At 51.7% G+C, this 57,671-nt stretch carries 54 protein-coding genes (2 of these 54 running past the window's edge); 17 read left to right on the plus strand and 37 right to left on the minus strand.

The genetic code is table 11. The annotated features are described in order from the left end of the window. Both EL111_RS07010 and EL111_RS07015 read left to right on the plus strand, forming a co-directional pair. Positions 1-1,310 carry the 3' portion of an assimilatory sulfite reductase (NADPH) flavoprotein subunit gene (locus tag EL111_RS07010; protein WP_123796082.1) on the plus strand. It extends 475 nt beyond the left edge of the window, so 1,310 of the gene's 1,785 nt are visible here — the last part of the coding sequence; its start codon lies beyond the left edge, outside the window; the stop codon is at positions 1,308-1,310. Then, entirely contained in the window at positions 1,307-1,489 is a 183-nt protein-coding gene (locus EL111_RS07015; protein WP_123796083.1) for a hypothetical protein, read from the plus strand. The genes EL111_RS07010 and EL111_RS07015 overlap by 4 nt, the downstream gene beginning before the upstream one ends. A 478-nt stretch (positions 1,490-1,967) precedes the next feature. Here the strand turns inward: EL111_RS07015 and EL111_RS07020 are convergent, their stop codons facing one another. Then, complete coding sequence (locus EL111_RS07020; protein WP_197717750.1) at positions 1,968-3,221, minus strand: mechanosensitive ion channel family protein; 1,254 nt, start codon at positions 3,219-3,221, stop codon at positions 1,968-1,970. A gap of 178 nt (positions 3,222-3,399) precedes the next feature. Then, on the minus strand, positions 3,400-4,431 hold the full coding sequence (gene bioB / locus EL111_RS07025; RefSeq protein WP_123796084.1) for a biotin synthase BioB: 1,032 nt from the start codon (positions 4,429-4,431) through the stop codon (positions 3,400-3,402). A 387-nt stretch (positions 4,432-4,818) separates the two neighbouring features. Between bioB and EL111_RS07030 the strand changes: the two genes are divergently transcribed. From EL111_RS07030 to EL111_RS07045, 4 genes are all read left to right on the plus strand, one after another. After that, a complete protein-coding gene (locus tag EL111_RS07030) occupies positions 4,819-5,028 on the plus strand; it encodes a heavy-metal-associated domain-containing protein (RefSeq protein ID WP_123796085.1) in 210 nt (69 codons plus the stop codon). 261 nt (positions 5,029-5,289) lie between these two features. Further along, positions 5,290-5,739, plus strand: a complete 450-nt coding sequence (locus tag EL111_RS07035; RefSeq protein WP_123796086.1) for a DUF411 domain-containing protein — start codon at positions 5,290-5,292, stop codon at positions 5,737-5,739. Positions 5,740-5,797: 58 nt separating this feature from the next. Then, positions 5,798-7,963, plus strand: a complete 2,166-nt coding sequence (locus EL111_RS07040) for a heavy metal translocating P-type ATPase (RefSeq protein WP_123796087.1) — start codon at positions 5,798-5,800, stop codon at positions 7,961-7,963. A 351-nt stretch (positions 7,964-8,314) separates the two neighbouring features. Beyond that, a protein-coding gene (locus EL111_RS07045; protein WP_126325849.1) for an IS630 family transposase occupies positions 8,315-9,162 on the plus strand; the annotation gives its coding sequence in 2 pieces (ribosomal slippage) (positions 8,315-8,630 and positions 8,630-9,162; 849 coding nt in all). 163 nt (positions 9,163-9,325) lie between these two features. Here the strand turns inward: EL111_RS07045 and htpX are convergent. From htpX to EL111_RS07075, 6 genes are all read right to left on the minus strand, one after another. Next, the gene (gene htpX / locus EL111_RS07050; RefSeq protein WP_123795915.1) at positions 9,326-10,165 is read right to left on the minus strand and encodes a protease HtpX; all 840 of its coding nucleotides are present in this window, start codon (positions 10,163-10,165) and stop codon (positions 9,326-9,328) included. Between the two features lie 151 nt (positions 10,166-10,316). Further along, positions 10,317-10,757: a MerR family DNA-binding protein gene (locus EL111_RS07055; RefSeq protein ID WP_123795914.1), complete on the minus strand. Its 441-nt coding sequence runs from the start codon at positions 10,755-10,757 to the stop codon at positions 10,317-10,319. 407 nt (positions 10,758-11,164) lie between these two features. Then, entirely contained in the window at positions 11,165-12,610 is a 1,446-nt protein-coding gene (locus EL111_RS07060; protein ID WP_123795913.1) for a LutB/LldF family L-lactate oxidation iron-sulfur protein, read from the minus strand. Further along, on the minus strand, positions 12,607-13,308 hold the full coding sequence (locus tag EL111_RS07065; RefSeq protein ID WP_123795912.1) for a LutC/YkgG family protein: 702 nt from the start codon (positions 13,306-13,308) through the stop codon (positions 12,607-12,609). Before EL111_RS07065 ends, EL111_RS07060 begins: the two co-directional genes overlap by 4 nt. Next, on the minus strand, positions 13,305-14,084 hold the full coding sequence (locus EL111_RS07070; RefSeq protein WP_123795911.1) for a (Fe-S)-binding protein: 780 nt from the start codon (positions 14,082-14,084) through the stop codon (positions 13,305-13,307). Before EL111_RS07070 ends, EL111_RS07065 begins: the two co-directional genes overlap by 4 nt. Before the next feature lie 303 nt (positions 14,085-14,387). After that, positions 14,388-15,020 carry a LysE family transporter gene (locus EL111_RS07075; RefSeq protein ID WP_197717751.1) on the minus strand — a complete coding sequence of 211 codons (633 nt, stop codon included), beginning with the start codon at positions 15,018-15,020 and terminating at the stop codon, positions 14,388-14,390. Between the two features lie 88 nt (positions 15,021-15,108). Between EL111_RS07075 and EL111_RS10735 the strand changes: the two genes are divergently transcribed. Continuing rightward, complete coding sequence (locus tag EL111_RS10735) at positions 15,109-15,636, plus strand: hypothetical protein (protein ID WP_162842992.1); 528 nt, start codon at positions 15,109-15,111, stop codon at positions 15,634-15,636. Between the two features lie 93 nt (positions 15,637-15,729). Here EL111_RS10735 and EL111_RS07085 read toward each other — a convergent pair whose 3' ends face one another. After that, positions 15,730-16,800: an AI-2E family transporter gene (locus EL111_RS07085; RefSeq protein ID WP_123795910.1), complete on the minus strand. Its 1,071-nt coding sequence runs from the start codon at positions 16,798-16,800 to the stop codon at positions 15,730-15,732. Between the two features lie 176 nt (positions 16,801-16,976). On the opposite strand from EL111_RS07085, the gene aroA reads away from it, so the two are divergent. Beyond that, positions 16,977-18,269: a 3-phosphoshikimate 1-carboxyvinyltransferase gene (gene aroA / locus EL111_RS07090; protein WP_123795909.1), complete on the plus strand. Its 1,293-nt coding sequence runs from the start codon at positions 16,977-16,979 to the stop codon at positions 18,267-18,269. 189 nt (positions 18,270-18,458) lie between these two features. Here aroA and EL111_RS07095 read toward each other — a convergent pair whose 3' ends face one another. From EL111_RS07095 to EL111_RS07150, 12 genes are all read right to left on the minus strand, one after another. Beyond that, positions 18,459-20,546 carry an LTA synthase family protein gene (locus tag EL111_RS07095; protein ID WP_231998368.1) on the minus strand — a complete coding sequence of 696 codons (2,088 nt, stop codon included), beginning with the start codon at positions 20,544-20,546 and terminating at the stop codon, positions 18,459-18,461. Between the two features lie 213 nt (positions 20,547-20,759). Next, positions 20,760-22,025, minus strand: a complete 1,266-nt coding sequence (ispG, locus tag EL111_RS07100; RefSeq protein WP_123795908.1) for a flavodoxin-dependent (E)-4-hydroxy-3-methylbut-2-enyl-diphosphate synthase — start codon at positions 22,023-22,025, stop codon at positions 20,760-20,762. Positions 22,026-22,028: 3 nt separating this feature from the next. Continuing rightward, positions 22,029-22,889 (minus strand): helix-turn-helix domain-containing protein, encoded by an 861-nt coding sequence (locus tag EL111_RS07105; RefSeq protein WP_123795907.1) that lies wholly within the window; start codon positions 22,887-22,889, stop codon positions 22,029-22,031. A 4-nt stretch (positions 22,890-22,893) separates the two neighbouring features. Then, a complete protein-coding gene (gene pilW / locus EL111_RS07110; RefSeq protein ID WP_123795919.1) occupies positions 22,894-23,649 on the minus strand; it encodes a type IV pilus biogenesis/stability protein PilW in 756 nt (251 codons plus the stop codon). A gap of 12 nt (positions 23,650-23,661) precedes the next feature. After that, complete coding sequence (rlmN, locus tag EL111_RS07115) at positions 23,662-24,750, minus strand: dual-specificity RNA methyltransferase RlmN (RefSeq protein ID WP_123795906.1); 1,089 nt, start codon at positions 24,748-24,750, stop codon at positions 23,662-23,664. Positions 24,751-25,287: 537 nt separating this feature from the next. After that, positions 25,288-25,713, minus strand: coding sequence for a nucleoside-diphosphate kinase (ndk, locus tag EL111_RS07120; RefSeq protein ID WP_123795905.1), 426 nt, complete (start codon positions 25,711-25,713; stop codon positions 25,288-25,290). Positions 25,714-25,847: 134 nt separating this feature from the next. Next, positions 25,848-26,987, minus strand: coding sequence for a cell division protein ZapE (gene zapE / locus EL111_RS07125; protein ID WP_123795904.1), 1,140 nt, complete (start codon positions 26,985-26,987; stop codon positions 25,848-25,850). A 217-nt stretch (positions 26,988-27,204) separates the two neighbouring features. Further along, positions 27,205-27,519, minus strand: coding sequence for an integration host factor subunit beta (locus EL111_RS07130; protein ID WP_123795903.1), 315 nt, complete (start codon positions 27,517-27,519; stop codon positions 27,205-27,207). Between the two features lie 13 nt (positions 27,520-27,532). Then, the gene (rpsA, locus tag EL111_RS07135) at positions 27,533-29,218 is read right to left on the minus strand and encodes a 30S ribosomal protein S1 (protein WP_123795902.1); all 1,686 of its coding nucleotides are present in this window, start codon (positions 29,216-29,218) and stop codon (positions 27,533-27,535) included. A 166-nt stretch (positions 29,219-29,384) separates the two neighbouring features. Next, a complete protein-coding gene (gene cmk / locus EL111_RS07140; RefSeq protein WP_123795901.1) occupies positions 29,385-30,044 on the minus strand; it encodes a (d)CMP kinase in 660 nt (219 codons plus the stop codon). A 63-nt stretch (positions 30,045-30,107) separates the two neighbouring features. Continuing rightward, positions 30,108-30,587, minus strand: a complete 480-nt coding sequence (locus EL111_RS07145; RefSeq protein ID WP_123795900.1) for a hypothetical protein — start codon at positions 30,585-30,587, stop codon at positions 30,108-30,110. 72 nt (positions 30,588-30,659) lie between these two features. Further along, complete coding sequence (locus EL111_RS07150; protein WP_123795899.1) at positions 30,660-31,124, minus strand: Lrp/AsnC family transcriptional regulator; 465 nt, start codon at positions 31,122-31,124, stop codon at positions 30,660-30,662. A 243-nt stretch (positions 31,125-31,367) separates the two neighbouring features. Here EL111_RS07150 and EL111_RS07155 point away from each other — a divergent pair, with 243 nt between their 5' ends. Together EL111_RS07155 and EL111_RS07160 are read left to right on the plus strand one after the other, a co-directional pair. Next, on the plus strand, positions 31,368-32,072 hold the full coding sequence (locus EL111_RS07155) for an AzlC family ABC transporter permease (protein ID WP_231998369.1): 705 nt from the start codon (positions 31,368-31,370) through the stop codon (positions 32,070-32,072). Further along, positions 32,069-32,371 (plus strand): AzlD family protein, encoded by a 303-nt coding sequence (locus EL111_RS07160; RefSeq protein WP_123795898.1) that lies wholly within the window; start codon positions 32,069-32,071, stop codon positions 32,369-32,371. The genes EL111_RS07155 and EL111_RS07160 overlap by 4 nt, the downstream gene beginning before the upstream one ends. A 261-nt stretch (positions 32,372-32,632) precedes the next feature. On the opposite strand, the gene EL111_RS07170 is transcribed toward EL111_RS07160, so the two are convergent. Further along, positions 32,633-33,892: an RsmB/NOP family class I SAM-dependent RNA methyltransferase gene (locus tag EL111_RS07170; RefSeq protein WP_123795917.1), complete on the minus strand. Its 1,260-nt coding sequence runs from the start codon at positions 33,890-33,892 to the stop codon at positions 32,633-32,635. A gap of 107 nt (positions 33,893-33,999) precedes the next feature. Beyond that, positions 34,000-34,533, minus strand: a complete 534-nt coding sequence (locus tag EL111_RS07175; RefSeq protein WP_123795897.1) for an inorganic diphosphatase — start codon at positions 34,531-34,533, stop codon at positions 34,000-34,002. A gap of 199 nt (positions 34,534-34,732) precedes the next feature. Here EL111_RS07175 and EL111_RS07180 point away from each other — a divergent pair, with 199 nt between their 5' ends. Both EL111_RS07180 and EL111_RS07185 read left to right on the plus strand, forming a co-directional pair. Further along, on the plus strand, positions 34,733-35,527 hold the full coding sequence (locus EL111_RS07180) for a thymidylate synthase (RefSeq protein WP_123795896.1): 795 nt from the start codon (positions 34,733-34,735) through the stop codon (positions 35,525-35,527). 170 nt (positions 35,528-35,697) lie between these two features. After that, a complete protein-coding gene (locus EL111_RS07185) occupies positions 35,698-36,003 on the plus strand; it encodes a hypothetical protein (protein ID WP_123795895.1) in 306 nt (101 codons plus the stop codon). Positions 36,004-36,189: 186 nt separating this feature from the next. Here EL111_RS07185 and lapB read toward each other — a convergent pair whose 3' ends face one another. Next, positions 36,190-37,359: a lipopolysaccharide assembly protein LapB gene (gene lapB / locus EL111_RS07190; protein WP_123795894.1), complete on the minus strand. Its 1,170-nt coding sequence runs from the start codon at positions 37,357-37,359 to the stop codon at positions 36,190-36,192. A gap of 15 nt (positions 37,360-37,374) precedes the next feature. Further along, positions 37,375-37,710 carry a LapA family protein gene (locus EL111_RS07195; RefSeq protein WP_123795893.1) on the minus strand — a complete coding sequence of 112 codons (336 nt, stop codon included), beginning with the start codon at positions 37,708-37,710 and terminating at the stop codon, positions 37,375-37,377. Positions 37,711-38,099: 389 nt separating this feature from the next. On the opposite strand from EL111_RS07195, the gene ilvE reads away from it, so the two are divergent. From ilvE to EL111_RS07210, 3 genes are all read left to right on the plus strand, one after another. Beyond that, entirely contained in the window at positions 38,100-39,098 is a 999-nt protein-coding gene (gene ilvE, locus EL111_RS07200; protein ID WP_123795892.1) for a branched-chain-amino-acid transaminase, read from the plus strand. 249 nt (positions 39,099-39,347) lie between these two features. Continuing rightward, on the plus strand, positions 39,348-41,411 hold the full coding sequence (locus EL111_RS07205; protein ID WP_123795891.1) for a capsule polysaccharide biogenesis protein: 2,064 nt from the start codon (positions 39,348-39,350) through the stop codon (positions 41,409-41,411). 431 nt (positions 41,412-41,842) lie between these two features. Further along, the gene (locus EL111_RS07210) at positions 41,843-43,093 is read left to right on the plus strand and encodes a capsule polysaccharide biogenesis protein (protein WP_123795890.1); all 1,251 of its coding nucleotides are present in this window, start codon (positions 41,843-41,845) and stop codon (positions 43,091-43,093) included. Between the two features lie 681 nt (positions 43,094-43,774). On the opposite strand, the gene dnaX is transcribed toward EL111_RS07210, so the two are convergent. The 11 genes from dnaX to ribBA form a co-directional block, all read right to left on the minus strand. Beyond that, on the minus strand, positions 43,775-45,868 hold the full coding sequence (gene dnaX, locus EL111_RS07215) for a DNA polymerase III subunit gamma/tau (RefSeq protein ID WP_123795889.1): 2,094 nt from the start codon (positions 45,866-45,868) through the stop codon (positions 43,775-43,777). 196 nt (positions 45,869-46,064) lie between these two features. Then, positions 46,065-47,144 (minus strand): lytic murein transglycosylase B, encoded by a 1,080-nt coding sequence (gene mltB, locus EL111_RS07220; RefSeq protein WP_123795888.1) that lies wholly within the window; start codon positions 47,142-47,144, stop codon positions 46,065-46,067. 183 nt (positions 47,145-47,327) lie between these two features. After that, positions 47,328-48,314 carry a malate dehydrogenase gene (locus tag EL111_RS07225; RefSeq protein ID WP_123795887.1) on the minus strand — a complete coding sequence of 329 codons (987 nt, stop codon included), beginning with the start codon at positions 48,312-48,314 and terminating at the stop codon, positions 47,328-47,330. A gap of 196 nt (positions 48,315-48,510) precedes the next feature. Beyond that, positions 48,511-48,648 carry a hypothetical protein gene (locus tag EL111_RS10560; RefSeq protein WP_162842990.1) on the minus strand — a complete coding sequence of 46 codons (138 nt, stop codon included), beginning with the start codon at positions 48,646-48,648 and terminating at the stop codon, positions 48,511-48,513. Positions 48,649-48,651: 3 nt separating this feature from the next. Continuing rightward, positions 48,652-49,086 (minus strand): hypothetical protein, encoded by a 435-nt coding sequence (locus tag EL111_RS07230; RefSeq protein WP_123795886.1) that lies wholly within the window; start codon positions 49,084-49,086, stop codon positions 48,652-48,654. Positions 49,087-49,142: 56 nt separating this feature from the next. Further along, complete coding sequence (locus EL111_RS07235; RefSeq protein WP_123795885.1) at positions 49,143-49,493, minus strand: hypothetical protein; 351 nt, start codon at positions 49,491-49,493, stop codon at positions 49,143-49,145. Between the two features lie 324 nt (positions 49,494-49,817). Continuing rightward, positions 49,818-50,822, minus strand: a complete 1,005-nt coding sequence (gene arsB / locus EL111_RS07240) for an ACR3 family arsenite efflux transporter (RefSeq protein ID WP_123795884.1) — start codon at positions 50,820-50,822, stop codon at positions 49,818-49,820. 9 nt (positions 50,823-50,831) lie between these two features. After that, a complete protein-coding gene (chrA, locus tag EL111_RS07245; RefSeq protein ID WP_123795883.1) occupies positions 50,832-51,992 on the minus strand; it encodes a chromate efflux transporter in 1,161 nt (386 codons plus the stop codon). Between the two features lie 2 nt (positions 51,993-51,994). Further along, complete coding sequence (gene arsC / locus EL111_RS07250; RefSeq protein ID WP_123795882.1) at positions 51,995-52,405, minus strand: arsenate reductase (glutaredoxin); 411 nt, start codon at positions 52,403-52,405, stop codon at positions 51,995-51,997. A 62-nt stretch (positions 52,406-52,467) separates the two neighbouring features. After that, entirely contained in the window at positions 52,468-52,785 is a 318-nt protein-coding gene (locus EL111_RS07255; RefSeq protein ID WP_123795881.1) for an ArsR/SmtB family transcription factor, read from the minus strand. Positions 52,786-52,885: 100 nt separating this feature from the next. Then, a complete protein-coding gene (ribBA, locus tag EL111_RS07260; protein WP_123795880.1) occupies positions 52,886-54,220 on the minus strand; it encodes a bifunctional 3,4-dihydroxy-2-butanone-4-phosphate synthase/GTP cyclohydrolase II in 1,335 nt (444 codons plus the stop codon). Positions 54,221-54,770: 550 nt separating this feature from the next. Here ribBA and EL111_RS07265 point away from each other — a divergent pair. Next, on the plus strand, positions 54,771-56,243 hold the full coding sequence (locus EL111_RS07265; RefSeq protein WP_123795878.1) for a DUF3360 family protein: 1,473 nt from the start codon (positions 54,771-54,773) through the stop codon (positions 56,241-56,243). Between the two features lie 321 nt (positions 56,244-56,564). After that, positions 56,565-57,185, plus strand: coding sequence for a DUF4230 domain-containing protein (locus EL111_RS07270; protein ID WP_123795876.1), 621 nt, complete (start codon positions 56,565-56,567; stop codon positions 57,183-57,185). Between the two features lie 214 nt (positions 57,186-57,399). Here EL111_RS07270 and EL111_RS07275 read toward each other — a convergent pair whose 3' ends face one another. After that, a protein-coding gene (locus tag EL111_RS07275) for a uracil-xanthine permease family protein (protein WP_123795874.1) crosses the window boundary here: on the minus strand, positions 57,400-57,671 show its 3' portion. The gene runs 946 nt beyond the window's last position; only the last 272 of its 1,218 coding nucleotides appear in the window; the start codon falls outside the window, past its right edge — the gene reads right to left on this strand; its stop codon occupies positions 57,400-57,402.

Here is a 57,671-nt window from a genome sequence, read left to right on the forward strand (position 1 = left end):
CAGGTAAAGATTTCGACGAAAAACTCGCCGCTCTGGGCGCAAGCCGTCTACATGATGTCGGTATTTGCGACTTGGAATATCAAACCGCCGCCGATGCATGGATTGACGCCATTGTTCCCAAAGTAACCGGACTGGCCGCACAATCCTCTCCCGCCTCTGCCCAATCTGTCGCAGCACAGGCAACCGCCGCTGCCGTGTACACCAAAGAGCAGCCGCTGACCGCCAGCCTGTCGGTACGCCAAAAAATCACCTCGCGCAATGCTGAAAAAGACGTAGAGCACATCGAAATCGACTTGAGCGGTTCAGGTTTGCAATACCAAGCAGGCGATGCCTTGGGCATATGGCCGCTGAATGCTCCCGAGTTGGTTAAAGAAATTTTAGAGTTAAATCAACTTTCCGGCAGCGAGCCGATTACGCTCCCCAACGGCAACGAAACCGATATTCAGACGGCATTGAGCGAGTTTGCCGACATTACCCAGATTACCCCCGCATTCGTACAGCAGTATGCCGAACTCAGTGGCAGCGCAGACTTACAATCGATTGCCGGAAATGCCGAAACATTGGATACCTTCCTTGCCGCTACTCCGCCTGTCGGCGTGCTGGCGCAATACCCGCACATTCTCGATGCACAAACCCTGTTCGGCTTATTCCGCCCGCAAACTCCCCGTCTGTATTCCATCGCCTCTGCACAAGACGAAGTCGGCGAAGAAGTCCATCTGACTGTCGGTGTCGTACGTTTCGAACACCACAGCAACACCTATACCGGAGCGGCTTCCGGCTTTCTCGGCAGCCGTTTGGAAGAAGGCGACAGCGTACGCGTATTTGTCGAACCCAATCCGCACTTCCGTCTGCCGCAAAACGGCAGCACCCCGATTATCATGATTGGCGCAGGTACCGGTATCGCCCCGTTCCGTTCTTTCATGCAACAGCGCGCCGCCAACGGAGACGAAGGCAAAAACTGGCTGATTTTCGGCAACCAGCGTTTTACAGACGACTTCCTCTATCAAACCGAATGGCAGCAATTCCGCAAAGACGGCCTGCTGACCCGCGCCGATCTTGCTTGGAGCAGACAGGGAGCGGAAAAAGTATATGTTCAGCATAAGATTACTGCCAATGCCGCCGAAGTATGGGCATGGCTGCAGCAAGGCGCACATCTCTACGTTTGCGGCGATGCCGGACGAATGGCACGCGATGTCGAAGAAGCACTGCTTGCCGTGATTGCCGAACAAGGCGGTCTCAGCCGCGACGAAGCCGAAGATTATCTCAACGACTTACGCGAAGACAAACGCTACCAACGCGACGTGTATTGACAAACAACCTCCCGTTATACGCCAAAGGCCGTCTGCATATGGCGCAACCCGCCGATTTGCAGACGGCCTTTTATCTGATTGAAACGCGCTCCATTCAAAATTGCCCTTTTGAAATTTTCAAGCCACCCCAAAACAGCACAGCCGATACCGGCCATCATCATCTCACATTATCCGCTTGAAGACGGTTTCACCCCCGACGGTCCGCCGTCCGAACAAAACCGCTGCATCAGACCATCAGCCTGCCGCTCAAACGTTTTGGCAGCATAGGTTTTTTCACACGTAACCATACAGCGTTACCGCGCTTTTCAAACTGATGGCACAACCTGCCTGCCGCACCGTATCCGCACCATCCGTGGCTTTGCCGCCTTGTTCCGTTTCGTGTTATCCAACGGTATTTTCCTGTTTTCCGTTCTTTATTGCGTGTGTTTGCAGGAAAGGCCGTCTGCAAATATAGTCGAATAAAATAAGAATGAGACAAGGCAGCGAAGCCGCAGACAGTACACATAGTACGGCAAGGCAAAGCAACGCTGTATCATTCTTATTTTAAATGACTATAAAAACACCTTGTACGGTTCAAATCGTACAAGGTGTTGCCTAAAATCACCACGGCAGCCGCCCTGATTGCTGACATGGTTTTATCTGCCGAAGCCGTGCAGACTATTGCCTGCGTTCGGGTCCGGCAGCCATCATGCTGAAATCATGGCCGGTCGGGTTTTGGAAGACGCGCAAACCAAACTCGCCGATAACGGCAAAGATATGGTCGAAAATATCCGACTGAATGGCTTCGTATTCGCCCCATGCCACAGTATTGGTAAAGCAGTAGATTTCCAGCGGAATACCGTTGCCGCTGCCTTCGGTCTGCCGCACCAGCAAGGTCATGTCTTTACGGATACGCGGGTGGTTTTCCAAATAATGCTTCAAATATGCGCGGAACGTGCCGAGATTGGTCAAACGGCGGCCGTTCAGGGGGCTGTCGCTGCCGATGGCGTGTTCGTGGTTGAACGCATCGATTTCCTGTTGGCGTTCGCTCAAATATTCTTTCAGCAAACGGCTCTGCGCCAGTTTTTCAATGTCCGCCTCGCTCAAGAAGCGTACGCTGGTGCTGTCGATGTAAACCGGCCGCTTAATCCGCCGTCCGCCCGATTCGCTCATCGCCTGCCAGTTTTTAAACGAATCGGAAATCAGCGCGTAAGTCGGAATGGTAGTAACGGTATTGTCCCAGTTGCTGACTTTTACCGTGGTCAAACCGATGTCGATAACCGAACCGTCGGCGTTGTATTTCGGCATTTCCAGCCAGTCGCCGATGTTCAGCATTTTGTTGGCGGAAAGCTGGATACCGGCCACCAAACCCAAAATCGGATCTTTGAACACCAGCATCAGCACCGCAGTCATCGCGCCCAAACCGCTCAATAAAAACAGCGGCGATTTGTTCAGCAGCATGGATACAATCAAAATACCCGCGCCGATGGCGGCAATCAGTTTTACCGTCTGCATCAGGCCGCGCATCGGGAAATGCTGGGCGATATTGCGGCGGAAGAAATAGGTTTCGACGGCACCGAGCAGCGCAAACAGCGTCAGCAGGCCGAAAATAATGGTGAAGATATTGGTCAGCGTCAGCAGAAATTCCTGTACGCCTCCCTGCTCCAGCCACAGCGATAATTGCAGAGACAGCAAAACGCCCTGTATGGTGAAGGCCAGATTTTTAAACAGCGATTTTTCCGCCAAAACCTGTAAAAACAAGATTTTGGACGATTGCATTTTCGCACCGATAATGCGGAATACCACCAAATGCAGCAAAATGTGTACGGCTGCCGTGGTCAGCGCAATCAAAGCCGCGATGGTCAGCGTCAACATCCAACCGCTATGCGGCAGGCCGTAGTTTGTGAGTATGGAAATCAAATAATCGTGCACACGTTCTCCTTATCCGTCGGATAACCGCCGGGGTGCGGTTACTGAAACAATAATAAAAACAAAGGGCACCACGATGCATTGCAGCATCATAATGTCCCGATACGGAATTGTACGGACAAACGGCCGGAAAAGTCAAACCGGCAGTTTAACCAAACAATTTGCGATTTTGCAGACAGCCTTAAACCTGAATTTCAGCACCTTCCTGCCCTGCTTCCGCCTTGCCCAGCGGCAGCAGATTCAGTTTGCCCATCAATATCCGGTCGCCGTCTTCATCAGGATTTTCCGTGGTCAGCAGTTTATCGCCGTAAAAAATCGAATTTGCGCCCGCCAAAAAACACATGGCCTGCATGGCTTCCGGCATATCCGCGCGTCCGGCGGAGAGGCGCACGAAACTTTGCGGCATGGTAATCCGCGCCACGGCAACCGTGCGTACAAATTCCGTCCAGTCCAAATCATCTGCATCGGCCAACGGCGTTCCCGCCACTTTGACCAACTGATTCACCGGCACGCTTTCCGGCTGCGGATCCAAATTGGCAAGGCTTGCAATCAAACCGGCACGCTCGGAACGGGTTTCATTCATGCCGACAATACCGCCGCAACACACCTTCAAACCGGCCCGCCGCACTTTGCCCAATGTATCCATACGGTCTTCATGGCGGCGGGTATGGATAATGTCATTGTAACGCTCGGGATCGGTATCAAGATTATGGTTGTAATAGTCCAAACCCGCCTGTTTCAACTCTTCCGCCATGCCTTCTTCCAGCATGCCGAACGTACCGCAGGTTTCCAAGCCCAAATCTTTTACGGCTCTGATAATGGCCGAAACAGCGGCCACATCTTGCGGTTTCGGGCCGCGCCACGCCGCCCCCATACAGAAACGTCCCGCTCCGCGTGCTTGTGCAATCTTGGCTTTGGCAACGATTTCATCAACATCCAATAATTGCTCCTTAGCCAAATCCGTATGATGGTGTGCCGATTGCGGGCAATACGCACAATCTTCGGGGCAGCCGCCGGTTTTAATAGAAAGCAAAGTGGAAAGTTGGATTTCGCGCGGGTTGAAATGCCGGCGGTGTACTTCCGCCGCCTGATACACCAAGTCCAAAAACGGCAAGTCGAACAATGCTTCAACATCGCATTTTTTCCAATAATGTACAGTCGGGTGCGGCTGACACGCGGTTTCACGACGCAAAGCTACGGGAGAAAGAGACATAAATTTTCCTTTATACCAGCAGTGGCACAATGACACTGACTACAAAACTGCCGGCACACTGACGGCAGCAGGGAAGCAACGGCATCACTTTTAAGACCATGCCGTCTGCAAAGAAAGTGTAACGCGCTTCCGAAAGAACTGTAAAGACCACGCCTGCAAGATAATCAAAAATCCCGTTATTCCTCCGAACACCGCTTAAAAACCTTTAAATCAATATAAAAAGCATTTTCCAATATCCGACACCTTAAGCCATCAATACAAACCATAAGGCCGTCTGCAAAATGCCGAATTTGCAGACGGCCTCCAACTGCATCATACTTGACCTTAACCCCACGTTAAGGTTTATCATCAACACATTGTTTCAATCCGAACGAAAAGGAAAGCATCATGGCAAACATTACTTTAAACATCGGCGGCATGACTTGCGGCGGCTGCGTGAAAAGCGTAACCCGTATTCTGGAAGGCGTGGAAGGCGTTGCCAAAGCCGAAGTCAGCTTGGAGCAAAACAACGCCGTTGTCGAATACGACGAAGCGCAAACCAATCCTGCTGCTTTGATTGAAGCGGTAGAAGACGGCGGTTTCGACGCATCGCTGTAAGCTGTTTTTCGATTTTCAGACGGCCTTTTCAGCATAAAGGCCGTCTGAAACCGATACGGGTAATATAGTCATTTAAAATAAGAATGATACAGCGTTGCTTTGCCTTGCCGTACTATCTGTACTGTCTGCAGCTTCGCTGCCTTGTCTCATTCTTATTTTATTCGACTATAAAATACACCCCGAAGCATGATTACTCGTTGATACACTGGGGCGCATCCTATCAAGCTGATTTGTTTACTGTTTAATTTACAGATATTAAAAATGAAACCGACTTTATCTTCCCGTTTGCAAACCGCCCTCTTCGGCCTGACTGCCGCCCTCAGCACCGCCGCCGTCCTTGCCGCGCCGCCGAATGCCACTCTGTATAAAAGCCCTTATTGCGGCTGCTGTGAAGAATACGTCAAATACCTGAAGCAAAACGGTTTTAACGTCAAAACCATCAACAAAGACGACATGAACACCGTGAAAACCCAATACGGCACCCGCAATGTGGCTAGCTGCCACACCATGCAAATCGGGCAATATGTAGTGGAAGGCCACGTTCCCGTTGCCGCCATCCGCAAAATGCTGAAAGAAAAACCGGCCATCAAAGGCATCGCCCTGCCCGGTATGCCGCCCAACTCGCCCGGCATGGGACCGGAAAAACCCGGCAGCCTGAACATCACAGCCATTCAAAAAGACGGTTCGGCCCGCCATTACATGAAACTGTAAATATTCAGACGGCCTCTTTCGGGGCCGTCAGCCCCTCCTATCCGAAAGGACGTGTACCGTGCAACAAAAAGTCCGCTTCCAAATCGAAGGCATGACCTGCCAAGCCTGCGCCTCCCGTATTGAAAAAGTCTTGAATAAAAAAGAGTTTATTGAAAGTGCGGGCGTAAATTTCGCCAGTGAGGAAGCGCAGATTACCTTTGACGACAGCCAAACCGACATCGCCGGCCTGATAAAAATCATCGAAAAAACCGGCTATGGCGCGAAAGAAAAAACCGATTTGCAGCCTGCCGCCGATGACGGTGCCGTACACATAGGCTGGCGTTTGTGGCTGCTGCTCGCCATCAATATCCCGTTTCTTATCGGTATGGCGGGCATGATGATCGGGCGGCACGATTGGATGATACCCGCCGTGTGGCAGTTTACGCTGGCCAGCATCGTGCAGCTTTGGCTCGCCTCTCCCTTTTACAAAAGCGCGTGGACCAGCATCAAAGACGGGCTGGCCAACATGGATGTATTGGTCACCATCGGCACAGTGGCGATTTACCTCTATTCGGCTTACATGATGCTCCACCACCGCGGCATGGGACACGACGGCATGGCGCATGTTTACTTTGAAGCGGGCGTGATGGTGATCGGTTTCGTTTCGCTGGGCAAATTTTTGGAACACCGCACCAAAAAATCCAGCCTCAACAGCCTTTCTCTAATGCTGAAACTCACGCCTCCGCAGGCCACCGTGCAACGCGGAGGCGCATGGGTGCCGCTGCCCCTCGACCAAATCCGAATCGGCGATTTAATCCGCGCCAACCACGGCGAACGCATCGCCGCCGACGGCACCGTCGAAAGCGGCAGCGGCTGGGCGGACGAAAGCCACCTCACCGGCGAATCCAATCCCGAAATCAAAACAGCCGGCAGCAAAGTGCTGGCGGGCGCACTGATGACCGACGGCAGCATTACCTACCGTGCGCAGCAGCTCGGCAGCCACACCCTGCTCGGCGACATGATGAACGCGCTTTCCGAGGCCCAAGGCAGCAAAGCACCGATTGCACGGATTGCCGACAAAGCCGCTGCCGTTTTCGTACCCGTGGTGGTCGGCATCTCAGTATTGACCTTCGCGCTCACTTGGCTCATCAAAGGAGACTGGAGCACCGCGCTCATGCATGCCGTAGCCGTATTGGTCATCGCCTGCCCGTGCGCACTCGGTCTGGCCACGCCCGCCGCGATTATGGTCGGCATGGGCAAAGCGGTGAAACACGGCATCTGGTTCAAAGACGCCGCCTCGATGGAAGAATCGGCGCACGTCAACGCCGTCATCCTCGACAAAACCGGCACGCTCACCGAAGGCCGTCCGCAAGTGGCCGCCGTATATCTTGCGCCTGAAAGCAGTTACAGCGAAGACGATTTATACCGCATCGCCGCCGCCGTCGAACAAAACGCCACCCACCCGATTGCCAACGCCATCGTTGCCGCCGCACACGCACGCAAGCTCAACCTGCCCGAAACCACCGGCGCGCAAACCGCCGTCGGTGCCGGCATTGCTGCCGATATCGAAGGCATCGGAGCGGTCAAAGTCGGCAAAGCCGATTATGCAGGCTTGACCCTCCCCGCCGGTTTGGACGAAGTATGGAACATCGCCACCATCGTCGCCGTATCGGCAGACAACCGCCCCGTCGGCGCGTTCGCACTGGCCGACACCCTCAAAGCCGACAGTGCCGAAGCCATAGGCCGTCTGAAAGCGCACGGCATCGAAGTATATGTCATGAGCGGCGACAACCCGGGCACGGTCGACTACATCGCCGCCCAACTGGGCATAGACCGCGCCTTCGGCAACATGAGCCCGCGCGACAAAGCCGCCGAAGTGCAAAAACTGAAAGCCGCCGGCAAAGTGGTGGCCATGGTGGGCGACGGTGTCAACGATGCCCCCGCGCTGGCCGCCGCCAACGTGAGCTTCGCCATGAAAGGCGGTGCCGACGTGGCCGAACACACCGCATCTGCCACCCTGATGCAGCATTCGGTCAACCAATTTGCCGACGCGCTGCTGATTGCGCGCGCCACCCTGAAAAACATCAAGCAAAACCTGTTTTTCGCCTTTTTCTACAATATTTTGGGCATCCCGCTCGCCGCACTCGGCTTCCTCAGCCCCGTGATTGCAGGCGCGGCGATGGCGGCAAGTTCGGTTTCCGTTTTGGGCAACGCCCTGCGCTTGAAACGGGTGAAAATCGATTAGTTACTCTCACCTTAACAGGATATGGCTGAATCACGCAGAATCAAACAAGAAACCAATCGGCAGTACAAACAATACCGGTCGGCGGATACGCTGTTTCCTCAGCTTGGCTAAGCTCCTTCGAGCAACGTATCCGGACAAGGCATCACAACGCTGTATCATTTGTCATTCCATCTCATAGACAGCCATCAAAACAGTATAGTCATTTAAAATAAGAATGATACAGCGTTGCTTTGTCTTGCCGTACTATGTGTACTGTCTGCGGCTTCGCTGCCCTGTCTCATTCTTATTTTATTCGACTATATAGTAATTTAAAAATAAAACAGTACAATTTTGATTTATTTTGAGTAAAAAATGGCATATTCAATAGATTTGCGGGAAAAAGCATTGAACCATTACAAGCAGTGTAATAACGCCAGCCAAACAGCCAAGACCTACGGCATATCAAGAAATACACTCTATCTTTGGATACAACTGGAAAAGCAAACAGGCAGCCTGAAACATCAAGTGAAAGGACAAAATGCTGCCAAGCTGGATACAGAAAAACTCAAACAATATGTCGGTCAGAATCCTGATGCCCATTTACATGAAATCGCCCAAGTGTTTAACTGCACAGCCCAAGCTGTTTTTTATGCACTCAAAAAGCTGGGTATCACACGTAAAAAAAGACCACCACTTACAGAGAACAAGACCCTTCGAAAGTAGCGCATTATTTAGCCCGATTAGCTCAATTTTCGGATTATCAACCGGTTTATTTGGACGAAACAGGATTCGATACCTATTTCTTTCGCCCCTATGCCCGCAGCCCCAAAGGGCAAATGGTTAAAACTAAGATAAGTGGGAAGAAATATCAACGGTTGTCATTGGTTGCTGCACAAATCGGGCAAAAACTGATTGCACCCATGGTTTATCAAAACACCATGACCAGTACTTTTTTTGAAGCATGGTTTGAAACCATGCTGTTACCTGATTTGCCACCAAAATCATTGATTATTTTAGATAATGCAAGATTTCACAGAATAAGTATTTTGCAAGAGATGGCACATCGTTGCGGACATGAAATTCTACCGCTTGCACCTTATTCTCCCGAATTGAATCCGATAGAGAAAACATGGGCAAATATTAAAAAATATATGCGTTCGGTTTTGCCCGGTTCAGATAATTTTACTGCTGCATTAATGTCCTATTTTTATTTTAATTAACTATAAAAAGAAAAAACCTGCAAAAAATGCAGGTTTTTCTCTATAAAATGCTTAACTCAAATGTATTGACACATATCAACCACAAAGGCCGTCTGCAAATCAGTATATTGAAATCCATGTTTCGGTTGCGCTGATTTGCAGACGGCCTTAATCATATTTCAAACTATAAAGCACGCAAACGGGCGATACGGTTGTCCAACGACGGGTGGGTACTCAACAGCGAATCTTTGCTGTCACTGGCAATGCCCATAGCGTTCATTTCCTGCGGCAAGTCGCTCGGCGCACCTTTCAGGCGTTGCAGCGCGGCAATCATTTTAGGCGCACCGACCAATTTAGCCGCGCCCGCATCGGCACGGTATTCGCGCTGGCGGCTGAACCACATCACGATGATGCTGGCAAGGAAACCGAATACGATTTGCAATACCATGCTGACCATAAAATAAGTGCCTTGCGAAGTCGAGCCGTCTTCATTTTTGGCAACCATACCGGAAACAATACGCGCCAAGAAGACGACAAAAGTATTGACCACGCCCTGAATCAGCGTAAGCGTTACCATATCGCCATTGCCGACGTGCGCCATTTCGTGTGCCAATACCGCTTCCACTTCATCGCGGGTCATGTGGTCGAGCAGACCGGTGCTGACGGCCACCAAAGAATTGTTTTTGCTGGCTCCCGTGGCAAACGCATTCGGCTCTGGAGAGTGGTAAATCGCCACTTCGGGCGTTTTCAGATTCCATTGGCGCGCTTGTGCCTCAACAGTAGCCAGCAGCCATGCTTCTTCTTCGCTGCGCGGTTGGGTAATGACTTCCGCACCTACCGAATTTTTGGCAACGGTTTTCGACATCAGCAGCGAAATAATCGAACCGCTGAAACCGACTACGGCGGAAAATGCCAGCAGACTGGCCGTGTCATCGGTACTGTTGATGCCTAAAACCGCCAATACGATGCGGATAACAATCAAGACGGCAATATTGGTAGCGATGAAGAGAAATATGCGTTTCACCGGTTTTATCCTTTTGGTATGGTTTATGGTGGTATCCGTATCGTCAACTTTGGCACGATACGGTGGCATATTGTCGCAAAAAGCGTCAAATGCGTGAATAAGCAAATAAGAAAAGCTATGCAAAATATCGGCAAGCGATTAACAAATCACGTTATCCGTCAATGGCTTTGCAAGATTGTGCATCATCATTCCGACCGGCACAGACAGGAGCAGCCAAGCCATCCAGAATCGGACAATCAGAAATTCCGCTACCCGAACATTGGTGATACCACCCTTCAATCAGACGGAGCATCGCCTGCATTTTGGCAATTTCGTCATGCAGTCTGGCAATATGCCGTCCCGTCAGCGATTTGACTGCTTCGCTGGTGCGGTTTGGATTGTCGGATAATGCCAGCAAGTCTTTAATGTCATGAAGCGGAAAGCCGACCTGTCTGGCATGACAGATAAAATGCAGACGTTTGATGTCGCTTTCTTGGTAAAGGCGGTAGCCGTTTGCGCCGCGCGAAGGCTGCCGGATCAAACCGATTTTTTCATAATCGCGGATTTGTTTGGCAGAAAGTCCTACCGTCTGCGCTGCTTGGCTGATGTTCATGTTTGTGCTTTCGGGTTATATGCGTTTTGTCTGGAATCGGGCGTTAACGGAGCCATACAGTCGGTTCGTCCGATTGCATTGTTTCCCTGCCATCGGAAACTGATGCCGATAATCTTGTTATGCTTTTTGCTACCGAGTGCGTTTTCGGGCAAATGCTTCCATTGAAAATCAAGCATCACAGAATGTCGGCTGCCTTCTGCTCAAAAAGCCCAAACAAACTGCCAAAGCGGAAAATCCGCCATTCCGTAGGATTCATACGGTTTGCGGCACGGCCTCATGCTGTGTTATCCGGCTATATTGTTGCCGACTGCCGCCGACAGGCCCTAAATGGAGAAAAAGGCCGTCTGCAAAACCGATGATGGATTTTGCAGACGGCCTTCCGTATGCATGGACGATGGGTATAGGAATCAGCGGTTACGCAGTTTTTCCGCCATCAGTTCGTGCAGGGTTTTCTTGGCAGGTTTCATCGGTACGCGGTTGTCTGTCCAGCCAAGCTGTTTGCTCGGTGTCAGGGCGCGGAAGGTGGTCGCTGCCCAGCCGAATGCGCGGTAGGCTTTTTTGCCGCTGAAGATGCCGTTGAATGTGCGCCATGCCAACTGTTCGCCGAAGGTATGGGACGCACCTTGTCCGCGAATCGGATACGGTACTTTTTCGTTCGGATCGCGCTGGGCTTCTACACGCAGACGCTGCATTTGCTCGGTAATCGGAATGCGTACCGGGCAGACTTCCACGCAGGCGCCGCACATAGAACAAGCGGTCGGCAGGTCGCGGGTGGCGTCCAAGCCCAACAGGTGCGGGGAAATAATCTCACCGATGGGTCCGGGATAGGTGGTGCCGTATGCCGCGCCGCCGATGCGGGTATAGACGGGGCAATGGTTCATACACGCACCGCAACGGATACATTGCAGGGTACGGCGCATTTGTTCTTCAACATAGGCTTGGCTTCGGCCGTTATCAAGCAGCACCAAGTGCATTTCCTGCGGACCGTCCAACTCTTCGCTGCGGCGGGGGCCGGTAATCATGTTGAAGTAAGTGGTAATGTTTTGTCCGATGGCCGAGCGCGGCAGCAGGCTGTACAGCGGCGGAACGTCCGACAATTTGGCCACGACTTTTTCAATGCCGGTAATGGCGATATGCACGGGCGGCACGGTAGTCGAAAGGCGGCCGTTGCCTTCGTTTTCGACCAGACACAGCGTACCGGTTTCCGCAACGGCGAAATTAACGCCGCTCAAGCCGACATCGGCCGTACGGTACACGTCGCGCAAGGCTTGGCGGGCAATGCCTGTCAGCTCGTCCACATCATCGGTAAGCGGTGTGCCGAGGTTGTTGTGGAACAGCTCGCTTACCTGCTCTTTGGTTTTGTGAATGGCGGGCATAACGATGTGGGTCGGCTTTTCGCCTGCCATTTGCACGATGTATTCGCCCAAATCGCTTTCAACCGCTTTAATGCCTTTTCCTTCAAGATAATGGTTCAGCTCGATTTCTTCGCTGACCATAGACTTGCCTTTAACCACCAGCTTGCCGTTTTTATCGGTAACGATGTTGTGGATAATCCGGCAGGCTTCATCGGGGGTTTCCGCCCAATGGACTTTTACGCCCAAACGGGTCAGGTTGTCTTCAAGCTGCTCCAAAAGCTGCGGCAGTTTGGATAGGGAACGCTGGCGGACGTGTTCGCACAAATCGCGCAGGTTTTGCAGCTCTTCTTCGTCGGTCAAAACAGCCTTGCGCTTGGTCATCAGCATATCCATAGCGGTACGCAGGCTTTTACGCAAGGGTTTGTCCTGCAGGGAAATGGCACTGTTTTGCTTGAAGGTTTCCGGTTTCATATGAAATTGGATGGTTTGCGTACTCATGCTTTGTCCTCCAAGTCGGCAGGGGAAATATGGTCGGGCAGCAAGGCCAAAACCACCAAATCGCGCGGGCCGTGTGCGCCGAAGGCAAGCGTCAGCTGGATGTCGGCGGTTTTGGAAGGCCCTGAAATCAGAATCACATTGGTCGGCATACCGTTTTCCACCAGTTTCTGACCCTCTGCCGCATCATGAAATTCGTTATACATTTTTGCCGCGTCAAACAGGCAGAAGTGCACCGGCGGTACCAAACTCAAACTGCGCGGCTCTTCAGGGCTGGAATACAGCATAATCGTGCCGGTACGGGCGATGCCGCACTCGGAAGCGGTAAAACCCGCTTCGATTTCGGCGAAAAATTCGTCTTTCCAACCGTCAATCACGCGGTCGAAGCCGCGCGTTTCGATATTGGCCGCCTGCAAGGCCGTCTGCGCTTTTTTGCCGTGTTCTGTTGTCAGCGGCAGCAGCATATTGCGAAGACCCTTTTCTTGTGCGACTTGGCACATAATCTGCGGCCAGTTTTCCTCCGTTACCCAGAAGATTTCGGTTTTGACCGCACGCATGGCTGCCGCCCAATGTTTCAAACGGCTGACATCGTCTGCCCAAGCCATGCCGCCGCGCTGATAGTATCCGGCGGTATCCGGCTCTGCCATCGGGTAGGCATCCGCCTGCTTCAATTTGTTCAGAATATTCTCGCGCGCGCTCATGCTTTACCTCCGGTACGCTCTAACAGGAAAGTCGCGATGTGTTTCGGCATCGGCATATCCGGTTCGTCTTTGGCGATTTTGCCGCCGATGTTCATCATGCAGCCGCAGTCGGCGCTGATGATTTCGGTAGCGCCGGTATCTTTCAGCGCGGCGACTTTGTCGGTTACCATCGCGCCGGAGATGTCGGGGTGTTTGACCGAGAATGTGCCGCCGAAGCCGCAACATTCGCTTTCGTGGTCGTGGACGATGCGCTCGACATTCGACATGCCGTCAATCAACTGCCAGCCGGAGAGGTGTACGTTCATTTCGCGGCGGGCGGCGCAAGAGGTATGTACGGCAACTTTTACCGGTTCGCCTTTGTCTTCAGGCTGATAGCCGATGGCAATCAGGAAATGGGTAAATTCGATGACCCGCTCGGCGATGTCGTTGGCCTTCTGCTCGTAAGGCGTGCCTTTAAACATTTTCGGCCAGTGGTGTTTCATCATACCGCCGCAAGAGCCGGAAGGCACGACTACCGGCCAGTTTTCAGGGAACAAGTCGAGTTGGGCTTTGGCAACTTCAAAGGCCTCTTCCGGATGACCGGAGGAATAGGCAGGCTGGCCGCAGCAGCTCTGCCCCATCGGAAAATGGGTGCGGATGCCCTGCTGCTCAATCAGGGTCATAGCGTCCATGCCGGCTTCGGGCATGAAAATATCGAGAACGCAGGTACCGAAAAAGTAAGCATCTGTCGGTACGCTGTCGTAGCGGATAATGGGAGTGGGAGTTTGTGCGCTCATAATTATGCAGAACCGGTATGCCGGTTTTCATCAGTAAAAAATCAACGATACTTTAAGTAATTGGCTGTAACGGGTCAAGTCTAATTTTAAAAAATCATTCAATTCCCACTGCAAATCGCCTAAAAAGCAGACGGCATAATAATTCAATATTTTTGAGAATAGACTTTATTATTGTTTCATATTTTTTGTTTAAATTTAAACAATTCATGCCGTCTGCAAAACCGCCCCTTTATCTCCTTCACTTTTTCACCGCCAAGCCGAACAAAAAAGCCGTCTGTCATTGATTTACAGACGGCTTTTTCATCATTTCAGCCATATCCCTGCCAACAAATACGCACCGAATCCTAAAAACAGCACCCCCGCAGCATTGTCCAGATACCTGCCGTAGCAACTGTAAAACCGTTTGACGGCACCGCCGGAAAACAACACCGCCACCATCATAAAATACAGCAGTGTTTCCACAAAAATCAGCAGCAATACCGCCACAATCTGCCACCATGCGGCCACTTCTGCCAAAACGACAGACATCACGCTGCTGAAATACACCACCACCTTGGGATTGGACAAATTAACCAGCAGTCCTTTTTTGACTTCACCGCACCAATCAACTGCCGTTTCCTGTTCCGCCCCGTAACGCCCGTCTTCCGGAAAAATGGTATGCGCACGCACCCCCAGCATTTTCCAACCCAAATACATCAGGTACACGCCGCCCGCGCACACCAGCACCGCTTCCACCGCCGGAAACGCCCGAAACAGCAACACCAGCCCCAAGATAGTCGCCACCGCCCAAGCCATGACTCCGACCACAATACCGCAAACCGCCGCCACCGCCTGCCTGCGCCCGAAACGTGCCGCCGTGCGCGTAATATAGAAAAAATCCGGGCCGGGGCTCATCAACCCCAAAAGATGAATCCATGCAATATGCCAAACCATCATAATCCGCGCCAGCCTTCGGTACATATCCAAGCAAATCAAGGTTCGCTATAATAACACGGTTTATCTGCCTACCCATAGGATTGCGACCATGAAAAGACTCCTGCTCCTTGCCCTTCCCGCGCTGCTGGCAGGCTGCGACGGCAATAGCGACAGCACACAGCAAACCGAAATCCCTGCCGCACCTAAGCCGGTATTCAAAGTCAAACACATCGACACCACCGCCATCGAAGGCTTGGCATTAACCCCATCCGGCAGCAGCCACGATGCAAAAGAACAGGCGAGCTACCAAATCAACGGCTTGGGCAACGACAACTACATCGTCCTGAGCGGCAAAAACCTGAGCGATTTGGAAACTGTCCGCGGCAAATGTATGGAAACCGATTCTTCCGCCCAGAAAACCGGTTGGCCGGCAAACGGAATCTGCCATACCCTGTTTGCCCGCTTGGTTGGCAATGTTGCCGAAGATGCCCCCGCGCTGACCGCCTACCTGATCGAACACGCCGGTTTGCAGCCTTACCAAAGCGGCAAAAGCGGTTATGCCGCCGTTCAAAACGGCCGCTACATCATCGAAGCCGACAGCGAAGGAATGTTTTTCTTCCGCCGCCGTCATTATTGATTTCCGTTTTCCCAAGCAAAAAGCCAAGCATTCCGGCTTGGCTTTTTGCTATTTTGCAGACGGCCTGTGCCGTCTGCAAAACGCTTCCCGTATCTAACGGTGGCGGTAAAAATGGCTGCCGAAATAGGCCGAGGCTCCCTCCCGCAACAACACCAGCGTAACAGCCGCCAACGGCAGGCCAATCAACATACCGACAAAGCCCATCAACTGCCCAAACGCCATTAATGAGAAAATCACCCAAAAAGGCGACAAGCCGATACGGTCGCCGACAATCTGCGGCGTAATGAAGAAGCTCTCCAAAAACTGCCCCACTGCAAATACGCCCCACACCATCAGCACACCCGGCCACGCACCAAACTGCAATACAGCAGCAACCGTTGCCAACAGTAGGCCCGTAAACGCCCCCAAATACGGAACAAATACCAAAATACCGGCAATCATGCCGATGGCAAAGCCCGAATCCAAGCCGACCAGCATCAAGCCCAATCCGTACACCAAGCCCATAACCAGCATAACGGTCAACTGTCCGCGCAGAAACTCGCCCAACACCTCGTCCATATTGCCGGTAATGCGTACATAGCTGTCTAAAAAACGACGCGGTACCAATGCCCGAATACCGGACGACCAACGCTTCCAATCCAGCAGAAAGTAATACAGCAAAAACGGCAGCAGCAGGAAATTGCTGACCCCGATGACCACATTGCCGCCCTGCTTCATCAAAGTCGGCATCACCGTTTTCAAGGTATTGGCCAGCTCGCCCGTATGAGACTGTAACCACGCCACAATCGAGGCCGTATCCAACTCAATATAGTTGCCGCCCACCCGCATCAGCCACGGCAGCAGCGTATTTTGAACGAAACCGACAATCTGCGGCAGCCTTCCGATTAAGTTGTTAAACTGCCCGATCAGCATCGGCACAATAATCAGCACCAAAGCCGTCAGCACCGCCAGCGACAACACCATGACCACCATCGAAGCCAACCCGCGCTTAAAGCGGCGGCGTTCCAGCTTTTCCACCAGCGGATTCAGCACATACGCCAACACCGCCGCCACGATAAACGGCGTTAAAATATCGCCCAAAGCATACAGCAGCCACACAAAACCGGCGATAACCGCACCCATCACAATCCACGGCTTCGCACCGCGCGCTCTTTTCTGATACATCGTTTTACCGCATAGCATTACATGAAAGAACCACAGTATAGCAGAATAACAGAACCGTCATGCCGTCTGCAAAACACTCCTCCCTTTCGGTTTCCAGACGGCATTCAATATGCGTATAATGCGGTTTCGTACCAAAACTTATCCGATTTCCCCGTATCCATCACAAAAGAGAAAACATGACTGAATCCATCCGCCTGCCTGCCGCCCAACTCAAGCCCTCAACCGTAGCCCTGCCGGGTTCCAAAAGCATCAGCAACCGCACGTTGCTGCTGGCCGCATTGTCCGACAATATCTGCGAAATCCGTTCGCTGCTCAAATCCGACGATACCGACCGTATGCTGGAAGCCTTGGAAAAACTGGGTGTCCGTATTGAATTTTTGGAAGAAGGCCGTCTGCAAATCCAAGGTACGGGCGGACGTTTTCCCAACCGTTCGGCAGATTTGTTTTTAGGCAACGCGGGGACGGCGTTCCGCCCGCTGACGGCGGTGTTGGCGGTATTGGGCGGCGATTACCATTTGCACGGCGTGCCGCGTATGCACGAGCGTCCGATTGGCGATTTGGTCGATGCGCTTCGTACGGCCGGTGCCGATGTCCGCTATTTGGGCAATGAAAACTATCCGCCGCTGCAAATCAACGAACGCAGCGACAACGGTGTGCACGAAATTCCGATTAAAGGCAATGTGTCCAGCCAGTTTCTGACCGCGCTGCTGATGGCTCTGCCGCTGACCGGCGAGGCGTTTGACATCCGTATGGTCGGCGAGCTGATTTCCAAACCTTACATCGACATTACGCTGAAACTGATGGCGCAGTTCGGCGTGCATGTCGTCAATGAAGATTACCGCGTGTTCAAAATCCCCGCCGGTGCGCGTTACCATGCGCCGGAAGTGTTGCATGTCGAAGGAGATGCCTCCAGCGCGTCTTATTTCCTCGGGGCGGGCTTGATTTCCGGTGCGCCCATCCGCGTAACCGGCATCGGTTTGAACAGCATTCAGGGCGACGTGGCTTTTGCGCGCGAGTTGGAAAAAATCGGTGCCCATGTGGTTTGGGGCGACAATTTCATCGAAATTTCCCGTCCGGCGCATCAAAGCGTGCTGCCGTTTGACTTGGATGCCAACCACATTCCCGATGCCGCCATGACCTTGGCCGTGATTGCGTTGGCCAGCGGCAAACCCTGTACCCTGCGCAACATCGGCTCGTGGCGCGTCAAAGAAACCGACCGCATTGCCGCCATGGCAACCGAACTGCGCAAGCTGGGTGCGGAAGTGGTGGAAGAGCCGGAAGCCATCTATATCACGCCGCCCGCCGCATTAAAAGCCGATGTGGCGATTGACACTTACGACGACCACCGCGTCGCCATGTGTTTCTCATTGGTATCGCTGCTGGGTACGCCGGTAATCATCAACGATCCAAAATGTACCCACAAAACCTTCCCGACTTATTTTGAAGTGTTTGCTTCGATTACGGAATAATCCGCATCACGCAAAAGCCGTCTGCAAAATACAGCACCGCAACAAGGGCTTGCTCTATTTTGCAGACGGCTTTTCTTCTTGCTATAGTCATTTAAAATAAGAATGATACAGCGTTGCTTTGCCTTGCCGTACTATGTGTACTGTCTGCGGCTTCGCTGCCTTGTCTCATTCTTATTTTATTCGACTATATTATTGCATTGTTGCCATTCTGTTCAGCAACCAATCCAAAAACGCGCCGTATGTTCTGCCCCGTTTGACCTGCTCTTGCTCTTCTGTCGGAATATCGTCCACGGCCGTAGCCAGCAGCAGTTTTTCTTTATCGCGCCACTTGCGGAATGTGCCTTGTTCAATATCGGTTGCCCCGCTTTCCGTGATGACGATATGTTTGTTGTAACCGTATCCGCACCATGTATCGCCATGATTATCCGGAGCGGTCAGATTGCAGCCGGTTTTCAAGTACGCCTGTTCGGGAATACTCAAAGCATACAGGGTCGGCATTACATCTTTATGCGAACCGACACGTTCGGGGCGGTATACCGCTTCACCGCGCAGCTGTTCCGGTACATACAGATAAAACGGCACAGCATGACCCAATGCCTGTTCTTCCGCCGAAGCATAGCCGATGCCCCGCATATTGTGGTCGCCGGTTGCCGCCACAATGGTCTTACCGCTCTGCTTTACCTCATCAATAAATGCGCCCAAGCTATCGTTGGCATAGCGGAAGGTATTGAAAGCCTCCTCTATTTCGGCGGGCTTGCCCAACTGTTGCAGACGGCTTTGTTCTTCAGCATCAAGCGCCATGCCGATACGCTCGCCCGTTGGCGGCAGGCGGTATGGCGGATGGTGGGTAATCGACAACATCAGGATAAATACCGGCTGCCCTTCCCGCTCTGCACGCTGCAAACGCTCGGCGGCATAACGGAACATATATTCGTCCGGCACACCCCAAGTATCGTTGACCGCTTCAGGATAGCGGCGGCGCAATGCCGTTTCGTCTATAAATTCATCAACGCCCAGATGTTTGGTAAAGTTGTTAAAATCACGCCAGCCTCCGTTGCCCGCCGTAATATAGACGGTTTGGTATCCTGAGGCTTTAAACGGGGCAAACAGATTGGTGGGATATTTTTTATTTTTTGCCGTACTTTGGCTGATATTGTTTAACGGACTGCGGATAAATAAGCGGTGCATGGTATCCGCCGTACCGTCGCCCTCGGAAACAAAACGGGTAAACAGCCAATCCTGCTGAAAATGAGGGCGCAATCTGCCCAAAAGGTCGCGCTGCAAAGTATCGAACCGGAACAGGTGCGTACCCATGCTCTCCATAACGGCCAAGGCGACATTCGGTCTGGCCGGCAGCTTGTTCTGCTGCGTTTTGGCGGCCAACTCTGTCCAATCCGCACCCGCAACCTGTCGCCCGGTCATCACGGAAAACAGTTTCCGCCCTTCTTCATCTCCCACTTCGTGAAAGCTGCTGCTGCGGTATTCGCCCACCGCCCAACTTAAGGCGGTAACGGCATTGGGAACCAGTTTGTTCAAGATGGCAAGCGATGAAACCTGCGCGTCCGACTGGCGCAACGGAAACTTCCCAAAAGATGTGCGGATACCGGCCGTTAATGCCAATACGATCATCAAAACCCATAATATCCGCTGCCACCAAGTATCGCTGCAGCGGGTTTCCTTTGCCGCCATGCGAATATGCAGACGGCGGAAGATTTGCTGAAACAGCCAGCCGACTGCCAACACGGCAAATATTATCCAAATAACGGGGTAATCCGTCCAAATGGTTTGCAGAACCGCTTGGGTATCGTCTTCCAACAATCCGAAAACGAATACGTCAAACGGGCGGTCATATACCGCATAATAAAATATGTTGCCCGAAGTCAACGCGGCAAGCAGCGTCAACAGCAGCGCGGCACAGCGGTAATGTATGCGGTATACGGCCGCCATCAGTTTTTGGTTTGCCAAACCCAATAATGCGGCCAACACCAATATTGCCGACATCAAGGATACGGTTTTAATGTCGAATAAAAAGCCTTTCAACCACATTGCGGCAACATCGGCAGAATAGGCCGTCTGCAAATCCGCACCGGCATAACGCCCGAACAAATATCCGCGCCCTGCCGCACACACCATGATGCCCGCAGTAAAAAACAGCAACCACTCCGGCAACAGCTTTTTAAACCACACCCATTTCATGATTATTCTTTCACCAATATGCTCATTCGGCATAAAAAATACGGCATAGCCCAACCTGCCTGCCGCTTTGTTTCGTTTCATATTGTCCGGCTGTGCTTTCCACTTCACCAGCAAAGCCGTTTTAAAGATAGCTGTCCGCTGGCCAAAAATGCAAAAAGCAGACGGCCTTACCGCCGCCCGATTGGGTTTCCAGCCCTCGTCAAATTGCAAAGCGGGCAGAACCGCCACTCCCAACCTACTGCATCAGTTTGCTCGGAAGAAGAAGTTTGCCCGCAATATCCTTCTTACTTGTCGTCAACGCGGCTGAATCGGAATAATCTTCGGCTGATTACGCTTGGCACCGCCTTCGCAGTAATTGGCTTCGACGTATTCTTCAACAATCTTCAAAAACTCGGCAGCAATATTGTCGCCTTTTAAAGTCACTTTGCGTTCGCCGTCTACATACACCGGCGCGACAGGCGTTTCGCCCGTGCCCGGCAAGCTGATACCGATATCCGCCAACTTGCTCTCCCCGGGGCCGTTTACCACGCAGCCCATCACGGCAACATTCAACGACTCTACCCCCGGATAAACAGTACGCCACACGGTCATTTTCTGACGCAGGTAGTTTTGCACGTCTTGCGCCAACTCTTGGAATACGGTGCTGGTGGTGCGGCCGCATCCGGGACACGCCGTAACCATCGGCGTAAACGAACGCAATCCCATGGTTTGCAGGATTTCCTGCCCCACTACCACTTCTTGAGTACGCGGGCTGCCCGGCTCGGGCGTCAATGAAATACGGATGGTATCCCCGATGCCTTCCTGTAATAAAACAGACAACGCGGCCGTTGAGGCAACAATGCCTTTGCTGCCCATTCCCGCTTCGGTCAAACCCAAATGCAGCGGATAGCGGCAGCGGCTGCCCAGCTCGCGGTAAACTTGAATCAAATCCTGTACGGCACTGACTTTGCACGACAAAATGATTTTATCTTCCGGCAGCCCGAGGCTGACGGCTTTCTCAGCGGATTCAAGCGCGGACACAATCAGTGCTTCTTTCATCACTTCTTCCGGTGCCCGCGGATTGGCAGATGCCAAATTTGCATCCATCATGCGCTTGGCCAGACTTTGGTCGAGCGAACCCCAGTTCACACCGATACGCACGGCTTTATTGTGCTCTGCCGCGGTTCGAATCATATAGGCGAATTTTTCATCGCCCTTCGCACCCTTGCCGACGTTACCCGGATTGATGCGGTATTTTGACAATGCTTTGCCGCACTCGGGAAACTCGGCCAACAGGCGCTCTCCGTTGAAATGGAAATCGCCGATGAGCGGTGTGGTATAGCCCATATCATCTAAACGGCTGCGGATTTCGGCCACTTTGGAAGCCGCCTCCGGGCTGTTGACGGTAATCCGAACCATCTCCGATCCGGCATCACTCAATTCCTTAACCTGCAATGCCGTTGCTTCGGCATCTGCCGTATCGGTATTGGTCATAGACTGCACCACAACGGGAGCTTCCGAACCTATGGTAATGTGGTCAATTTGTACCTGATGGGTAGACCGGCGTTTGAGTGTGTTCATGGTTTATTTTCCTGCGCGGAAGGAAACGGATTTTCGTCCTTCCCTACGGTATGCTTTCAAATCAATCGGTGTGCCGCCGAAATTGGCTTGCGCTTCGGCAGCAATGCCAATCCAAACTTCATAAGGTGCGCCGCCGCGCTCCCTGTGTTCGCTCCCTGCTGCCACAATGCCTTCAAATACCAGCTTGCCGCTGTTATCCCGGATAACCAAACGGCTGCGGTAGTGAGGTTTAATCCACAGTTCATCGGCCGCAACGCTGACTTCCGGAACAACCGGTTCGGAAGCGGCTGCCTGCTTCAAGGTATCCGAAGCGGCAACTTCCATGCTGCTTTCTTCAGTCATCGGCGATACGGTTACATTGCTGGCTTGCAATGCCGGCGCCTGCAGGCTGTTTTGTACGGCATTGCTGTCTGCTTCGTTCTGCCGGTTGTTTTCCGTTTGGGATTTGTTCTGCCAAGCATAGATCCCTCCGCCAACCAGCAACAATGCCGCCAAAGCCAAAATCCATTTAGGGAACGCCGTTTTTCCACCTTCCCGATAATCGAAACCGCCATCTTCCTTGCGGTTGACCAAATAGGCATGGCTGCTTTCCTGCGGCACGACGGTTTGCAGACGGCCTTCAATCTCCGATGTGTCCATATTGATCATACGGGCATAGGAGCGTAAAAAACCCATCACGAATACAACGCCGGCAAAAGATGAATAATCACCTTTTTCCAAGGCTTCGATCTGCTGCTCCGACAGCTTCAAGCGCTGGGCAACGTCTGCAACAGAAATACCTGATTTTTCGCGGATTTGCCGCAATTCGCCACCCAATGCTCGAGCGGCTTCTTTGTGATAAACGTGTGATGACTGGTTCTGCATGAGTTTAACGACCCGTGGTAATGGTTTGCAACGCCTCCGAATAAGGGAAACGTGCCTTCAGTTGTTCTTCATAGATAGCGGCCTGTCGGGTATCGCCCGAAGCCTGCGCCAACTGCCAGCCCAACAACAAATCATCGGCCGGCAACAAGCCGTTTGTTTGATTCAGGTATTGGCGGAAGTGGCTGTTTGCTTCGCTCAGACGGCCTTGCTGCCATTTGGCACGCGCCCACTCTTTGAATACCGGCGCAAATTCGGGATTGGCGGCCAACGCACGTTCAAAATAGGCATCGGCAAGCGCATATTGCCCTGATTTCGCACTGCATACGCCTTTATTAAAATGGGCGACATAAGGCGTAGGATAAGTCGGATCCGCCAATGCTTTATCAAAATAAGCAATCGCCTCGGCAGGACGGTTCAACCTGCTGCAAACAAACCAGCCGTAGTTATTATTGGCTTCCGCACTGTCCGGCTTCAGCGACAATGCCGTCCGGAAACTTTCCTGCGCTTTATCATCTACCTTCAGATATTGGTAAATCCCCGCCCGCACCAACCACGCTGCTTCGTTTTTGCGGTTGGCTCCCAAAGCCTCTTCTATGCTGGCGGTTGCCTGCCGGTAGTTTTCCGACCGCATATATTCCAATGCCAAACGGGTTTTGATGTCCGACACTTGCTCCGCGCGCATCTTGGCTTCCGAACCGAGATTTGTTCCGCAAGCTGCCAAGATACATGCGGACAACACCGGCAGCCAGTTTGCCTTCATCATTGATTCGCCTTATTTCTCCACCACAATCTGCTGCCATTTCTGCTGGCGTTTGGTTTTATCCTGAACCTGCCCCGCCAGTTGTCCGCAAGCTGCGTCGATGTCATCTCCACGGGTTTTGCGAACCGTAACCACAAAGCCTGCCTGCTGCAGAATATCGCGGAAAATGCGGATATTCTCATTGCTGGAACGCTCGTAACCCGAGTTTGGGAACGGATTGAACGGAATCAGATTGAATTTGCACGGTACGTCTTTAACCAGCTCGATCAATTCCCGGGCGTGTTGCGCTTTGTCATTAATGCCGTCGAGCATCACATATTCAAAAGTAATGAAGTCCCGCGGTGCTTTAACCAAATAACGCTGACACGCCGCCATCAATTCTTTCAGCGGATATTTTTTATTCAGCGGCACAATCTCATCGCGCACTGTATCGTTGGAGGCGTGCAGCGACACGGCCAACGCCACCGGTACGGCATCTCGTAATCTGTCCATTTGCGGCACCATTCCCGAAGTGGAAACCGTTACCCTGCGGCGGCTCAAACCGTAGCCGTGGTCGTCGAGCATAATGCTCAAAGCGGTAACGACATTGTCGAAATTCGCCATCGGCTCGCCCATGCCCATCATGACCACATTGGAAATCACGCGTTCGTTTTTCGGCGTAACGCCCATGGCTTTGTTTGCCCACCACAGTTGTCCGATAATTTCGGCGGCCGTCAGATTACGGTTGAAACCTTGTCGCCCTGTCGAACAAAACGTACATTCCAATGCACAGCCTACTTGCGAGGAGATACACAGCGTACCGCGCTCGGCTTCGGGAATAAATACCGTTTCCACGCCGTTGCCCGTACCGACATCCAGCAGCCATTTCCGCGTGCCGTCCGAAGACTCCTGCGCGGTCATCAACTGCGGAATGCCGATTACTGCCTGTTCGTTCAATTTGTAACGCAATGATTTGGCCAAGTCGGTCATTTCATCAAAATCAGCCGCACCGGCTTGATGAATCCAACGCATCACCTGTTTGGCACGAAACGGCTTTTCGCCCATTTGTGCAAAGTGTTCGGTCAATCCCGGCAAATCAAAATTCAGTAGATTGGTTTTCATGTATTCTGAAGACTTTATGCTGATCGGAATATGCTGCCGATTATCCGGCATGGCGCACATTCTCTGTTTACTTTACTCATCAGGCCGTATCCTGAAGCGGTACGGATAATCTGTCTTCTGCGCCGACAGTTATCCAACCGACACAACCATCAAAGCCAGCCAATAACAGTATCTTTATCCATTCCGTACTCAAACGGTTAAATTAAAACGACAAAACATAGTTATCTGACACAGAACAATACGGTATTGCCACACCCTAGCCGAAGAGACGGCCAAGCGAAGCTGCTGAAGCAGTCAGCCTACACCCGATATTGTCTGTACAGTCTGCGGCTTTTTTCCATTCTGCGTTATTCGACAATACATAATATGCCGCTTTAATTTAACTGCCTGAAACCCGAAATCAAGTTTGCAAGCCATATCTGCCGCATTTGCAGACGGCCTTTCCAACAATCATGCCGTCTGCAAATACAGCAAACACAGTTTTCCGGCCGCCCGAACAGAAAAATACTGTCCGAACGGCACGGTTTTGCCCGGAAATTAGCGTGGGCAGATTTCGCTGTCTTGGAAGAAGTAAGCAATTTCGATTGCCGCATTCTCCAAGCTGTCGGAACCGTGAACAGCATTGGCATCGATGGAAGCTGCGAAATCCGCGCGAATTGTGCCCGGAGCAGCTTCGGCAGGATTGGTTGCACCCATCAGCTCGCGGTTTTTCGCTACGGCATTTTCACCTTCCAAAACCTGAATCATCACCGGTCCGCTGGTCATGAAAGCCACCAAGTCGGCAAAAAACGGGCGTTCTTTGTGTACGGCGTAAAAGCCTTCGGCTTCGGCTTTACTCAAATGTTTCATTTTGGCAGCAATGATACGCAAACCGTTGTCTTCAAAACGGCTGTAAATTTTACCGATAACATTTTTACCTACAGCATCAGGTTTTACAATGGAAATAGTACGTTCGATAGCCATAAAATTCTCCTTAACATATTGGGGTTTATATCATGATTACCGACAAAAGCCGTCTGCAAAACAACGGCACGGACAAGCGGCGCTATTCTACCAAAATTCCTTACGGCTTGGTAAAAAGCTGGGGTATGCGGCGGTTATTTCCGACCGAGAGTCAAATGGGGCTGTTCCAAATACACTTCCGACTGCATCTCCACCATACGGCTGGCAGTACGGGTAAACTCTTGGGCAAAATCACCTTCCACATAAATATCGTTTACATCAACCGCGCTGGTGGCGCACAATTTGACCCGGAAATCATACAACACGTCGATCAGCCAAGTCAGACGGCGCGCCTCGGCTTTTTCCTGCGGGGTAAGACGTTCCAAGCCCGATACGAATACGATTTCGTAATGTTCCGCCAGATGCAGGTAGTCAGCCTGTGAGCGAGGGCCGAAACACAAAGCGCGGAAGTCAAACCAAACCGCACGTTCCGCATTCGCCTTGTGCGGAATCTCACGACCGTGAATAATACTGATACCCGGATTCAGTTCAGACAAGCCCGACATATCTTTAAACAGCGCGGCCAGTTTTTGTTCGTTTTCCTCACTGTTCGGAACAAAGAAAATCTCCGCCGGTTTCAAAGTACGCAAACGGTAGTCTTCCCCTCCGTCCACATTTAAAACGGTCAAGCTGGCTTCAATCAAAGCAATGGTCGGCAAAAAGCTGCTGCGGTTCTGCCCTTGCGGATACAGCTCCGACGGCGCATAGTTGGACGTTGCCACCACCACCACTCCTTCATTGAGCAGATTTTCCAGCAAACGACCCAAAATCATCGCATCGGCAATGTCGCTGACGTGAAATTCGTCAAAACACAAAACCCGTGTTTCATTAGAAATTTCCAAAGCCACCGCTTTAAGCGGATTAGCCTCACTTTTCAACCCTTTCAAGCGGTTATGGATTTCCGCCATAAACGCATGAAAGTGTACGCGGCGTTTGCGCTTATACGGCAAACAGCCGAAAAACGCATCCATCAAAAAGCTCTTGCCTCGTCCGACACCGCCGTAAAAATACAAACCTTTCGGCACTTGGGGAGAACGTAAGCTGCGCCCCAAAAACCGGTTGCGCTTACGCTTGAACATCATCAATTCCGTCCATAAACGGTCCAGATATTCTATTGCGGTTGCCTGAGCCTTATCGCTGATAAAGCCCGGCTGTTGTGCTGCGGCCTGATACCAAGTTAACGGACTGTGGTTTTCAAAAGAAGGGGGAACAAACAAATTTTCTCTATCACTCATTCTCTAGCCTTATTTTCATTATCGCGGATTGTGTTGTCTGCAACGGCAACCGGATTATTGTACAAATATGTTGCCTGAATCGGCATTATAAATGATTTCAGACGGCCTCCAAGCCCGATTACCATGTATTCTCCCGCACTCTGTCATAATTTGACGTTATATATCGGATTTATATAAGAAAAAACGCCGCATTTCTGCGGCGTTTGCTTTACTGGTTTCAATTGGCGTCTTTTTGTAAAGCCATATCCACGCGTTCACGCAATTCTTTACCCGGTTTGAAGTGGGGAACGTGCTTTTCGGGCACTTCCACACGTTCTCCGGTTTTCGGATTACGGCCAATACGCGCCGGACGATGGTTCAAGTCGAAGCTGCCGAAACCGCGGATTTCAATGCGTTGGCCGCGTGCCAGCGATCGGGTCATGGTATCCACCAAAACTTTTACGCTGTACTCAACATCTTTGGCCATCAGCTGGTTACCGTTTTTCTCGGCAAATACCTCTGCCAAACGAACCATTAATTCAGACTTGGTCATCTTGTCCGCAACCTTATTCTTGGTCGCCTGACAGTTTGGCTTTCAGCAGGTCACCCAAGCTGGTTGTACCGGCGCTGGCAGTTGCGGCTGCATTTACCGAGTTCAGTACATCGCGGCTTTCTTTAGCGTCTTTTGCTTTTACAGACAAGCGGATGCTGCGGTTTTTGCGGTCAACGGTAACGATAACGGCTTCAACTTCGTCGCCTTCGTTCAGCTTGGTTGACAAGTCTTCAACGCGGTCGGCGGCAAATTCGGCAGCCGGCAGGTAGGCTTCAACTTCTTCAGTCAGCGCAACCACAGCACCTTTGGCATCAACAGACTTCACAGTACCTTTAACCAAAGCACCTTTGTCGTTTACGCTGATGAAGTTATTGAACGGATCGCCTTCCAGTTGCTTGATGCCCAAAGAGATACGCTCTTTGTCAACGTCGATGGCCAATACAACGGCTTCAACTTCTTCGCCTTTTTTGTATTTGCGTACAGCTTCTTCGCCGGACTCGGTCCAAGACAGATCAGACAAGTGAACCAGACCGTCGATACCACCCGGCAAGCCTACGAATACGCCGAAGTCGGTGATGGATTTAACCGCACCGGAGATTTTGTCACCTTTGTTGTGGTTGGCGGCAAACTCTTCCCAAGGATTGGCTTGGCATTGTTTCATGCCCAAAGAGATACGGCGGCGGTCTTCGTCGATTTCCAGAATCATTACTTCGACTTCGTCACCCAACTGTACCACTTTGCTCGGGTGTACGTTTTTGTTGGTCCAGTCCATTTCGGAAACGTGTACCAAACCTTCGATGCCTTGTTCGATTTCAACGAATGCACCGTAGTCGGTCAGGTTAGACACTTTACCGAACAGACGGGTACCCTGCGGGTAACGGCGAGTCAGACCGTTCCAAGGATCTTCGCCCAGTTGTTTCATACCCAGAGAAACGCGTTGTTTTTCTTGGTCGAATTTCAGCACTTTGGCTTCAACTTCCTGACCAACTTCCAACACTTCGCTCGGGTGTTTCACACGGCGCCATGCCAGATCGGTAATGTGCAGCAAACCGTCGATGCCGCCCAAGTCAACGAATGCACCGTAGTCAGTGATGTTTTTAACGATACCTTTAACCACTGCACCTTCTTGCAGGTTTTCCAGCAGGGCTTTGCGCTCTTCGCCCAAAGTCGCTTCCAGAACCGCGCGGCGGGATACCACAACATTGTTGCGTTTTTTGTCCAACTTGATGACTTTGAACTCAATCTCTTTGCCTTCAAAGTGAGAGGTGTCTTTCACCGGACGTACATCAACCAAAGAACCCGGCAGGAATGCGCGGATGCTGTTGATCATAACGGTCAGGCCGCCTTTTACTTTGCCGTTGATGACGCCGGACAGAATGTCGCCGTTTTCCATGGCTTCTTCCAGAGCAATCCAGTCGGCAGCGCGTTTGGCTTTTTCGCGTGACAATTTGGTTTCGCCGAAACCGTTTTCAACGGATTCGATGGTTACGGTAACGAAATCGCCTACTTTAACTTCAATCTCGCCCTGAGCGTTTTTGAATTCAGCTACGTCAATCAGAGATTCTGATTTCAGGCCGGCGTTTACGGTTACGAAGTTTTGGTCGATGCCTACTACCTCGGCAGTAATCACCTCACCCGGATTCATCTCTTGCAGGGTAAAGCTTTCTTCCAACAGCTGGGCAAAATTTTCCATAGTCATATACTAACTCTTTTCGGTACACCGCCAAGGGGTGCGGGGTTGGTTGTGAAAATCTGCCGCCCTTGGCGCGACAGACGGATAAAATGCAATATATGCAGACGGCCTTTTACCTGAAAGGCCGTCTGCAAAAAACTTTTCGGATTATACAGCAGTTTTTCCAAATAATTCAAACATTATGATACCAGTCCAATACTTTTTTTACTGCCTCTTCAATGTTTAATTCCGTGGTATCCAAAAGCTGCGCGTCCGGCAGTTGCCGCAAGGGCGCAACTGCTCTGCGGCGGTCAGCCTCGTCTCGTGCTTCGATGTCCGACAAAATGCGGTCGAACTCCAAACCTTCGCACGGCAGTCCGATTTGTTTGGCACGCCGTTCGGCACGCACGCGGGCACTGGCGGTCAGAAACACTTTCAAAGCAGCATCAGGGAAAATAACCGAACCGATATCGCGCCCGTCGGCCACCAAACCTTTTTCCGTCAGAAAATCGCGCTGGCGTTGCAGTAAGGCTTCACGCACTTTCGGCAGCTGCGCCACCGCCGATGCGCCCATACCGATGGCTTCGCTGCGGATTTGCGCGGATACGTCTTCCTCTTCCAGCCATACCGAGCCGTCTGCAAATTTAGCCGGCAGGTTTTCCGCCAAGGCAGCCACGCCCGCTTCATCTGTCCATTCCACCTGCTGCTTCCGGGCATACAATGCCGTCAAACGGTACAGCGCACCCGAGTCCAGATAATCAAAGCCCAAAGCTGCCGCAACGCGCGAAGCAACCGTTCCTTTTCCCGAAGCACTCGGTCCGTCAATCGCAATAACTTTTTGCTTGCCTGACATAACAATACTCTCTGTGTTTTTGATAAAAACGGCACAGGCCGTCTGCAAATTCAAGCCGGTTACTTATCTTCGGCCACGAGCCTTATCGAAACGCCGTCGCATCTTGGTAAGCTCTTTCTCGAAGGCTGCGTCCTCATAAATATCCTTGCGCCCTTCAAGAATACCGTACCCGCGCCGCTCTTCAAGTTGTTTGAGATACGCAGCAGAGAAAGAACCATCGGGGTCTGCCATCTTTTCGAGAATATCCCAATAGCGTCTGACCGTACCAAGTTCCTTCTCGTGTACGAAGTATTTCCTAGAACCTACCAACAGTATGCACTCGCCGCTATACTTATAAAACCACTTATAGAAATACAATCCTGCTCGGTTTGAAATCCATTTCAAAGTCATTTCGCAACGGGCAGGGTCTTTTAAAGCGGGTATCAGACTTGGGTTTCTCTGCATGAAATCCGCAAATGCCTGACGCGCTTCGTCTGCTTCGTAAGGGGATTCGTAACCTACGGCCAAATATTTGAACGGCAGCATTTCAGAAAGCGTTTGCATAACAAAAATCCTCAAAGTTGGATAAACAGCCTGCTCAAGTATGCCTCATTATAAGAAATTTCTGCCGTTTTTTTAAGCCTGTAAGGGCAGATCCGTATCCGATTTAACCACCAGCAGCGGAATATCGGTTCTGATGTTCTGCACGCCCGGCAGCCGTGCAAGATAATCAGTATGAAAACGCCAATACGCCTGCAAATCGGCGGTAACAATCCGCAGCAGGAAATCGCTGTCGCCCGCCATCAGATGACATTCGGTAATCTGCTTCAGACGGCATACTGCTTCGGTAAACTGCCTGACGGTTTCGCCGTCCTGACTTTTCAGCCATATCCGCGCAAACACAGTAAAACCCAAGCCGATTTTTTCCGCACTCAGCTTCGCACTGTAACGCTCGATAATACCGGCTTCTTCCAATAATTTGACTCGCCGCAAACAGGAAGACGGCGACAGCCCGACCTGTTTTGCCAGCTCGATATTCTGCAGCCTGCCGTCCTGCTGCAAGGCGGTGAGGATTTTGCGGTCGATGTTATCCGGCTTCATACCTGCTCAATTCGATAAATTCATTATTTATTGAAATTCTATGCCGATTTTAGCCGAAACAAACAAAGATTTGCAACCCAATGCCGTCTGCAAAAGTTTATAATATAGTCGAATAAAATAAGAATGAGACAAGGCAGCGAAGCCGCAGACAGTACACATAGTACGGCAAGGCAAAGCAACGCAGTATCATTCTTATTTTAAATGACTATAACGCTCCAACTATTAGGATATTGACCAACCAATATGTCTCCCACACCCCAATCAGAATTTATACGCGGCATGAAAGAATGCTCCCCCATGCTGATCGGTCTTTTGCCTTGGGCATTGATTCTCGGCGTTCAAGGCGGTCAGAAAGGCATGAGCTGGGCAGAAATGCTGATGATGACCATGATGAACTTCGCCGGCGGTTCGGAATTTGCCGCCGTCAACCTGTGGGCCGATCCTCTGCCGATACTGCTGATTGCGACGGTGACCTTGATGATTAATTCGCGCCACATTCTGATGGGGGCGGCGCTTGCTCCTTATCTGAAGCACACACCGCTCAAAAAAGTCATGCCTGCGCTGTTTTTTATGTGCGACGAAAGTTGGGCACTGGGTTTGGCAGAGGCGCAAAAACGCAAAGCGCAAGGACTGCCTGCATTCAATATGCCCTTTTATGCCGGAGCGTGTACCGTACTGTATCTTTCTTGGGCTTCCTTTGCCGCAATCGGCGCGGCGGTCGGCCCGATGTTCGGCGATATTGCAGCATGGGGGTTCGGCATGGCGTTTCCTGCGGTATTTTTGGTACTGCTGCGCGGAATGTGGAAAAGTTTTGCCGCCTCGCGCCCGTGGCTGGTCAGCTTGGTCACGGCGGCAGCGGTGTATCTGACGACTGACGGCGCATGGTATGTACCGGCAGGCGCATTATCCGGCCTGTTTGCGGCTTATTGGTGGGGAGAAACTGCATGAACATCGCTTTCAACGCATTTTTAGCGTGCCTCGCCATGCTTGCCGTTACCTACTCTACCCGCCTGATTGGTTTTTTCGCCTTACGCAACCGCACATTGAGCCGCCGCGCACAAGTGGTGATGGAAGCCGCTCCGGGCTGCGTACTGATTTCGGTTATCGCGCCGTATTTTGTTTCCGACAAACCGCACGAACTTGTTGCCATCGCGCTGACTGTTTTGGCCGCCGGCCGTTTATCCATGCTGCCCACCGTATTAATCGGCGTAGGCACATCAGGTCTGCTCGGCTATTTATTAAGCTGAATGCCGTCTGCAAAACAGCCGTTATATGAAAAATATAGTCGAATAAAATAAAAATGATACAAGGCAGCAAAGCCGCAGACAGTACGAATAGCACGGCAAGGCGAAGCAACGCTGTATCATTTTTATTTTAAATGACTATATAACAACCGTTTTGCAGACGACATATTCAAACCTGTTCAAACAAAAACCGCAGCCCGGCTTCATCATGCGGCTGCGGCTTTCACCCTACGGCTTGCTGTTCCGCCGGCTTATTGACTAGCCCTACTGTTTCTTTTGAAATACCGCAGCAAAAAAACCGTCTGTTTGATGCTCTGCCGAACTCAGGCGCAGGTATTTTCCGGTGTTCAAATCAATTTTCAAACCCGCCAGCAACGCCCCGCAATCAAGCAGCTCAAATTCCGGATGCTCGACAAGGAAACGCTCTGCCTGCATTTCATTTTCTTCCGGCAAAACCGAACAGGTCGCATAAACCAGACGGCCTTGCGGCTTAACCAAATCCGCTGCCGCCGACAAAATGCTGTGTTGCTGTGCCAACAGCTTGGTAACGGTTTCCGGCGATTGGCGGTATTTCAAATCAGGATTGCGCCGCAGCGTTCCCAAGCCGGAACACGGCGCGTCAACCAAAACACGGTCGGCTTTGCCATGCAGGCGGCCGATGCGCGTATCGTGCTCGCTGCTGATGCGTTCGGGGTGAATATTGGTCAATCCCGCACGGGTCATGCGCGGCTTGAGGTTGGCAAGGCGTTTTTCGGCCACATCAAAGGCATAAATCCGCCCTTTGTTTGCCATTTGCGCGCCGATGGCCAGCGTTTTGCCGCCTGCTCCGGCGCAAAAGTCTACCACAATTTCCCCGCGCTTCGCCCCCAGCAGCAAAGCCAAGAGCTGGCTGCCTTCGTCTTGTACTTCCAATGCGCCGTCCAAAAACAATTCATGTTTGTTCAACACAATTTTATCTTTCAAGCGTATGCCCCACGGCGAAAATAGCGCAGCCTCGGCGGCAATGTCTTCATTTTGCAACTGCGCCAACACTTTGTCGCGCTTGGCCTTCAAGGTATTGACGCGTATATCCAAAGGAGCCGCGCTGTTTACGCTGCGCCCGAACGCCAGCACTTCTTCATCTGTATAATGCTGTTGCAACTGCTCCACCAACCATTGAGGCAGCTCGGCAGCAGTTGTGATGCCGTCTGCAAATTCGGCCTTCCGCGCTTTCAAACGGCTTAAAAATTCTTTATCTTCCTCGTCCAAAATATCTTGGATTTGGCTGATGTTCATACTGCGGCCGAGTACCAGCGCAGCCAGTGCGGCTTTACGCGCCTGAGCAGCCGGGCGGCGGAGTGCCGCAGAAATTTTCTGATGATGGCGCAATGCGGCAAACGCCGTTTCGGCGATTTCATGACGGTCTTGGCGGCCGAGTTTTTTATGTTCGCGGAAATAGGCGGAAAGCACGGCATCGGCAGGCTGCTTGAAGGTCAGCATTTCGGCCAGCACGGCGGCGGTATGTTCAATCTGAATGGCATTCATGTCGATAGGAAAAACGGGAAAGATAACAGCGGAAACGCCGTCTGCAAACCAAGCGTTGAAACACTTGGTATTTGCAGACGGCATTATATGGCGGTACTGCCGGCAGCTTAAGCCTGACGGTTCCAGCGTTCGATGGATTCCTTAATCACTTCTTTGGCTTCTTCCACGCCGCCCCATTTGGTCACTTGGGTCGTGCCTGCTTTTTTCAGGTCTTTGTAGTGGTTGAAGTGGAACTCGATTTGCTTGATTAATTGTTGCGGCAGATCTTCCAATGTTTGGTAAGCATTGCCGTTGTTGCGGTCGTCGGCAGGTACGCAGACGATTTTGTCGTCAACTTCGCCGTCGTCAACGAATTTCATCACGCCGATTACACGCGCTTCCAAAAATACGCCGGTTGCCAGCGGCTGCTCGGTGACCAGCAATACGTCCAATTCATCGCCGTCTTCGTCCAAAGTTTGCGGGATAAAGCCGTAGTTGGTCGGTTTGGCGAAAATCGCAGGCTCTACGCGGTCGAGTTGGAAAGCCGCCAGCTTGCGGTTCCATTCGATTTTGTGGTTGCTGCCTTGCGGAATCTCGTTGACAACATTAATGATACCGCCGTCCACGTCGCCCGGAGTCAGAATTTGGTTGAAATCAGCCATGATATTCCTTTATTTTAGATAACAAGTTCAAACCCTTGAAGTATAGCAAACATCATGCCGTCTGAAAAAACAAATTTGCGCCAAACCGCGGTTTGATAATACACCCCGTATCGCTTCCGCGTGTTTTGCAGACGGCATTTTCCGCAACAGAGTGCTACAATACACCTTATCTATTCCAACCATACACATAAGGAAAGCCATGAAAGCCTATTTAGACTTGATGCGCCACGTTCTCGAACACGGCACCGACAAATCCGACCGCACCGGCACCGGCACGCGCTCGGTATTCGGCTACCAGATGCGTTTTGATTTGAATCAGGGCTTTCCGCTTTTGACCACCAAAAAGCTGCACCTGCGCTCCATTATCCACGAGCTGTTGTGGTTTCTCAAAGGCGACACCAACATCAAATATCTGAAAGACAACAATGTCTCCATTTGGGACGAATGGGCGGACGAAAACGGCGACTTAGGCCCGGTGTACGGCTACCAATGGCGCAGTTGGCCCGCTCCCGACGGCCGCCACATCGACCAAATCAGCAACCTGATCGAACAAATCAAAAAAAATCCCGACTCGCGCCGCTTGATTGTCTCTGCATGGAATCCGGCTTTGGTGGACGAAATGGCGCTGCCGCCCTGCCACGCGCTGTTCCAATTCTACGTTGCAGACGGCAAACTTTCCTGCCAACTGTACCAGCGCAGCGCCGACATTTTCTTGGGCGTGCCGTTCAACATCGCCAGCTACGCGCTGCTGACCATGATGGTGGCGCAAGTGTGCGGCTTGCAACCGGGAGAGTTTGTCCACACCTTCGGCGACGCGCATTTGTACAGCAACCATTTCGAGCAGGCGCAATTACAACTTGGCCGTGAACCGCGCCCGCTGCCTGTGATGAAGCTCAATCCCGAAGTCAAAGACCTGTTCGCCTTCACATTTGAAGACTTTGAATTGAGCAGTTACGACCCGCACCCGCACATTAAAGCCGAGGTAGCCGTCTGAGAACATATGAACCGCCCCCCAAGGCTTCAGGGGAGGCGGCTTTTTCAGCATATCGCCAATCGAAACCATCGCTACATCAGGCAGCGGTTCAGAAGCCTAAGCGTTCCGTATTTTTTATTGCAAACGGCTGTCTGAAAGGCCGTCTGCAAAACAGCCGAAAAGGAAAAAACATGACCCTCCGAGCCCTTGCATTATTCGCCGTCACAGCCGCACTTACTTCCGCACCGCTACACGCCCGTAGCCTGCACCAAAGCAAACCTTTATCGTTTGAAGAGTTGCCTGAAATCTGCCAAAGCCACTTTACCCGCGCCCAAGCCTGCTACCAAAAAGCCGGCAAAGCAGCAGAGTTCCACAAAGGCAATACTGATTTTCTACGCCAATCCCTGCCTGCCGCCACCGCCGAACAGCGCGAACGCATGTGCAAAATAGCCGAAGAAGCGTTTGCTGAAAAAGCAGCACAGCTCAAATGCGAATAAGCCGAAACCGGCAACAAAAAGCCGTCTGCAAAATTAGATTTTGCAGACGGCTTTTTCAATATAGTCATTTAAAATAAGAATGATACGGCGTTGCTTTGCCTTGCCGTACTACGTGTACTGTCTGCGGCTTCGCTGCCTTGTCTCATTCTTATTTTATTCGACTATATATACACCCTGTCAGACTGCCTATACTTCAATCTTATTCGGCGTAAAAGTTTCCCATTTGTTACACGCCGGGCAGTGCCAGAAAAAAGCCTGTGATTTGAAATGGCAGTTGCGGCAGCGGTACATCACGCTTTTTTGCAACTGGCGGCCGACCACCGAGCGCATCATATCCGCATCAGCTTTCCATGCGGGGCTCATGTCGCTGAGTTTCAAGCCGAGCAAACGGTACACGCCGTTTAAATCAGGCTTTTTGCGCACCAACTCGACAGCAGTCTGCGCCGCCTCGGTTTCGCCTTTCAGCAGCAGAGATTTTTCATAAATCACATTAATCAAGTCCAAATCCGGGAAAGTCTGCATGAAACCGATTAAACGGTTCAAACCCTCCTCCTGCTTGTCTTGCGCCGCGTAGGCTTCGTAAAGTTTCTCGCCAACCATGCTCAAATAAGCGTGATTTTGCTGCTCGATTGCGCCATAAGCCTCGACAGCAGCAGGGAAATTGCCCTGTTTGGCTTCGATGTCTCCCAAAATCATATTGGCACGGCTGCATTTTTTATTCGCTTCCAATGCCTTGCCGATGTTGTAGCGGGCAACATCGAAATTGGATTTGAATAACGCCGTCTGCGCCAGCTCGCAGTAAAATTGGGCGATTTCAAACTGGTAGGTTTGCTCGTTACGGCTCAACTGTTGCGCCATTTCGATGGCTTTTTCCCAGTCTCTGTCCTGCTGGTAGATACTCATCAGGTGCTGGCGGGCTTCTCGGGCCATGTCGCCTTCCTGCAACTCGAGGAAAATCTGCTCCGCCCGGTCAACCAAACCTGCGCTTTGGTAGTTTTGCGCCAATTCAAACAGCACCCGCTCACGCTTGCTCCCCACCGTATCGGGCGATTCCAGCAATGCTTGGTGCATGTTGATGGCCTTATCGTTTTCCCCGCGCTGGCGGTAGAGCTTGCCCAAGGTCAGGTTCAAATCGTAAGACTGCGGCTGCTGATCAACCACTTCCGCCAATGCACGGGCGGCTCGGCCGTTGTTGCGGTCCACCAGCGCATCGAGGCTTTTATAAAAACCTGTCGGAATGCTTTTTGCCTGTTTCAACACGGTTTTCATGTCGACACGGGCAGCAAACCACCCCATTGCGAAAAACACCGGTAATAAGATAATCGGCAGCAGGATAGCCCAAAGTTCGTTATCCATATTTTTCCTTTGATATTATTTGGAAGGCGTCTCGGCTGTTTCCTGAGCAGCAGGAGCAGACGGCACAACAGGGGTTGCGGCTTGAATTTCCTGCTCACCCATACGGGCGTGTTTCTTCACTTCCGCACGCAGACGGTTATTTTCGCTACGCAAACGCAACAGTCGGCCAAACAAAGCAAACATACCGAAAACAATGCCCACGACAAATGCGCCGAACAACACCACAATCAGCGGCAGATTTACCGGCTGTCCGGGCAGGTAATAAAAGGATACGGTTTGGGTATTGCTGACGGCCAACAGCAAAAATACCAACAAAATCAGAATTTTAATAACAGTATAAAAAATTTTCATCAGAATCTCCGCAAAAGGACGCAAAGGCTGCCGGTTTGCCGCCCATGCCGTCTGAAAACAGGATTGGCGGTTAGTTTAAACGATTTGCGCCGTTTAGGATAGGACGGGCAGCAGTTTGCAGCCGAAGAAATTCAATTCCGCTGCCGCACCGCCAACCGCAGATTATGCAGGCAATACGCCAAAACAAGCCGGTGCCGTATCAGGGCTCTGCTTCGGAAAACCTGCCTTAATACTCTGCCAACGCGCATTTTCCCCGCGCCCACACTACTGTAAAATTGCCGACAATTTTCCCGCAAAATACTTGCCAAACCCATAAGCTAAGGGGTATTGTTTAGTCTTTTATTATCCCTTGTCCGAGCTGTTCGGCAAAAATAAGAAAGGCAAACATCATGACCAGACCTGTTCCCGCCGTATTCGGCAGCGTATTCCACGCAGAAATGCCCGTTATTTCCTTTAAAGACGGCGCATGGCAACCGGTCGAATGGCAGTCTTCCCAAGATTTGACAATCGCTCCGGGCGCACACGCGCTGCATTACGGCAGCGAATGCTTCGAGGGATTGAAAGCCTTCCGCCAAGCAAACGGCAAAATCGCGATGTTCCGCCCAAAAGCCAACATCGCCCGTATGCAGCAGAGCGCGGATATTTTGCATTTACCGAAACCGGAAACCGAAGCCTATCTCAATGCTTTGGTCGAGCTGGTCAAACGTGCGGCAGATGAGATTCCCGATGCGCCCGCTTCGCTGTATCTGCGCCCTACCTTAATCGGTACCGATCCGGTTATCGGCAAAGCCGGTGCGCCGTCTGAAACCGCGCTGCTGTATATTCTGGCTTCTCCTGTCGGCGATTACTTCAAAGTCGGCTCTCCGGTCAAAATTCTGGTGGAAACCGAAAATCTGCGCTGCGCCCCGCACATGGGCCGCGTCAAATGCGGCGGCAACTATTCCTCCGCCATGCCTTGGGTATTGAAAGCCAAAGCCGAATACGGCGCCAGCCAAGTTTTGTTCTGCCCGAACGGCGACGTACAGGAAACCGGCGCGTCCAACTTCATCTTAATCAACGGCAGCGAAATCATCACCAAGCCGCTGACCGATGAATTTCTGCACGGCGTTACCCGTGATTCCGTGCTGACGATTGCCAAAGATTTGGGCTACACCGTTACCGAACGCAACTTTACCGTTGACGAACTGAAAGCCGCGGTGAAAAACGGTGCGGAAGCCATTCTGACCGGTACGGCCGCCGTCATCTCTCCAGTAACTTCGTTTGTTATCGGCGGACAGGAAATCGAGGTAAAAAGCCAAGAGCGCGGTTACGCCATCCGCAAAGCCATCACCGACATCCAATACGGTCTGGCGGAAGACAAATACGGCTGGCTGGTCGAAGTATGCTGATGCACGCATGAAAACATGATTCGGAAACAGAACTTCCGCAGCGTTGTTCGGTTTCCGAATCATGTCTTGCGCCAATTAAAACGCCTGTAATGAAAATGCCTGTTTTGCAGACGGCCTTTTGATGCCGTCTGCAAATTCAGCCTTTCGGCATACCGTTTCGCACACAAGCCGTTGCGCCAAACCGCCTGATGACTGCCGCCACCCCGAACAGCAACACTGCAATTCCTTTCATTTATTGCTTCCCCTATCGTGAAAACCGCCTATATCCCCTCTTCCGGTATCCGCAAAATTCCCAATCTGAACCGCTTTCTGCCTGAATTTGCCATCAGTAAATCACCGGTCGGAGCAGAAGCCGTTATCGGCTGGGGCTTGCGTCCGACTACCCGCAAAGCCCGAGCGTTTGCTGCAAAACACTATTTGCCGTTTATCGCTTTGGAAGACGGCTTTGTCCGCTCGTTGGGCTTAGGCGTAGAGGGCTGGCCGCCGTTTGCCATGATCTTGGACGACATCGGCATTTATTACGACACCACACGCCCTTCACGTTTGGAACAACTGATTCTGGCAGCGGAAATGCCGTCTGCATTATTGGCAGAAGCGCAGGCAGCGGCGGATTTCATCGTCAATCAGCGTTTGTCCAAGTACAACCATGCTCCTGATTTTGAAACCGTTTTCCCCGAGTGGTGCGAAAAGCCGTCTGCAAAAAACGTGGTACTGGTTATCGACCAGACTTTTGGCGATATGGCGCTGCAATACGGCGGCGCGGACGAGCAAACATTCGTACAGATGTTTCAAGCGGCCTTGACAGAAAACCCTGATGCCGAAATCTGGGTCAAAACCCACCCTGATGTATTGTGCGGCAAAAAACGCGGTTATCTCACCGATTTGGTGCAGCAACCGCGCGTACGCCTGCTGGCCGCCGATGTCAACCCGATTTCATTGCTGCAGCAGGCAGATAAAGTTTATGCCGTGACTTCGCAAATGGGTTTTGAAGCCCTGCTCTGCGGCAAACCGCTGGTAACATTCGGCTTGCCGTGGTATGCAGGCTGGGGCGTGAGCGACGACCGCCACCCCGGTGCGGCAAACCTTGCCCGACAAAACCGCCGCGCGCCGCGCTCGCTCATGCAGCTTTTCGCCGCCGCTTACTTACAATACAGCCGCTATCTCAATCCGAATACCGGAGAAGCCGGCACGCTTTCCGATGTGCTGAACTACCTTGCGACCATGAGGCGGCAAAACGAAAAGCTGCGCGGCGAGATATATTGTGTCGGAATGTCGCTGTGGAAGCGTGCCGTCATCAAACCGTTTTTCCATTTCCCCTCATGCCGTCTGAAGTTTGTCGGATCGGTCAAAAAACTCAAACACACCGAATTCCCTGCCGATGCGCGCCTGCTGGCATGGGGCAACGGCAGGCAGGAAATTGCCGATTTTGCCGCGCGTCAAAACATACCGCTGCTGCGTATGGAAGACGGCTTTATCCGTTCGGTCGGATTAGGCTCCAATCTTGTGCCCGCGCTGTCGTTGGTCATCGACGATATGGGCATCTATTTCAATGCCGAAACCCCGTCCCGCTTGGAGCATATTCTGCAACACCAAGCATTCGGCGAGCATGATTTGCAGACGGCATTATCGCTGCAAACCGTGCTGACCGAATCAAACATCAGCAAATACAATGTTGGCAGCCGCTCGTTTTCCGTACCCGATACCGGCAAAACCGTTATCCTCGTCCCCGGACAGGTTGAAGACGATGCCTCGATCCGCTACGGCTCGCCCCAAATTTTCCGTAATCTGGATTTGCTCAAAGCCGTACGCGCGCGCAATCCCGATGCCTACATCGTGTACAAACCCCACCCTGATGTGGTGAGCGGCAACCGCACCGGCAGCATTCCGCCGGAAGAAACCGCCCGTTACGCCGACCAAACCGCCGCCGAAGCAGACATTCTTGCCTGTTTGCAGTATGCCGACGAGGTACACACCATGACCTCTCTTACCGGCTTCGAAGCCTTATTGCGCGGAAAAAAAGTCTGCTGCTACGGCCTGCCCTTTTATGCAGGCTGGGGGCTCACCGAAGATTTGCTGCCGATTCCCCGCCGCAGCCGCCGTCTCCGCCTGCCCGAGCTTGTCGCCGGAACACTGCTGCACTACCCGCAATACACCCACCCCGATACCTTGCAGGCAACCAATGCGCTGACCGCAGCCTTGGCTTTGGCCCAACAAAAGAGCAGACAAAAATCTTCTCACGGCATATACCGGAGCTGGCCGGCCAAACAAGTCGACAAAATCCGCCACCTGATCCGCTTGCTCAAACGACGTTGAAACCGTTTTTCTGTTTATTATCAATAATCGGCAACAATCCGCTTTACAAACACCGACATACCCCTTATATTTACTTCCTTTTACCGTTTCGTTTTCCCAAAATATAGTCGAATAAAATAAGAATGAGACAAGGCAGCGAAGCCGCAAACAGTACACATAGTACGGCAAGGCAAAGCAACGCTGTATCATTCTTATTTTAAATGACTATAAAAACGCAGATTGTATCCGTATTCCGCATAGCCTTTTTACAGACGGCCTCAAACATCAAAAGCCGTCTGCAAACAGCAAGCTGCTCCGAATAATTCTGCCATCGGGCGGTAAGGCCGTACCTACGGTTTACTGCCCCCGCCTCCTGCCTGCTCTCCCCATACCCACCGCCGGCGCAGGGGCAATAAACATTCCACTTGCCGACCATACCGCAAACCACCGCCATGACCGCACCATTCCGCAGCTATCTTCAGCAACTGGCTGAAAGTACCGATACCGTCTTACTGTTGCAGGGGCCGGTAGGGGATTTCTTTACCCAGTTTGCCCACTGGCTGCAGGCGCGGGGCAAAACCGTACACAAATTCAACTTCAACGGCGGCGACAGCTTTTTCTACCCGCCTTCCCTTCCGAACACGCTGGAATATCTCGACAGCTTGGATCACTTTTCCGACTTTCTGGCTGCCTATCTCCGCGAACATCATATCGGTGCAGTGGTCTGCTTCGGCGATACCCGTCCTTACCACCTCCTTGCCCGACAGGTTGCCGAGGCGCAAAATATCGGCTTTTGGGCATTTGAAGAAGGCTATTTCCGTCCGCATTTCGTTACCTTGGAAAAAACCGGCGTCAACGATTTCTCCCCTCTCCCGCGAAACGCCGCCTTTTTCTCCTCGCAGTTTCCCAAACTGCCGCAACAATTCTACGAAGCGCCGCCCGTTGTACCCGCCGGTTTTCTGCCGGTTGCCAAACGCGCCGCCCAATACTATATCCATACCCACAAACAGCGCGCCCGCTACCCTGAATATATCCACCACCGCGCCGCCAATCTCGGCCACTATATCCGTCTGTGGACGCTTTCCGGCTTGAAACGCCTCGGCTATTGGATTCAGGATGCCGCAGTCGCCAAACGGGTCAAACAAGGGCATTACCGCCGCTTTTTCATCGTACCGCTCCAAGTCTTCAACGACAGCCAAGTACGCGTACACAGCGACTTTTCATCGGTACGCAGCTTTCTGTTGCATGTTTTAACGTCATTCGCCACCCATGCGCCGGACGACATCAACCTGATTGTCAAACACCACCCGATGGACAGGGGCTTCATCGATTATGCGCAGGACATCCGCCGCTTTATCAAAAAACACCCCAAACTGAAAGGGCGCATTACCTACGTTCATGACGTTCCCCTGCCGGTTTTCCTCCGCGGCGGCATAGGCATGGTCACGCTCAACAGCACCAGCGGACTTTCCGCCCTGATTCACAATATGCCGGTGAAAGTATTGGGGCGCGCTCATTACGATATGGCAGGCTTGACTTTCCAAGGCCCGCTGGCGCAATTTTGGAACAATCCCACCCCGCCCGATGCCGAGCTGTTTCACGCCTACCGTATGTACCACATCAACACCACCCAAATTAACGGCAATTTTTACAGCTACATCAACTTTCCCGACCAAAGCAAAGAATACGACGCCTACGAATAAAGCGGATAGCAATGTGGTTTCGGTATTCAACAGCCGAAGAACAAGCGAACGGACAACGGTTTGGCTGCATTGCCCCGATGTTCCGCGCCTGTTTTATCCGACTGTATGCCCAAACTGCAAAACATACCCAACCCTGTAAACGGCACGGCAAACAGGTATCAGGCATATAGCCGTTTCAGCCGGCATGATGCAGCGTTGCTCAAAGAGGGAGCTTGACCAAACTGCTGAAACAGCAAGCCCGCCAGCCCGTATTGTCAGCACTGCCAACGGCTTTTGCTGTTTTGTCTCCTTTCGTGTGATTCAGAGACATCTTTTCATCGGCTACAACCACAAAAAGGCCGTCTGCAAAATCGTTGATGGATTTTACAGACGGCCTTTTTGCCGCAATAATGCAGCCAAACCCTTATTTTTCTGCCGCAAATAACATATTCTGCTTGTCTTATAGTCGAATAAAATAAGAATGAGACAAGGCAGCGAAGCCGCAGACAGTACACATAGTACGGCAAGGCAAAGCAACGCTGTATCATTCTTATTTTAAATGACTATATCATGCTGTTGGCGAACAACCGGCTTACCGTCTGTACCGAACTCCGTAACCGAACACCGTATGGCTGCCGTACCGCTTTGCCCGTTTCAGCGCACGCGCGGCGGCTCGGCCTTACTTTCCGGCAGTCTTTCGGATTATCCTGCCTGATCGGTTAATTCCAGCGTTTCAGGCTGCCATTGCGCTTCAAACAATTCGATAATTTTTTTGGCAGTCGGGTCTGCGTCCAAAAACGCTTGCGCCTGCTGCCTGCCTTCAACTTGCAAACGCTTTCGGCGCATATCCGGCGTTTCCCAACCCGCATCGTCCCGCCATGCTTCGGTTTGCAGCTTGAGCGGAATGGCGTAAGCCTCGGCCAAGACGTTTTGAATTTTATCCAAACGGTCTTTGCTGCTGGTTTTGCGCGCTTCTTCGGTAAGCGACAGCATCATCAGGCCGTCTTCGCTGCGGTACTCCGTCCATGCCGCATGTTGCGCCAACATTTGCGCGGCACCGAACTTTTTGGCAAAACGCTGTACCAATGCAGGCCAGTTTTCCGGCTTAAATTCGGGCAAAGGCGTAAATACAGGCTCGTCCGTCTCTTCCTCTGCTTCCTCCTCGTCGGCTTCTTCGTCTCCCACGTTTGCAGGCATCGCCGATTCGATAAAATCAGGAGGCGGATATTCATACGGCATATCATCAGCCGCCATATCATGGTAAACGGGCGGATATTCCGCGTCTTCCGCATACGGCAGGCCGTCTGCAAAATGAGGAGGCGGCGGCGTTTCAACTGTTTCCTGCTGAGAAACCGTATTTTCCCGAACTTCCGCTTTGTCTGCCACGGCTTGAGGCAGCGGATTATCCGCGGCGGCAGTCTCTCCCAATGCAGACGGCTGCTCTTCCCAAGGCGGAACATCATCTGACGGGAAAGGAGAAGGCGCGCTGTCTTCTGTTGAACTTGAGGGTGCTTGTGCTGCTTGCTGTACCGCCTGTTCGGGCGGTGCGGTATATGCAGACGGCTTACTCTCGGCTGCATTTGCAGAGATGGCCGTCTGAATGGCTTGAACCGGTTCAGACGACGCTTGGGGCTTTTTTAGCGGTGCTGCCGTTTCCGCATCATGAAGCTGGCTGTGTTCAATCATGCCGTCTGCATTATGGGCGGAGGCGGCCAGCGGCGCGAATGCCAGCATACGCAGCAAAGTCATCACGAAACCGGCATATTCGTCGGGGGCAAGACTTAAATCCTGCTTGCCGTGAATGGTGCATTGGTAGTAGAGCTGGATTTGCTCGCCGCTCATGGCTTGGCTGAGCGACAAAAGTATATCCCGTTCCGGATCGTCGTTTGCCAACGCGGCGGGAATGGTTTGAATCAGCGCGAGACGTTGCAACAGCATGGCCAATTCGCCCAACGCGCTGTCAAAACCAATGGCTCGCGCCGCCATTTCCTGCGCTTTGCCCAGCAGTGCTTGGCCGTCTTGCGCGACAATCCCTTGCAGCAACTCGTAAAGATATTGCTTGTCCACCGCGCCAATCATCTGGCGTACGTCATGTTCGGCAACTTTGCCCGAACCCATGGCAATGGCCTGATCGAGCAAACTCAAAGCATCGCGCATCGAGCCTGCGGCGGCGCGCCCCAGCAGTTGCAGCGCGGCAGGTTCATAAGGCACTTGTTCGCTGTTCAAAACATGAGCCAAATGCTCGGCCACTTGCTGCGTGGTCATGTTTCGCAACACAAATTGCAAACACCGGCTCAATACGGTAATCGGTACTTTGTGCGGATCGGTGGTGGCCAGAATGAATTTGACGTGTTCGGGCGGCTCTTCCAGCGTTTTGAGCATGGCGTTGAACGCGCTTTTCGAGAGCATATGTACTTCGTCGATGATATAGACTTTGTATTTGCCCGCCGTCGGCGCATATTGGGCGTTTTCCAATACTTCGCGGATATTGTCGATACCGGTATTGGAGGCCGCATCGATTTCCAATAAATCCACATACCGCCCCGAATCAATCTGGGTACAGCTCGCGCATGAACCGCAAGGTTCGCCGTGGTCGGCATTTTCGCAGTTGAGGCTTTTTGCCAAAATCCGCGCAATGGTGGTTTTGCCGACACCGCGCGTACCGGTAAGCAGGTAGGCATGGTGCAGACGGCCTTCGTCCAAGGCATTGCGGAGGGCTTTGACGACGTGTTCCTGTCCGACTAAATCGGCAAAGGTTTTCGGACGCCATTTTCGGGCAAGAACTTGATAAGCCATGTGTGCTTCCAGATAGTATCATCAAAGCCGCGCCTGCTGTTTTGCAGACGGCCTGACGGGTTGGGAAGGATAAGAATGCGGCGGCGCATGACGCACCTGCTCCGTATTCTAACATTTTTTGCCGTATTCCGCCCTGCTCCGGCAGGCCGTCTGTAAAAAAACACCGCCCTAAAAAGGCGGTGTTTTTGCAGACGGCTTACAACCCGCTGCTATCGACTGCATTGGCAATATCGCGTACGGCCGTGGCATACATGCGGCTGTTGTTGTATTTCCAAACTGCGTAGAAATTGTTCAAGCCCAAATAATATTCGTACACGCCCGGAGCGGTTTCCAAACGGTACAATACGGCTTTTTCGCTGTCGGCAACCGGCTGCTGCGGCACAACGCCCATTTTTTTGAAATCGGCCACCGTGCGGGTCAGCGCGGTTTTTTCATCGATAATCGCCTGCAAATCGCCGTTGATGTTCAGCGTTACCGGCACAACCATCTTGCCGCCCGTCTGCCAACCGTGCTGCTTCATATAGTTGGCAACCGAAGCGGCAACGTCTCCAATGTTGTTCCAAATATCGCGCTTGCCGTCGCCGTCGTAGTCCACCGCCCATTTGCGGAAGCTGGACGGCATAAACTGCGGTATCCCCATCGCGCCTGCATAGCTGCCTTTGAAGCTGAACACATCGCGTTTTTCTTCACGGGCAATCAACAGCAGCTCTGCCAGCTCGTTTTGGAAAAATTCGGCGCGGCGCGGATAATCGAACGCCAAGGTGCTCAAGGCATCTGCCACGCGGAATGTGCCGGTATTTCGGCCATAATTGGTTTCAATGCCGATGATGGCGACAATCAGTCCGGCCGGTACGCCGTACTGCTTGGCCACATCGTCAATGACCGCACGGTTTTCCGCGTAAAACTTACGGCCGTTGTTAAACTTCGCCGTGCCTGAATTGCCTTGGCGAAACTCATACCAAGGGCGTGAAGTACCCGGCCGGTACATGATATTGATGATGTTGCCTTTATAGGCTGCGCCGTCAAAAAACTGTTGCAGCTCGCTGCGTGAAAACTGCTTTTGGGCAACTTCGTAATCAATCCATTGTTGGACGTTGGTATTGGCATTGAAGCCGCTGCTGGCAACCGATTCGGCAGCAGTATCAAAAGTCGGGCGTTTGCTGCTTTGCTTTACCGGCTTGACTGTTTGCCCGTTGTCGGCCGGTATCGGCTTGTCTGTACCGCAGGCGGCCAATAATACGGCGGCGGCGGTGAGCGCGATGGCTGTTTTTTTCATAAATGTTCCGTTGTTTGCTGAATGATGGGAAAAGAGACGGAAGTTTAGCAAACTGCAGCGTTTTGATACAGTTTGACCAACAAAATATGCCGTCTGATTGCGTTTTGATACCCGAAAGCCGTCTGCTGTTGATTTTACAGACGGCCTTTGGTGTGATTGTCTGCCCGATTGGGCAGTGCAAGGTTACAGCAGGTGCCGCACTGCTTCCCGCTCGTCCAGCAGTTCGTTCAAAGTCAGCTCGATATGCTTTTTACTGAACTCATCGGACAAATCCAAGCCTTGTACGATTTCTGCTTTGCCGTTTTCGCAAATCACCGGAAAACCGAATACCACACCTTCGGGAATGCCGTAAGAGCCGTCTGAAGGAACGGCCATGGTTACCCATTTTCCGCTTGTGCCCAAAATCCAATCGCGCAAGTGGTAGATAATCGCATTCGCAGCAGAAGCGGCCGACGATGCACCGCGCGCCTCAATAATGGCCGCACCGCGTTGGGCAATTTTCGGCATATAGACTTCGCTGTGCCAATTCGGATCGGTAATCATATCAGCAACGGATTCTCCATTACTGATGGCATAGCGGAAATCGGCATACATGGTCGGGCTGTGGTTGCCCCAAACGCACATATGGTCGATGGAGGTAACGGAACGCCCTATTTTCTCGGCGATTTGGCTGACCGCACGATGGTGGTCCAGACGCATCAATGCGCTGAAATTTTCAGGCGGCAAATCGGGAGCGGATTTCATGGCAATATAAGCATTGGTATTTGCCGGATTACCCGCCACCAATACTTTTACATCCCGCTTGGCCACTTTGTTCAAGGCCTCGCCCTGCGTTTTGAAAATCGCGGCATTGGCCTGCAGCAAGTCGGAACGCTCCATGCCTTGGGTACGCGGACGCGCGCCAATCAAAATCGCAATATCGGCATCTTTAAACGCAACTTCCGGATCATCGGTTGCGAACACGTCTTCCAGCAACGGAAACGCGCAATCGTGCATTTCCATAATCACCCCGCCCAACGCTTTTTGCGCGTGCGGCAGATCGAGCAACTGCAAAATCACCGGCTGGTCGCGCCCCAACATGATGCCGCCGGCAATTCGGAATAAAGTAGCGTAAGCGATTTGTCCCGCAGCTCCGGTTACGGCAATGCGGACAGGAGGTTTCAATGTCATTTTTCTTATCCTTATGGCTGTGAACTTTTAATTATAACACCGCCTGCCGTCTGTTACGCTGCCCTGTGTTAAGACAAGATACCGAAACGTAAAAAGGCCGTCTGCATTTGGATTTTACAGACGGCCTTTTATCCCGGATAACACAAAAACAAAACCGATACGGCCGGGCCATATCGTTTTATAGTCAATAACTGCCCTATTTTTCCGATTGGCGGCTACGGTTAACCAATGCCGCACCCGAATGTAAGCCGAATAGCGAAATCGCCACCGCAACGGACAGTTCAAAAAACTGCTCATGCCGTTCAAACAGGCGGGCAAGGCGATTTAGTTGCACAACTCATTTTTCAGGCAAATAATTAAAAGCATACAAACATTTTAATTGTGCCGGTGTCAATTTAGAAAACAACTGCTCGGTATGGTGTTTTATTGCCTGCCAATCCTGCGCTTCTTTAGCCTGCTTGAGTGCCACAATATCATCATACGCCACGCCCCAACGCTTTTTGAGCAGCTCTTCAGGATATTCGTACACCACACGCTTAAACTGCGGATTCAGACGCATAAACAAAGTTGGCAGCCGCTCCATAATAAAAGGTATCATCGGATAGGTCCGCACATATGAATGCTCTACAAAGCTGCGTGCACCCAGTTGGTTGTCGGCATCCTCTTCAATCAAGCGGTAAAATTCATCGGCAAACGCCATATACGCCTGCCAAAATCTCGGGCTGCCTACCCAATAATTACAGTACACGGACGTACTGCTCAGATCGATCATATCTCCTATGGATACGGGAATTTTGAGTTTATCCAGCAGATTTTGCACAACCTTGATTAAGCCACTATGGCAAAAATCTCCTTGTCGCCATTGATTAATATATAAATGAGTGGGAGCAATAAGAGGATCAAACAAATAAATATCTCCCCCCCCCCCGCATTTTGCGAGGCATGCTTGGTAATGTACGCCTTAACATCTTTGCCGGTCAGCCCTGTTTTTTCATAAAATTTATGACTGAGCACACCCACAAAATCGTCAAAATAATGATGGTGATTTTGCCAAAGATTGCGCATTACGCCATATTCAAACCAGCGTTCTTGCGGATTGGGGGCGTTATAAACGGGGATAAATTCGGGGTCTAATTTGCTGATTTGTTCTGACGAATAATAAATTTGGAAGATGTTCATAGCGTTGGTGCGGTTTTGTGCCGGATGATTTATAGTCATTTAAAATAAGAATGATACAGCGTTGCTTTGCCTTGCCGTACTATGTGTACTGTCTGCGGCTTCGCTGCCTTGTCTCATTCTTATTTTATTCGACTATATAAAAAATTGCCAAACGACTATTATACAAAATTTTCATATATTTACACCGCACTTTTTTTGATGTTTGGTGAAAAAATGCGGTGTAAATGCAGTTTTTAAATCATTCAAGCCGCTTTATTCAAACAGCTGCCCTTTATTTTAGTCAAAGCAATTTAGCCTAAGACAAGCGGCGAACCACAGATAGAACTACCCTCGATTTATCCTATTCACCCACCACACCAGCGACAACATCACGGGCACTTCCACCAATACGCCCACCACCGTTGCCAATGCCGCACCCGAATGTAAGCCGAATAGCGAAATCGCTACCGCAACGGCCAGTTCAAAGAAGTTGCTCGTGCCGATTAAGCAGGCGGGTGCGGAAATTTCACGCGGCAATTTGAGCCATTTTGCCAAACCGTGTGCCAAAAAGAAAATGCCGTAGGTCTGCACCAAAAGCGGAATGGCAATCAGCACAATCACCAGCGGTTTGTCCAAAATCGTTTCGGCTTGAAAAGCAAACAGCAGTACCACGGTGAGCAGCAGCCCCACGATGGAAAACGGCTTGAGTTTGGCGGTAAAGGCGGCGATGGAGCGGTTGTTTTTCAGCAAAATCCTCCTTGTCAGCCAGCCTGCAATCAGCGGCAGCAGCACATACAAAACCGTGCTTAAAATCAAGGTTTGCCAAGGGATGGCAATATCACTCATGCCGAGCAACAATCCCGCAATCGGCGCAAAAGCAAAAATCATGATAATGTCGTTTACCGACACCTGCACCAAAGTGTAATTGGGATCGCCTTTCACCAGCTGCGACCACACGAATACCATCGCCGTGCAAGGCGCAACGCCCAATAAAATCATACCGGCGATGTATTCTTGTGCCGATTGCGGATCGACCCACGCCGCGAAAAACACACGGAAAAACAGCCAGCCGATAAGTGCCATCGTAAACGGTTTAATCAGCCAGTTCACCACCACCGTCAGCAAAAGCCCCTGCGGTTTTTTGCCGACATCTTTGATTGCCGACCAGTCAATCTGAATCATCATCGGGTAAATCATCAGCCAAATCAGCACCGCCACAGGCAGGTTGATTTGTGCCACTTCCAGAGCTGACACCCATTGAAATAGTGGCGGATAAGCCACGCCCAACACCACGCCAATGATAATCGCGAGCGTCACCCAAACGCTTAAAAACCGCTCGAAAATACCCATTTTATTTCCTCACATTACCAAAACATATTTTAAAGACTGAACCGACAACAGCACCGCCAGAACCGCCCACAGCGGCAAGGGGCGTTTGAGCTGTATGCCGAAAAGCACCGCCACCAAAAGTACGTCTGTAACACCGTGCAGGCTTTCTGTGCCGATGGGCGAATACAACGCCGCCGCCAAAAGCCCCACTACAGCAGCGTTAATGCCATTAAGTGCGGCTCGGATTTGCCGGTTTTCCGACCATTCAAACCAATACGGCAGCACGCCGAACACCAGCAGAAACGAAGGCAGAAATAACGCCAGCGTTGCCCATACCGCAAAGCCTGCACCGCCTGCGGCATAGCCCAAAAAGGACGCAAAACTAAACAGCGGGCCGGGTACAATCTGTGCCAAACCATAGCCGCTCAAAAACACGCTTTCGTCCAGATATTCAGGCACAAGCTGGGCGGACAGTACCGGCAGCACAACGTGTCCGCCGCCGAACACCATTGCCCCCGTGCGGTAAAAAATATCCAAAAAACGACCGCTTGCAGAATCAGCCAGCCACGGCAAAACCAGCAGCAACCCCGCAAAAACCGCCAGCCACAGCCACGGCAAACGCTTATTTGCAGACGGCATCACGGCTTGAGAAGCTGGCTTGACAGCAGCTGGCAAAAAACGCAACCCCAACAAAGCCGCCACACCAATCACCGCAAGCTGCACGGCAATGCGCGACGAGAAAACCAGCACGCCGCAGGACAACACCGCAATCCACACCGCAGGCAGACTACGGCAAAACGCCTTTGCCATACCCCAAACCGCACCGGCCACCACAATCACCGCAAACAGCTTTAAGCTGTGAATCCACACCTCCGCCCAACCGCCCTGCCAATGCGAAAACCCCATTGCAAACAGCAACATCAATACCGCAGACGGCAGCGTAAAGCCCAGCCACGCCGCCACCGCCCCCAAATAACCGCCCCGCAGATAGCCGATGCCGATACCGACCTGACTGCTGGCAGGCCCCGGAATAATCTGGCACAACGCCACCAAATCCGCATATTGCTGCTCGCCCAGCCAACGGCGTTTTTCCACCAACTCCGCCCGAAAATAGCCCAAATGCGCTATCGGCCCACCAAAAGACGTACAGCCCAAGCAGAAAAACACCCAAAACAAATGCAGCACATTCATCTTTAATCCTCAGGATAAATCCACTCACCGTCTTCTTTTTGAAACGGCACAGTTAAAGGCACGGACACCACCGACAGCACTTTTTCAGACGGCCTGCATAACGCCACGCCCAAACCCCCCGCGACAATCGGGCGGTTGATTAGAATCGGTTCGGCAAGCATCGCCATAATCAACGCCTCGTCGTCCAAATCGGGATTATCAAGTTGCAACTCTTGATACGGCGGCACATTGGTACGGATAATCTCACGCACCGATACGCCCATTTGGGCAATTAACCCGCGCAAAGTGCTTTCATCGGGCGGATTATCTAAATAATGAACAATGTTTGGCTCAATGCCCAAATGGCGCAGCAACGCCAAAGTATTGCGGGAAGTGCCGCAGTCGGGGTTGTGGTAAATCGTTGCGGTATGCATGGTTTTATTTCCATCATTCAAGAATCATTGAAATATCTCGGCAAAAAATTTTGCGGTTGCGCTTAACCGCAAAATGATTTGCAAGGCTCATCACCGCTGTTTTGGCAGCAATTGGCCGTTAAAAACGACACCAAATCCATCATCAAATCCAAATTGGCATAATAACGGACAAATCGACCTTCATTCTCGCTGCGAACCAGATTGGCAACGGCGAGATTTTTTAAGTGGAAAGACAGATTATTCGGGGCAATTTCCAAAGCCTTGGCCAAATCCCCCGCAATCATCCCTTGGCTGCCGGCTTGGGTAAGCTGCTGGAAAATAGCAAGGCGCGCCGGTGATGACAGGCTTTCAAATAATCTGCCGGCTTGTTCGGTATTCATAGGCGGATTATATGTCTCCACATCGATTATTTCAATCAAAATTGAAATAAGGCCGTCTGCAAATTCGGTTTTACAGACGGCCTTATGCCAAATTATCCGGTTATTTTTCCACCTCTTCAAAACCGGCAATTTCCAAACCAAATCCGGTCAGGCCGGTAAAAGATGAGGGCTTGCCCAGTACGCGCAGTTTTTTAACATTCAGCCCGGCCAGAATTTGCGCGCCGATGCCGTAGCTTTTGCTGTCCCATTTGTAGGCTTGGCTGGCACTTTTCGGCAGGGTGCGGTCGAGCAATGCGGCTCCGTCTTCAGCGCGGTGCATCAAAATAATCACACCGCTTTCAGCCTGCTGGATACGCTCCAATGCTTTGGGCAGCGACCATGAATGGCGGGGATTGGGCTGGATAAAGTCCATTGCGCTGAAGGGTTCGTGTACGCGCACCAGCGTTTCGCTTTCCGCATCGGGCGTGCCTTTAACCAAAGCCAGATGGGTCTCACCGGAGAGTTTGTCAACGTAAACATGTTGTTGGAACTCGCCCCACGGTGTTTGCACGGCGGTGTCGCCCATTTCTTCCAAGAGGCTTTCGGTACGGCTGCGGTATTCGATCAAATCGGTAATGGTGCCGATTTTCAAGCCGTGAACCTTGGCAAATTCAATCAATTCGGGCATACGCGCCATGGTGCCGTCGTCGTTGATGATTTCGCAAATCACGGCAGCAGGAATCAGGCCGCACATCTGCGCCAAATCGACACCGGCTTCGGTGTGGCCGGCGCGTACCAATACGCCGCCTTTTTGCGCGCGCAGCGGGAAAATGTGGCCGGGCTGAACAATATCTTCGGGCTTCGCGGCAGGGGATACGGCGGTTTGAATCGTCAGGGCGCGGTCGGCGGCGGAAATGCCGGTAGCGATGCCGTTGGCCGCTTCGATGGAAACCGTGAAGTTGGTGCCGTATTGCGCGCCGTTTTTCTGGGTCATCATCGGCAGGCCGAGTTTTTCGACCATAGCTTCTTCCATCGGCAGGCAGACGAGGCCGCGTGCGTGTTTGATCATGAAGTTGATGGCTTCGGGCGTAACAAACTGCGCCGCCATCAGCAAATCGCCTTCGTTTTCGCGGTCTTCCGCGTCGGTAATGATGACCATTTTGCCGGCTTTGATGTCGGCAAGGATTTCTGGGACGGTGGAAATATGGCTCATGGTGCGGCTCTCTTGTAAACGGATGGTGTCGGGTGTGTGTTCGGTATCCAGCCACCTATCGGGCATGGCGGCAGCGGCTTCGAGTTTCCGCGCTTTTTTCTCGCCGAAAGATTTGTTTTTCAGCAATGCGGAAAGTTCGCCTTGGTTGACAGCGGCGGCGGCGGCAAACCTGCTTTGCTGCCCGCCATAGCGTTCTTCAATCCATCGCCGTAAATTGTGGCGGCGTATATCGGCAATATTCATCAGTCGTTCCCGTATCAAGAACATTTCATGTATTGTAGGCTTGAGTTTACCAAAAAGCAAATTCGGTGCATTAGTTTTTCATTACCATTTGGTCAATTACAGATACTGCCCGTCATACCAAACAACCCAAACTGCCGTATTGCCTGCCCATGCCGTCTGCAAAACAGGCCAAACGGCCATACTGCGGCAATACTCGCCTGAAATTGCAGACGGCAATTATTAATACAAACAAAAGCCGCCTGAAAAAATTTTGCCTCACCCTGCATTTTTGCAGACGGCCTCAAGCCCCGTAAAACCACTCGGGCAAACCGCTTTGATTTACTTATCAAAATTTAACAAAATACCGATACTTCATCATCAAGAAACCGCAAAACCGCTGAAAAATCTTAAAAAACCTCCCGACAAAATCTTACCGTTCTGTTTAGTTTTATTAAGATAGAAAGAGAAATTTGCCATCAGACAACCTGAAATATTTTGTAGCACGGCTGATTTTGCTGTGCTAGTATCTCTGCGGTTTCAAAACAAATCAAACAAAACAGAGGTGAAAACCATGAGTGAGAACCACGAATCTTCGTATAGCGAATTACACCGCCCCTCGTCGTCGTTTTCCAGCCGTGACGAATATCTGAATCACGAGCTGCAAATCATGCAGCCCAAACGCTGGCGGGTCAATTTGCCGTTCCGCGACTACCGTTTTGAATGGGAAGACATGATTCCCGCTTTTGCCGGCACCATCGGCAAAGTGGTTATGGTCGGAGCTGTGGCGGCCGCATTTGCCGGTCCGTTGGGGCTTTCTTCCGATTTTATCTTAGAAAATGTGCGCTATGAGCTGCTGATTGCCGCAGTGTTTATTTTGCTGCTGTCCGGCTTTTTCCTGCCAAGCGCCAACCTGCCGGGTACGCACGGCCCGCTGATTCCGCTGATTCCGCTGGTGGTGGCGGCAGGCGGACACCCTTTGGCGTTCGGTCTGCTCATCGGTATCTTCGGTTTCCTGCTGGGCATTACCAAAGGCGGCAGCCTGATGGCGAAGCTGACCAGTAACGGCGTATGCGGCGGTCTGCTGCTGTATCTCGGCTTTATCGGCACAACCGGACAAGTCGCCAAGCTGTTCCAATGGGCGGAAGGTTTCGGCAAAGCCCATATTGCCTTTATCGTCATCATCGGTACCATTCTGCTTTACGCGCTGTTGGAGCATTGGAAAAAACGCTGGCTGGCTGTGCCTTTGGGCTGCGTGCTGGCAGGCGTAACCGCTTATGCCTTGGGCGCGCCGTTCTCTTTTAATACCGAACCGGGCCTGCCGCCGATGAGCCCTACCTACTGGTGGGGTGAAAACACCGGCTGGATGCTGGGTCTGCCCGATTTCAACAGCTTCTTGGTTGTATTCCCGTTTGCAGTCTTGGCCGTCGCAATGTGGTCTCCCGACTTTTTGGGACACCAAGTATTCCAAAAAATCAGCTACCCCGAGCGCACCGAAAAAGTGCAAATGAACATCGACGATACCATGGTGAGCTGTTCGGCACGACAAATCGCCGGCTCGGTTTTGGGCGGTGCAAACTTCACTTCCTCGTGGGGAACGTATATCGTCCCCGCCTCAATTGCCAAACGCCCTATTCCCGCAGGTGCAGTGCTGACAGCCTTGTTCTGTATCATCGCCGGCGTTTGGGGCTATCCGATGGATTTGGCCATCTGGCAGCCGGTATTGAGTGTGGCGCTGGTGGTCGGCGTATATGTTCCGCTTTTGGAAGCCGGTATGGAAATGACACGCAAAGGCAAGACTACCCAATCTGCCGCCATCGTGGTTTTCTCTTCCGCACTCGTCAATCCGGTATTCGGCTGGTCGCTGACCATGCTGCTGGATAATCTGGGCTTAATCGGCTGTAAAGAGCGCAGCTCCGAGCTGGGTGTTGCAGGACGCGTTGTCGTACCGGTTATCGGCTTTGTGATTCTGTGTACCGTGATGGGCGCAGTCGGTATGTTCCCCGGCATTCCCGCATTTTTAGAACAATTTAGAAATTTGGGTTAACCTTAAGGCAAAATCCACAAACAAGGCCGTCTGCACAATTCAATTTGCAGACGGCCTTTTCGTTAAACATTGCCGCATCAAATAGAAATTTGGCAAAACCGTATCATCATGCTCCCAAGCAACCTTATAGTCGAATAAAATAAGAATGAGACAAGGCAGCGAAGCCGCAGACAGTACACATAGTACGGCAAGGCAAAGCAACGCTGTATCATTCTTATTTTAAATGACTATATTTTGAAATTTCAAAAATCCCCCCTATATAATCCCTGCAAACGCAACACGCATACCGACCAACACTCACAATACGGAAAACTGCCGATAATGAAAAAAACACTCCTACTTCTCGCCGGCTTCTTACTGCTGGGCGGCCTGCTGGTCAGGCTGTTTTACCCACAGCAAAACCAAGCCGCCGAAAAAATCCTCTCCCGCGACGGCATCATCACGCAAATCAAACAAATCAACCGCTTGGAAAGCACCGCTTTTTACATCGACACCATTATCCGCACCGAGAAAAAAGGCGATTGGCGCAAGCTCTGGCAAGACGCACAAAGCGGTTTGTTTATCGTGCGCGGCAAAGTATTGGCCGGTTTGAATTTAGACAAGCTCACGCAGGAAAACATCAACATCGTAGACGGCAAAGCCATCATCAGTCTTCCGCCCGTAGAAATCCTGAGTGCAGACTTGGAAAACATCGAAATTTACGATCTGCAAACCGGCACATTCAACCTGCTGCCTGCCGAAAAAACCCTCTTCCAACAGGTGCAAACCGAAGCCAAACGGCAAATCCTCGCCTCCGCCTGCAAAGCAGACATCTTGCAACACGCCACCCGACAGGCAGCCGTACAGTTGGAAAACCTATTTACCCTGACGCAAACACAAGTATCCGTCTATCCCGCCGCCGCCCCGCCCTGCAAAGTATCGATATATAGTCGAATAAAATAAGAATGAGACAAGGCAGCGAAGCCGCAGACAGTACACATAGTACGGCAAGGCAAAGCAACGCTGTATCATTCTTATTTTAAATGACTATAAAACCATCAGAAGCCTCACCCGCCGCCCCACAAGATTTCATCAGGCATAAAAAGGCCGTCTGTAAAATCCACATTTGCAGACGGCCTTTCCCATCAAAAAACGGAATTGCTATCACCCATTCACGCTACGCATCTTCCGTTTTCGCATCGGGCAACACCCAATTCAGCACAATCGCCAAAATCGCACACAAACCGACACCGGCAAAGCTCAACGTACCCAGCTTAATCACCATACCGCCGATACCGGCCGTTAAAACCGAGCTGACAATCACCAGATTCTTCGGCTGCATCAAATCCACTTTCGCATCAATCAGCGCCTTCAAGCCCAAAGAAGCAATCGTACCAAACAGCAAAATCATGATACCGCCCATCACCGGCAGCGGAATAGAGGCCAGAA

Source organism: Neisseria animalis (assembly GCF_900636515.1).
In the GTDB taxonomy this organism is placed as follows: domain Bacteria; phylum Pseudomonadota; class Gammaproteobacteria; order Burkholderiales; family Neisseriaceae; genus Neisseria; species Neisseria animalis.

What these genes read in the sequence shown, in the direction of transcription:
- EL111_RS07060 (WP_123795913.1), bottom strand. Translation starts at nt 12,610, where the DNA reads ATGAGTACGCAAACCATCCAATTTCATATGAAACCGGAAACCTTCAAG.
- EL111_RS10735 (WP_162842992.1), top strand. Translation starts at nt 15,109, where the DNA reads ATGAAAAGACTCCTGCTCCTTGCCCTTCCCGCGCTGCTGGCAGGCTGC.
- EL111_RS07235 (WP_123795885.1), bottom strand. Translation starts at nt 49,493, where the DNA reads ATGAACATCTTCCAAATTTATTATTCGTCAGAACAAATCAGCAAATTA.
- EL111_RS07030 (WP_123796085.1), top strand. Translation starts at nt 4,819, where the DNA reads ATGGCAAACATTACTTTAAACATCGGCGGCATGACTTGCGGCGGCTGC.
- rlmN (WP_123795906.1), bottom strand. Translation starts at nt 24,750, where the DNA reads ATGAAAACCAATCTACTGAATTTTGATTTGCCGGGATTGACCGAACAC.
- EL111_RS07210 (WP_123795890.1), top strand. Translation starts at nt 41,843, where the DNA reads ATGACCGCACCATTCCGCAGCTATCTTCAGCAACTGGCTGAAAGTACC.
- arsC (WP_123795882.1), bottom strand. Translation starts at nt 52,405, where the DNA reads ATGCATACCGCAACGATTTACCACAACCCCGACTGCGGCACTTCCCGC.
- EL111_RS07095 (WP_231998368.1), bottom strand. Translation starts at nt 20,546, where the DNA reads ATGAAACGAAACAAAGCGGCAGGCAGGTTGGGCTATGCCGTATTTTTT.
- EL111_RS07155 (WP_231998369.1), top strand. Translation starts at nt 31,368, where the DNA reads ATGTCTCCCACACCCCAATCAGAATTTATACGCGGCATGAAAGAATGC.
- lapB (WP_123795894.1), bottom strand. Translation starts at nt 37,359, where the DNA reads ATGGATAACGAACTTTGGGCTATCCTGCTGCCGATTATCTTATTACCG.
- dnaX (WP_123795889.1), bottom strand. Translation starts at nt 45,868, where the DNA reads ATGGCTTATCAAGTTCTTGCCCGAAAATGGCGTCCGAAAACCTTTGCC.
- ispG (WP_123795908.1), bottom strand. Translation starts at nt 22,025, where the DNA reads ATGAACACACTCAAACGCCGGTCTACCCATCAGGTACAAATTGACCAC.
- EL111_RS07185 (WP_123795895.1), top strand. Translation starts at nt 35,698, where the DNA reads ATGACCCTCCGAGCCCTTGCATTATTCGCCGTCACAGCCGCACTTACT.
- EL111_RS07055 (WP_123795914.1), bottom strand. Translation starts at nt 10,757, where the DNA reads ATGAACATCAGCCAAGCAGCGCAGACGGTAGGACTTTCTGCCAAACAA.
- EL111_RS07180 (WP_123795896.1), top strand. Translation starts at nt 34,733, where the DNA reads ATGAAAGCCTATTTAGACTTGATGCGCCACGTTCTCGAACACGGCACC.
- EL111_RS07065 (WP_123795912.1), bottom strand. Translation starts at nt 13,308, where the DNA reads ATGAGCGCGCGCGAGAATATTCTGAACAAATTGAAGCAGGCGGATGCC.
- EL111_RS07075 (WP_197717751.1), bottom strand. Translation starts at nt 15,020, where the DNA reads ATGATGGTTTGGCATATTGCATGGATTCATCTTTTGGGGTTGATGAGC.
- EL111_RS07175 (WP_123795897.1), bottom strand. Translation starts at nt 34,533, where the DNA reads ATGGCTGATTTCAACCAAATTCTGACTCCGGGCGACGTGGACGGCGGT.
- bioB (WP_123796084.1), bottom strand. Translation starts at nt 4,431, where the DNA reads ATGTCTCTTTCTCCCGTAGCTTTGCGTCGTGAAACCGCGTGTCAGCCG.
- EL111_RS07255 (WP_123795881.1), bottom strand. Translation starts at nt 52,785, where the DNA reads ATGAATACCGAACAAGCCGGCAGATTATTTGAAAGCCTGTCATCACCG.
- EL111_RS07035 (WP_123796086.1), top strand. Translation starts at nt 5,290, where the DNA reads ATGAAACCGACTTTATCTTCCCGTTTGCAAACCGCCCTCTTCGGCCTG.
- zapE (WP_123795904.1), bottom strand. Translation starts at nt 26,987, where the DNA reads ATGAGTGATAGAGAAAATTTGTTTGTTCCCCCTTCTTTTGAAAACCAC.
- aroA (WP_123795909.1), top strand. Translation starts at nt 16,977, where the DNA reads ATGACTGAATCCATCCGCCTGCCTGCCGCCCAACTCAAGCCCTCAACC.
- EL111_RS07265 (WP_123795878.1), top strand. Translation starts at nt 54,771, where the DNA reads ATGAGTGAGAACCACGAATCTTCGTATAGCGAATTACACCGCCCCTCG.
- pilW (WP_123795919.1), bottom strand. Translation starts at nt 23,649, where the DNA reads ATGAAGGCAAACTGGCTGCCGGTGTTGTCCGCATGTATCTTGGCAGCT.
- EL111_RS07195 (WP_123795893.1), bottom strand. Translation starts at nt 37,710, where the DNA reads ATGAAAATTTTTTATACTGTTATTAAAATTCTGATTTTGTTGGTATTT.
- EL111_RS07085 (WP_123795910.1), bottom strand. Translation starts at nt 16,800, where the DNA reads ATGTATCAGAAAAGAGCGCGCGGTGCGAAGCCGTGGATTGTGATGGGT.
- EL111_RS07225 (WP_123795887.1), bottom strand. Translation starts at nt 48,314, where the DNA reads ATGACATTGAAACCTCCTGTCCGCATTGCCGTAACCGGAGCTGCGGGA.
- chrA (WP_123795883.1), bottom strand. Translation starts at nt 51,992, where the DNA reads ATGAATGTGCTGCATTTGTTTTGGGTGTTTTTCTGCTTGGGCTGTACG.
- EL111_RS07230 (WP_123795886.1), bottom strand. Translation starts at nt 49,086, where the DNA reads ATGATCGATCTGAGCAGTACGTCCGTGTACTGTAATTATTGGGTAGGC.
- EL111_RS07070 (WP_123795911.1), bottom strand. Translation starts at nt 14,084, where the DNA reads ATGAGCGCACAAACTCCCACTCCCATTATCCGCTACGACAGCGTACCG.
- EL111_RS07150 (WP_123795899.1), bottom strand. Translation starts at nt 31,124, where the DNA reads ATGAAGCCGGATAACATCGACCGCAAAATCCTCACCGCCTTGCAGCAG.
- rpsA (WP_123795902.1), bottom strand. Translation starts at nt 29,218, where the DNA reads ATGACTATGGAAAATTTTGCCCAGCTGTTGGAAGAAAGCTTTACCCTG.
- ilvE (WP_123795892.1), top strand. Translation starts at nt 38,100, where the DNA reads ATGACCAGACCTGTTCCCGCCGTATTCGGCAGCGTATTCCACGCAGAA.
- arsB (WP_123795884.1), bottom strand. Translation starts at nt 50,822, where the DNA reads ATGGGTATTTTCGAGCGGTTTTTAAGCGTTTGGGTGACGCTCGCGATT.
- EL111_RS07160 (WP_123795898.1), top strand. Translation starts at nt 32,069, where the DNA reads ATGAACATCGCTTTCAACGCATTTTTAGCGTGCCTCGCCATGCTTGCC.
- EL111_RS07105 (WP_123795907.1), bottom strand. Translation starts at nt 22,889, where the DNA reads ATGCAGAACCAGTCATCACACGTTTATCACAAAGAAGCCGCTCGAGCA.
- EL111_RS07270 (WP_123795876.1), top strand. Translation starts at nt 56,565, where the DNA reads ATGAAAAAAACACTCCTACTTCTCGCCGGCTTCTTACTGCTGGGCGGC.
- cmk (WP_123795901.1), bottom strand. Translation starts at nt 30,044, where the DNA reads ATGTCAGGCAAGCAAAAAGTTATTGCGATTGACGGACCGAGTGCTTCG.
- EL111_RS07130 (WP_123795903.1), bottom strand. Translation starts at nt 27,519, where the DNA reads ATGACCAAGTCTGAATTAATGGTTCGTTTGGCAGAGGTATTTGCCGAG.
- mltB (WP_123795888.1), bottom strand. Translation starts at nt 47,144, where the DNA reads ATGAAAAAAACAGCCATCGCGCTCACCGCCGCCGCCGTATTATTGGCC.
- ndk (WP_123795905.1), bottom strand. Translation starts at nt 25,713, where the DNA reads ATGGCTATCGAACGTACTATTTCCATTGTAAAACCTGATGCTGTAGGT.
- EL111_RS07145 (WP_123795900.1), bottom strand. Translation starts at nt 30,587, where the DNA reads ATGCAAACGCTTTCTGAAATGCTGCCGTTCAAATATTTGGCCGTAGGT.
- ribBA (WP_123795880.1), bottom strand. Translation starts at nt 54,220, where the DNA reads ATGAATATTGCCGATATACGCCGCCACAATTTACGGCGATGGATTGAA.
- EL111_RS07170 (WP_123795917.1), bottom strand. Translation starts at nt 33,892, where the DNA reads ATGAATGCCATTCAGATTGAACATACCGCCGCCGTGCTGGCCGAAATG.